Source organism: Streptomyces sp. NPDC096013 (assembly GCF_044763565.1).
Taxonomy (GTDB): Bacteria; Actinomycetota; Actinomycetes; order Streptomycetales; family Streptomycetaceae; genus Streptomyces.
The window spans coordinates 1,250,953-1,308,249 of record NZ_JBIWGK010000001.1; the positions used below are offsets into that span (position 1 = coordinate 1,250,953).

Consider the following 57,297-nt stretch of genomic DNA (forward strand, 5'->3'; position numbering starts at 1 on the left):
CAGGTCGAGGGCTGGCGGGGCTCCGGCGCGCGGCTGATCGGCGGGTGCTGCCGGGTGGGGCCGGGGGCGGTCACGTCGATCGCGCGGACGCTGGACCGGGTCGCCTGAGAGACCCCGCCCAGGCGCGGGCCGCGATCGAGTCCCGGACGACGGCGCGGGCCGCCACGTCCCGGATGGTGCTCCCGCTCGCGTCCCGGCCCTTCCTGGTCACCTCCCGCCCCGCCCCTCCCCGGCCGGTGGAAACACCCCGGCAACCGGTTTCCGCAACGGTCCCGCGCTTCTCCTCTCACGAGGACCTCCGCACATCTCCCGTCCGCCGCAGCCGCCGCCGTACGACCGACCGCAGTTCGGTGGCGCTCCGCGCGGGCGGTGTGTCCTCGGCCCGGGCCGCCGTGTCCTTCGCCATGGCGTCGGTCGCCCACAGCGCGAACTCGGGATCGCGCGCCCCGTGCACGACGTACGGCTCGCCCTCGCCGAAGATCCGTACCGGATGCGTGTCGTCCCAGGGCTGCCAGCCGGGGTCGCCGTCCACCGCGAACCGCACCCACGCCCCGTGCATCGCGTCGGCGAGCGACTGGGGCGCGCCCTGACCGGCGAGTTTCGCGGACTCGGGGATGTCGCCTGTGTCGAAGACGAAGCCGAGTTCGAGGGCGTGGCAGGAACCGAGGCCGGGGAGGTTGGAGGGCCAGGCGAACTCGTAGACGTGGGCGGTGCCGGGGCGGGCGTCGGCGAGGCGGTGCAGGGGGTAGCGGAGCAGGTGGTCGGTGACGAGCTGGCCGACGGTCTCGGCGGCGCCGGCCCCGGGGTGCAGGGTGCGGTAGCCGCGCGGCACCTCGACACCGCAGTGGCAGCGGGCCATCGCACCGGCCAGGGCGACCGCGCCGAGCCGGTCGACCCGCTCGTGGAGTCCGCCGGGGACCAGCCACAGCCGGTACTCGTCGCGCGTCCAGCCGAGCATCAGGTCGACACCCTGGGCGACCTCCCCGTCGACCAGCGCCTCCAGTGGATCGCGGGGCACCAGCTCGCCGTCGATGACGATCCCGAACGTGGGTCCGCCGAGCACCGGGCTGCTGAGTCTGCCCACGTCGGCCTGGGTGCGGAGGAGCAGTTCGCGGTCGACGGCGGCGAAGGCCTCGGCGGTGGCGGGGATCTTCAGCCGGGTCGCCATCCGGCGCACCATCCGCCGCACCTTGTCCCGGTCGAAGGCCTCCGGGGGCCCACTTTGCAGCACGGCCCGCCGGACCAGCCCCTGCGCCTGCGGTGCGGCGAGCAGGGCGCCGATGCTGATCGCGCCGGCGGACTGCCCGAAGAGGGTGATCCGGTCGGGATCGCCGCCGAACGCCGCGATGGACTCGTGCACCCAGCGCAGCGCGGCGAGCTGGTCGCGCAGGCCGGGGTTGGCGGGGGCGTCCGGGAAGAGGCCGTAACCCTCCACGCCCAGGCGGTAGTTGACCGAGACCATGACGACGCCGTCGCGCGCGAAGGCGTGGCCGTCGTAGACCGGGACGGCCGACGAACCCCGGGTCAGCGCGCCGCCGTGCAGCCACACCATCACCGGCAGCCGGGCGCCCCGGCCGGGCTCCGGGGTCCACACGTTCAGGTTGAGGCAGTCGTCGCCGGGCACGACGGGGTCGGAGAGCAGTGCGGCGAAGGCTTCGGAGTACGGCGGTTTCGGCGCGGTCGGGCCGAAGTCGAGCGCGTCGCGCACCCCGGTCCAGGGCTCGGGCGGCACGGGCGGGCGGAACCGGTGGGGGCCGAAGGGGGGCGCCGCGTAGGGGATGCCCCGGAAGACCGCGATCCCGTTCTCGTACCGGCCGCGCACCGCCCCGTAGGGGGTCCCCACCACGGGGCCCGTACGCTCCGCCGTCTGCGCCGTCATCGCCGTCATCTGCCCACCAGCTCCTCACCACGCTCGTGAACCATGCTGCTCATCAGAGCATCACACCGCGCCCGGCTATTCCGGCGGACGAGCGCGGCTGGACGGGTCACGGCGGATTCCCGGGAGCGGACCACGTCTGCTCGGGGTCACTGCGGTCCCGGCGGCGATCGCCAGGTTTCCGCACTCCGCGCGCCGTCTCACCGATTGACCCCCGCCGCACGGCAGATCTACGGTAGAAGACGCTTTCAGAAAACGTTTCCGACAGCCCTCCCACAGCACTCCCAGATCGCGCCCACTCGCACCCGCACCGACGACGCGCGCACGCGCACTACTGCCGCACTTCTGGAGGGTCATGCCCAGCGCCCAGCCGCCCAGGGCCGTGTTCGCCATGGACCCGGTGCACCTGCCCCTGCTGTTCCCCCCGCCCCTGCTGGACCGGCTCCGCCGGACGGCCGAGATCGACCCCGGCCTGGTCGTACGGGACTTCGGCGACCCCGAGGCCGCCGAGGCCCTGGCGGGCGCCGAGGTCCTGATCACCGGGTGGGGCTGCCCGCACCTCGACGCCGACGCGCTGGCGGCGGCCCCCCGGCTGCGGACCGTGCTGCACGCGGCGGGCTCGGTCCGCTCGCTGGTCGGCGAGGCCCTGTGGGAACGGGGGGTCACCGTCTCCAGCGCGGTCACCGGCAACGCGGTCCCGGTCGCCGAGTACACCCTCGCGATGATCCTGCTGGCCGGGAAGGACGCCTTCGCCCAGCGGGAACGCTTCCGGCGCACGCACACCTCCCCGACGCCCGCCGAGACCGCCCAGATCGGCAACCTCGGCCGCCGGATCGGCGTCATCGGCGCCTCCCGCGTGGGCCGCCGGCTCCTGGAACTGCTGCGGTCGTACGACGTCGAAGTCCTCCTGCACGACCCCTACGTCAGCGTCACCGAGGCCGTCGCTCTCGGGGCCGAACTCCTGCCGCTGGACGACCTGTTGAGCCGGAGCGACATCGTCAGCCTGCACGCCCCCGACATCCCCGAGACACGGCGCATGCTGGACCGGGGGCGGCTCGCGCTCATCCGGGACGGCGGTGTGCTGATCAACACCTCCCGGGGTGCCCTGATCGACCACGAGGCCCTCACCGACGAGCTGTTGTCGGGCCGGCTGACCGCGATCCTCGACGTGACGGAACCCGAGCCGCTGCCTCCGACGTCCCCGCTCTACAAGCTGCCGAACGTCTTCCTCACCCCGCACATCGCGGGCTCCCTCGGCAATGAACTCGCGCGGCTCGGCGGCATCGTCGTCGACGAGCTGGAACGCCTGGCCGCGGGGCTGCCACCGCCCACGAGGTGCGGTACGCGGACCTGACCCGTGTCGCCTGATCCACGCCGTCCACAGGCCGGAACACCGGGCGCGACCTTGGGATACGGTTTCCCGACCGGCGCGGGAGCAGGCCCCAGGGCGCCCGCCGGACACGCGGTCAGGGTGAAGGAGTCACTTCGGTGAGTCAGCGCAAGGCGTCGGGCGACATCGGCCGGGCGACGATCCGGGACGTGGCGGAGCGCGCCGGGGTCTCCGTGGCGAGCGTCTCGCGTGTGCTGTCCGGCAACTACCCGGTGTCGGAGGAGCTGCGCCGCCGGGTGATGAAGGTCGTCGGCGACCTGGACTACGTCACCAACGCGCACGCCCGCTCCCTGGCCGGCGGCGGTACGCCGACCGTGGCGATCCTCATCAACAACATCACCGGCGCCGCGTTCGCCCACGTGGCCAAGGGAGTCGAGAGCGCGGCCACCCTGCGCGGCTGGCTCTCCCTGGTCGGCACGACCGGCGACGACCCGGAGCGCGAGCTCGCGCTGGTGAACCTGATGCGTCAACAGGGCGTCGCCGCCGTGGTGTTGCTGGGCGGCGCGTACGACGTCGACGAGTACCAGTTGCGCATGGCCCGCTACGCCCGCTCCCTCGACGCGGCGGGCTCGCACCTCGTGCTCGTGGGCCGGCCGCCGCTGGAGGGCGACGTCCCGGCGACGACGGTCGACTACGACAACGAGGGCGGCGCCTACGCCATGGCCAGCCACCTCCTCTCGGCCGGCCACCGCCGCGTCCTGGTGCTCCCCGGGCACGCCGAACTCACCACCGCCCAGGGCCGGTTGAGGGGCGCACAACGGGCCTTCGAGGCGTACGGCGTGCCGTTCGACCCGGGGATGGTGCGGCACGGTCCGTACGACTACGAGCACGGGTACGAGGCGGTGGAGGGCACCCTGAAGGAGGGCGTGGACTTCACCGCGGTGCTCGCGGGGACCGACGTGGTCGCGGCGGGCGCCATGCGGGCACTGCGCGCGGCGGGCCTGCGGGTCCCGGAGGACGTGTCGATCGTCGGCTACGACGACATCCCGCTGGCGTCCCAGCTGACCCCTCAGCTCACCAGCGTGCACGTCCCGTACGAGGAGATGGGCCGGGCCGCGCTGCGCGCGGTGGCGGACCGCCGCGAGGGGGGCGGCACCGATCGGCGCAGGGGCGGCGACGGCGACCATCTGGTGCTGGGCACGCATGTCGTCGTACGGAACTCGGTCCGGCCGCCCGCGCGACGCGACGAGGACCGGTAGGGCTGGGCCACGGCACCTCTGTTCCTGACCGGTTTCCCTTCTGGCCCGGAACGCCTTCTTCCTCCCGCTGACCGTCCTGCGCGGCGAGGAGTTGTCCGCGACTTCGCCCCGTCCGACCGATCTGAAGGTGACGCTTTCTCCCCTGTTCGGGGTTTCGAAAGATCGGGTCGGTGCCATGAGGTGAATTCCCTGGTCTTCCCGCCGTGTTGCCGCGCACCTATCGTAGGAAGCGCTTTCTAGATGGCGGGTGGCCGGGTGCGGGAAACGGCGCTGGGCGGAAACTTTCGAGGGCCCTCGGGCGGGCTGGAGAGGCGGTACCCGATGGTCCGTACGGGGAGCGCGGGCGTGACGGCGGGGCCCACGCTGGCGGTCGTGGCCCGGGAGGCGGGGGTGTCCGTGCCGACGGCGTCCAAGGTGGTCAACGGCCGGGAGGACGTGGCCCCGGAGACGCGGCGGCGGGTGACGGAGGCGCTGGAGCGGCTCGGGTATGTGCGCAGGCCGAGGTTCGACGCGGGCAAGGCGCCGGGGATGGTCGACCTGGTGGTGCACTCGCTGGAGAGTTCGTGGTCGGGGGCCGTGCTGCACGGGGTGGAGGAGGCGGCGTACGAGGCGGGCCTCGAAGTGGTGGTCTCGGCCGGGCTGACCCGGGCGCGGGCGGACCGGCCCGAACGGGGCTGGCTGGACAAGCTGGTCGGCCGGGGTTCGTCCGGAGTCCTGTTCAGTCTGGCGGAGTTGACGCCGTCCCAGTACGCGTGGCTCGACCAGCGCCGCATTCCGTTCGTGATGATCGACCCCGTGCACGAGCCGCCGCCGGGCGTGGTGTCGGTCGGCGCGGCCAACTGGCAGGGCGGGGTGACCGCGACCGAGCACCTGCTCGCCCTGGGCCATGAACGCATCGCCGTGATCGCCGGTCACCGGCACAGGATGTGCAGCGCGGCCCGTGTCGCCGGGTACCGTTCCGCGCTGACCTCGGCGGGGGTTCCGGTCCGCCCCGAGCACATCCGCCACGGCGGCTTCGACCAGGCGATGGCCCGCACGCGTATGCGCGAACTCCTCGACCTGCCCGAGCCGCCCACGGCGGTCTTCGTCTGCTCCGACCGGATGGCTCTGGGTGTCTACGAGGCCCTGGCGGAACGGCGGTTGAGCGTCCCGGACGACATCAGCGTGGTCGGCTTCGACGACCTGCCCGAGGCCCGCTGGGTGACTCCGGCACTGACCACGATCCGGCAGCCGCTGTCGGAGATGGCGGCGACGGCGCTGCGGTTACTGGTCCGGCTGATGGACGGGGACCGGCCGGAGGGGACGCGGACGGAGCTGTCGACGCGGTTGGTGGAGCGGGCGAGCACGGGGGTGCCGGGCGGCCGGTACGCCGACCGAAGCCGGTGACCGCGGCTGCGGGGCCGCTGGTCGAGTGAGACGGACCGCCGTACGGGGCAGCGTCGCTAGCCCAGTCCTGCCGCCCAGTTGATCCCGCCGAGGAGATGTGCGCGGAAGGCCGGGTCCTCGTAGGCCTCGGGGGCGTGGCCCAGGGACGTGTAGAAGACGCGCCCCGCACCCTTCTCGTGGCACCAGGCCAGGGGGTGGTCGGCGCCCATCCGGCCTCCCTGGTAGGAGGATTCGTCGGCCGTGATGAGGACGTGGACCGAACTCCGGGGGTTGGTGCGGAAGTCGTACCACTCGTCCGTGAACTGCCAGACGGCGGGCAGGTGTTGGGTGGCCGGATGGGTGTCGTCCTCGACGAGGGCCTTGCCGGGCTGGTAGGCGGGGTGCCGGGCGAAGCGGGCGCCCAGCAGGTCGCCGTAGTACGGCCAGTCGTACTCCGTGCAGGCCGCCGCGTGGACTCCCACGAAGCCGCCGCCCGACTCGACGTGGGCGGCGAGGTGGTCGCGGCCCGCCGGTGTCAGGACCTCGCCGCTGGTGGAGAGGAACACGACGGCGGCGTAGTCGGTGAGGGGGCTTTCGAAGGCGGCCGGGTCCTCCGTCGCGGTGACCTCGAAAGGGCCGAGCGTGCGTACGGCGGCCACGGCGGCCGGGATGGAGTCGTGGCGGTAGCCGGTCGTACGGGTGTAGACGAGGAGGCGGGGGGCGGCAGCCATGCGGACCAGCCTATTTCACAGCGGGGGCCCGGTCTCTCCGGCGGCGGGGCGACAGCGCGGGCGTCTCCGTCGGCGTGGCACCGGTATCCCGTCGCGCGCACCGGAGTTGAGGGGCTTTCCGCTGCTGTGGGCGGTTCCGCCGCGTAGCCTCGGTGGGGATGAATGCCATTCCCGTACTTCTCGATCACCTCGTCCTCGCGACCCCCGATCTGGCGGCGACGGTCGCCGAGTTCACCGGGCGGACGGGGATCGTGCCGGTCGCGGGCGGAGCCCATGTCGGGCTCGGCACCCGCAACTTCCTTGTCTCCCTCGGCGGTTCGCGCTATCTGGAGATCCTCGGGCCGGACATCGAGCAGCCGGAGCCGTCCGGTCCACGGCCCTTCGGTGTCGATGGGCTGGACGTCGCCCGCACGGTGACCTGGGCGATCTCCCCTCCCGATCTGGACGCGGCGGTCACGGCGGCCCGTGCGCGGGGGTACGACCCCGGGTTCGTCCGGGCGATGAGCCGGCGGCGCCCCGACGGGACGCTCCTGGAGTGGCGGCTCACCGACGGGGACACCGCGCATCCCTCCGGCCTGGTGCCGTTTCTCATCGACTGGCGTTCCTCGCCTCATCCGACGACCGCGCCGGATCTTCCCGTCGCACCGCTGCTGGAGCTGTCCGCGACGGCGCCGGTGCCGGACGAGATCCGCCCGTTGCTGTCGGCCGTGGGGGTGGAGCTGGCGGTGGCGACCGGGCCGGTGCGTCTCTCCTTCACGCTGGACACCCCGCGCGGACCGGTCGCCTTCGGCTGATCGGCAGGCCGCCGCCCCGACGCCACCTCCGTGTCCGATTCCTTCAAGACCGGCCCCTCCGGCCCCGCCTACCGTTGGCCCATGACTCCACGATGCGACGCGATCGGCCTGGTCGTCTCCGACATGGCCGCCTCTGTCACCTTCTACCGTCGGCTCGGGTTCGGGTTCCCCGAGGGCGCCGAGAGCCTGCCCCATGCCGAGGCCCGGCTGCCGGGCGGGCTACGCCTGTTGCTGGACACCGAGGACACGGTCCGCTCGTTCCACCCGGGGTGGCGGGCACCCACCGGCAGTGGCCGTGCCGCGCTCGCCCTCCGCTGTGACGACCCCGCCGAAGTCGACCGGGTCTACGAGGAGTTGGTCGGCGCCGGGCAGCACGGCGAGCTGAAGCCGTGGGACGCCTTCTGGGGGCAGCGGTACGCCGTCCTGCACGACCCCGACGGCAACGGCGTGGACCTCTTCGCCCCGCTAGTCGGCTCCGCCGAGTAGTTCACCCAGCGGCATCCCCGCCAACTCCTTGACGTCCCGGGCGAGATGGGCCTGGTCCGCGTAACCGGCCCGGGCCGCCGTCTCCGCGAACGGGACTCCGGCGCGGGCCAGGGTGAGGGCGCGCTGGAGGCGCAGCACCCGGGCGAGTGTCTTGGGGCCGTAGCCGAAGGCGGTCAGCGAACGGCGGTGCAACTGGCGTGCTCCGAGGCCGAGTTCGTCGGCGGTGGCGGCGACCGGGCGGCCGGTGTCGAGGGCCGCGACGAGGTGGCGCAGCAGGGGGTCGGGGGCGGGGGTCCGTGCCGCGCGTTCCAGGGCCAGTTGCTCCAACTCGGCTGCCGGGTGGGGGGACTTGGCGATGCGGGTGCGCAGGCGGCGGACCGTGGTGGTGGGCCAGAGGTCGGTGAGGTCGACGCGGCGGTCGCGGAGTTCGTGTGCGGGGACGCCGAGGTAGGTGGGGGCGGTGCCGGGGGCGAAGCGGATGCCTGCCCAGCGGCTGGGTTCGCCGCCGGGGGCGTAGGCGCGGGTGTCCGGACCGGCGACCAGGAGGCGGCCCTCGTTCCAGAGGAGGTCCATGCAGCCGTCGGGCAGCACCGGCCCCGCGGTGGGGTCCTCGACGGTTCGGCTCCAGACCACCGCGCCCGGCAGCCGCGACGCCCTCTCCACGTACACAACAGAAGGCTACGCCGGTCGCCGGGCGGCCACCGGAGCCGTTGTCCCGCCCGCGTCCGGTGCTCCTGCGGGCTCACGCCGTACACCCGTTCGAAGGCGGTGGACAGGGCGAAGGCGCTGCCGTGGCCGACCTGCCCCGCGTTCCTGGTGGAGCCGCACATCGACACAGCCCGCGCCCCTCGCGGGGGTGCTTCACTTCTCCGGTGTCTTCGAGTCCCCGGTGCCCTTGTGGGTGTGGGTGTTCTTCGCGTGGGTGCGGAGGCGGGAGGTGACGTCCTCCGGGGGGAGGAAGCGGGACCAGCGTTCGGGGAACTCGGAGGGCATGTAGGAGTCGTCGGGGTCGTCGTCGTCCTCGTCGTCCCGGGCGCGGACCGCGGCCATGCGGGCGACGTACTCGGCGACCTGCTCCTCCTGGCGGCGTTCGTTGGCGGCGCGGGCCGCGGCGGTGGCGGCGGCGGGCCAGACGCGGTCGATGGCCGCGTTGACGGCGGCGCCGACGAGCACGGCGAACGCGGAGACTCCGATCCACAGCAGGACGGCGACGGGCGCGGCGAGGGAGCCGTAGATGGTGGGGCCCTCGACCGTGCTGGTGAGGTAGATGCGCAGCAGGTAGCTGCCGAGGACCCACATCGCCAGGGCGACCAGGGCGCCGGGGACGTCCTCGATCCACGGGGAGCGGACGGGGACGGAGACGTGGTAGAGCGTCGTCAGGAAGACGACGGACAGGACGATGACGACCGGCCAGTACAGGACCTGTACGACCGTCTCGGACCACGGCACCACGTTCACCACGGCGTCCGGCCCGGCGACCATGAGCGGCAGCGCGACCGAGCCGATCAGCAGGGCCGCGACGAACAGGGCGAAGGACACGATCCGGGTCTTGACGATGCCGCGCACGCCGTCGAGGCCGTACATGACGGTGATCGTGTCGATGAAGACGTTGACCGCGCGGGAGCCCGACCACAGGGCGAACAGGAAGCCGATGGAGATGACGTCGGGACGGCCGCCCTTCATCACGTCGTGCAGGATCGGCTGGGCGATCTCGTGGACGCCCTTGTCGGACAGGACCGTGCGGGACGCCTCGAGGATGTTGTTCTCCAGGCCGGCGATGCTGTCGGCGCCGGTCCAGCTGTCGACGTAGCCGAGCAGGCCGATGAGGCTCAGCAGGAGCGGCGGGACCGACAGCAGCGTGAAGAACGCGGCCTCGGCCGCGAGGCCCAGGATGCGGTACTCCATGCAGGAGTTGACGGTGTCCTTGACCAGCAGCCAGGCGGTCCTGCGCTTGGAGACGTTCCGGTAGAGGGCGCGCGCCCGGTGGAACCGGCTGGTGGGCCGCTCGGGGGTTTCACTTGCTGACTGCACGTCCTAAAGGTATCCGCCGCGCCGGGATGCACTCGTCCCCCGGGGGCGTCGGCCGGGCGGGACCCGCTCGGGGACGGTCGTGTCATGCTCGCGCTGGCCGGAAACAACCCCCCGGGCATTCGAAGCCGCATTCGATAATTTCGCGGTTGTTCCGGAGAAAGTCCCGGTGGGGACTTCGGCCGTCAATTCCCATTGACCCGCACTCCGGCCGGCGAAGACGAAAAAGCGCCATTGAACGAAACAGCCTTGACCCGTTCCAGAATGTCCAGAAATAATCCGGACTGCATTCGTTGCGCGCGTTGGGACGACGTCAGCGCACACGACTCGGGGGAATCACATAGACCCATGACCGGGGTCTCGAACACATGGCAACTCTGTACACAATGCGGAACTCCATTCTCAGCAATTCCCATTCATCCCACCCGTTTCGCGTGCCTTTCGACATTCCCCCGCCGTGAACTTCGGGCGCGACTCCGCCGTATCCGCCTCCGGCAATTCAAAGGCGGCGATCAGCATCAGGGAGCCACGTGGTGGGAGAACCCGGCACCGTGACCGAGACCGTCCTCGCGGAGGTCCTGGCCGGTGTCGTACGCAAGGAAGCAATACCCCTCGACAGTCACTTCTTCGACGACCTGGGCGCCAACTCGTTGGTCATGGCACATTTCTGCGCCCGGGTCAGAAAACGCGAGGATCTGCCGTCGGTGTCGATGCGCGACGTCTACGGATATCCCACGATCCGCAGTCTGGCGGCGGCACTCGCCGACACACCCGACCCCGCCGCGCCGGTTCAGGTGGAGGCGCCGCCGGCCGGGAGCACGGGCCACTATCTGCTGTGCGGGGTGCTTCAGTTCCTGGTTTTCGCGCTGTATTGCGTGCTCGCCGGGATCGTCACGGGGCAGGGCTACGAATGGGTTTCCTCGGGTAACGGCGTGGTGCAGGTCTATCTGCGCTCGGCGATATTCGGCGGCGCGGTGTTCGTCGGCGTGTGCACGGTCCCGGTGGTGGCCAAGTGGGTTCTCGTGGGCCGCTGGAAGGAGACCGATTTCCCGGTCTGGGGCCTCGCGTACGTCCGGTTCTGGACGGTCAAGGCCCTCCTGCACGCCAACCCGATGATCCTGTTCGCCGGCAACCCGCTCTACGTCCTCTACCTGCGCGCCCTCGGCGCCCGCATCGGCAAGGGCGTGACGATCCTGTCCCACTCCGTCCCGGTCTGCACCGACCTGCTGACCATCGGGGACGGCACGGTCATCCGCAAGGACACCTTCTTCCTCTGCTACCAGGCACGAGCCGGCCGCATCCGCACCGGCCGGGTCACCCTCGGCAGCGAGGTCTACGTCGGCGAGAAGACCGTCCTCGACATCGGCACCGTCATGGGCGACGGGTCCCAGCTCGGCCACTCCTCCGCCCTGTACGACGACGCCCGCGTCCCGGCGGGCCGACGCGTGCACGGCTCCCCCGCACAGCCCACGGGCGTCGACTACGTCCGCGTCCCGCACGCGACGTGCTCCACCTGGCGCCGCTTCGGCTACGGACTGGGCGCCATCCTTCAGATGCTGCTGGTCTACGTCCCGCTCGCGGTCGGCGGCACCTACATGGTGCTGACCGTCGTCCCGGCCCTCGGCCACCTGCTCGATCCGGACACCCAGGACCTCGGCTCCGCCCGCTTCTACGGCGAGGCGCTCGCCCTGTCGCTCGCCGCGTTCGCCGCGTTCGTCGTGCTCGGCTTCGCCGCCGTCTCGCTGGTGCCGAGGCTGCTGCGTCCGCTGCTCCGTCCCGACCGGGTGTATCCGCTGTACGGCTTCCACTACTCGGTGCAGCGCGCGGTGGCGCGGATGACCAACCTGAAGTTCTTCAAGTGGCTGTGCGGGGACAGCTCCTACGTCGTCGGCTACCTGAAGGCGATCGGCTACGACCTCGGCGTGGTGGAGCAGACCGGCTCCAACTTCGGTACGGAGGTGCAGCACGAGACGCCGTATCTGGCCACGGTCGGAAGCGGCACGATGGTCGCGGACGGGCTGTCGATCGTCAACGCGGACTTCTCCAGTACGTCGTTCCGTCTCTCGCGCGCCACGATCGGGCCGCGCAACTTCCTCGGCAACAACATCGCCTACCCCGCGGGCGGCCGCACCGGCGACAACTGCCTGCTCGCCACCAAGGTGATGGTGCCGATCGACGGCGAACTCCGCGAGGGAGTAGGTCTCTTGGGCTCGCCCTGCTTCGAGATCCCGCGCTCGGTGGAGCGCGACAGCCGCTTCGACCATCTCCGCGAGGGCGACGAGCTGAAGCGCCGGCTGGCCGCGAAGAACCGCTCCAACCTGCGATCGATGGGCCTCTACCTCTTCGTGCGCTGGCTGCACTGGTTCGTCCTCACGGTGCTCGGCTTCGGCGCCGTCGACCTGTACGGCGGTGAGGGCGTCGGCGGCGGCCTGCTGATCGGCGCGTCCCTGATGCTCGGGCTCGGCTTCACCGCCGGGTACTACGTGCTGGTGGAGCGGCTGGTCGGCGGATTCCGGCCGCTGGAGCCGAAGGTGTGCTCGATCTACGACCCGTACTTCTGGTGGCACGAGCGGCTGTGGAAGGTGCCGGACACCTATCTCCAGGTGTTCAACGGCACGCCGTTCAAGAACGTGCTCTGGCGGCTGCTCGGCGTACGCATCGGCAGGCGGGTCTTCGACGACGGCGCCTACATCACCGAGCGCACGCTGGCCGCGATCGGCGACGACTGCACGCTGTCGGCGCACACCAAGGTGCAGTCGCACTCGCAGGAGGACGGCACCTTCAAGTCCGAAATGATCACCATCGGGGCCGGCTGCACCCTCGGGGTGGGGGCGCTCGTCCACTACGGCGTCTCGATGGGTGACGGGGCCGAACTGGCCGCCGACTCCTTCCTGATGAAGGGCGAGGAGATGCCGGCGCGATCCCGGTGGGGCGGGAATCCGGCGGTGGCGCCACGGCGCGCCGGATCGCACATGGCTCCCTGACGGCACGTGCCGCGGGGGGGAAGGAACCAGGGGGGAAAGAGAACGATGGAGATCATTCCACGGTGGACGCTCGCTCCGGTGCCCGGTGTGGCGGAGCACGAAGTGCCCCTGCCCGACGGGGTGCCGGCCGAGCCCGCCGCACTGAAAGCCGCCCACGCCAAGGTCCTCGGCACGCTGTCGGGTGAACCCGCCGAGGAGGACCCGGCGCTGGAGGTGAGCGTCACCGGCCGCACCCTGCGGCTGCGGTACCGCACCGACGTCCTCGACGCGGAGGCCGCCGCCCGCATCGCGGGCTACCACCTGACCGCCCTTGCCGAGCCGGACCGTCCGGTGGCGCCGTCGGACGCCGAACTACGCTTCCAGCTCGACGAGTTGGCGGGCCCGCGGCGCGAGCTGCCGGACCGGTGGGTGCACGAGCTTTTCGAGGACATGGTGGCGGTGTGCCCGGACGCGGTCGCCGCGGTGCAGGGCGACCGGCAGTGGACCTACCGTGAACTCAACTCCCGTGCGAACCAGCTGAGTCGAGGCCTGCTCAGCCGGGGCCTCACCCGCGAGGGTGTCGTCGCCGTGGTGCTGGAGCGGAACCTGGACTGGATGGCCGCCGTGCTCGCCGTGTTCAAGGCGGGCGGGGTGTATCTGCCCGTCGAGCCGCACTTCCCGGCCGACCGGGTGGCGACAGTGCTCCGACGTGCTGGGTGCGCCCTGGTGTTGACCGAGCGCGGCAGCGACGGCTCACTCGGCGCCCCGTCCGACCGGACGCTCTACGTCGACGAGGTGTACGCCGAGGGCCACTCGGACGGCGACCTGGGCATCACGGTCACACCGGGTCAACTGGCCTACATCTACTTCACCTCGGGCTCCACCGGTGAGCCCAAGGGCGCGATGTGCGAGCACGCGGGTTTCCTCAACCACGTGTTCGCCAAGCTCGACGACCTGGGGATCGGCGCCGGGCAGGTGGTGGCGCAGACCGCGCCGCAGTGCTTCGACATCTCCCTGTGGCAGCTGGTCTGCGCGCCGCTCGTGGGCGGGCGGACGCTGCTGGTGGAGCAGGACGTGATCCTGGACGTGGCACGGTTCATCGACACGGTCGAGGCGGGGCGTGTGAACGTCCTCCAGGTCGTGCCGTCGTATCTGGAGGCCGTGCTCGCCGAGTTGGCGCGCCGGCCGCGTGAACTCCCCGATCTGCGCTGTGTGTCGGTCACCGGGGAGGCCGTGAAGAAGGAGCTGGTGGACCGCTGGTTCACCGCGCGGCCCGGGGTGCGGCTCGTCAACGCCTATGGCCTGACGGAGACTTCGGACGACACCAACCACGAGGTGATGGACCGGGCACCCGACGGCGACCGCGTCCCGCTCGGCCGGCCCGTCTCCAATGTGCGGGTGTACGTCGTCGACGAGGACCTGGTGCCCGTGCCGCTGGGCGCGCCCGGCGAGATCGTGTTCTCCGGCGTGTGCGTGGGCCGGGGGTACGTCAACGACCCCGAGCGGACGAAGGCGGCGTTCACCGAGGACCCGTACCGGCCCGGTGAGCGGCTGTACCGCAGCGGGGACCACGGGCGCTGGCGTCCTGACGGCAAGCTGGAGTTCCTGGGGCGCCGGGACAGCCAGGTGAAGATCCGCGGCTTCCGGGTCGAGATCGGTGAGGTCGAGAACGCGCTGCTGCGGGTGGACGGAGTGCGGGACGGCGCGGTGGTCGTCGTGCGCGGCACGCAGCTGGTGGCGTTCTGCACCGGCCCGCGCCCCGTGGCGGCCGGCGCCGTACGGGAGCGGCTCGCCGAGTCGCTGCCCGCGTACATGGTGCCGTCGGTCGTGCACTGGCGGGCGTCGCTGCCGCTGACCGCCAACGGCAAGACCGACCGCAGGACGCTCACCGCGCTCGCCGGTGACCTGGACGCCGTGGGAGACGGGCCGGACACGCCCGCCGAGCGGCGGCTCGCGGCGGCCTGGGCGGTGGTCCTCGGCATCCCGGCCGACCGGATCGGCCGCCAGGACCACTTCTTCGAGCGCGGCGGCACCTCGCTGGCCGCGGTGAAGCTGGCGGTCGCCCTCGACCGGGCCATCAGCCTCAAGGACGTCGCCCGCCACCCGGTCCTCGCGGACCTGGCCGGACTGCTGGACCCGCAGGTCTCCTCCTGAGCCCCGCCGCACCCCCGGTCGAACGCTCAACAGCACCACCGAAAGGAACACCGAGATGTCGCTCTCTTCCGCGGCGCTGCTCCACTCCGTCGCCCTGGCCCCGGGCCGTCCGCCGCTGCTGCACACCGACGCCGGCGGGGACCCGGTCGGCTGGGCCGCCGGACACCGTGACGCGCTGCGTGCCGTCGTCGCCGAGCACGGCTGTGTCCTGGTCCGCGGGCTCGGTCTCGCCGACCCGACGGGCGCCGAGGCCGTCTTCCGGCGGCTCACGAACTCCCTGATGGCCGACCGGGAGCCGTTCGCGCCCCGCCGTACGTACGCGGAGGGCGTGTACTCCGCCACGAAGTGGCCGACCGACCAACCGATGTGCCAGCACCACGAGTTGAGCTACGCTCTGGAGTTCCCGGGGCTGCTGCTCTTCGCCTGTCTCGAGGCGCCGACGGAGGGCGGCGCGACCCCGGTCGCCGACGCCGAGGCCGTCCTGCGGTCACTGCCCGCGCCGCTGGTGGAGCGGTTCGAGCGGGAGGGCTGGATGCTGACGCGGACGTACCACGAGGAGATCGGGGCGTCCGTCGCCGAGGCCTTCGGCACCGACGACCGGGCCGTCGTGGAGCGCTACTGCCGGGCCCAGGGCATCGAGTTCGCCTGGCAGCACGACGGCTCGCTGCGCACCCGCCAGCGCCGCGCCGCCGTGCTCCGCCACCCGGTCACCGGCCGCCGCTGCTGGTTCAACCAGATCGCGTTCCTGAACGAGTGGACGATGGAACCCGAGGTCCGCGAGTACCTCGTCGACGTCTACGGCGCCGACGCGCTCCCCTTCAACACCCGCTTCGGCAACGGCGATCCGATCGACGCGGGCATCGTGACGGCCGTCAACGAGACCTACGACCGTCATACGCGGCGCGAGCCGTGGCGCTCGGGGGATCTGCTGCTGGTGGACAACATCCGTACCGCGCACGGCAGGGAGCCGTTCGAGGGGCCGCGCGAGGTGCTCGCCGGGCTCGGCGATCCGGTGCGGCTCGGCGACCTCGCCCCGTCGGCCGACGGGAGGGCGGCATGAGCGTCGGGACGCCTTCCTTCTCGGTCATCGGCGGCGAGCAGGTCCACCAGGCCCTGGCCGGGCGGGAGTCGGAGATCGGCGCCCTGGTGGAGGCCACCTACCGGCTGCACGGCGCGGGCGACTCGGTGAACCCGCCGTCGTACTTCCTGCGCTTCCCGGACCGTCCGTCGTCCCGGATCATCGCGCTGCCCGCGTCGCTCGGGGGGCCGTCGCGGGTGGACGGGCTGAAGTGGATCTCCAGCTTCCCGGGGAACACCGGGTCGGGGCTGCCCCGGGCGTCGGCGGTGCTGATCCTCAACGACCCGGACACCGGCTATCCGTACGCCTGCCTGGAGAGTTCGGTGATCAGCGCGACCCGTACGGCGAGTTCGGCGGCGCTCGCGGCCGACAGGCTCAGCCGGGGCCGGACACGGCCGCCGCGGGTCGGGTTCGTGGGGACGGGGCTGATCGCCCGCCACATCCACACCCATCTCCGCGCCACCGGCTGGGAGTTCGAGGAGACCGGTGTGTACGACCTGTCCGCGGAGAGCGCGGAGGGGTTCCGGGGCTATCTGGAGCGGTCGGAGGTGCCGGGGCGGATCACCGTGCACGACACGCTCGAAGGTCTCGTGCGCGCCGCCGACCTGCTGGTGTTCGCGACGGTCGCGGGCAGCCCGCATGTGCACGACCCGGCCTGGTTCGACCACCATCCGCTGGTGCTGCACGTGTCGTTGCGGGATCTCGACCCGGCGATCCTGCTCGCGTCCGCGAACTTCGTGGACGACGTCGAGCACTGTCTGAAGGCCGACACGTCACCGCACTTGGCCGAACAGGTCACCGGGGGACGGGAGTTCATCGACGGCACGCTGGACGACGTACTGACCGGTCGGGTGACCGTACCGAGCGACCGGACCGTGGTGTTCTCGCCCTTCGGGCTCGGGGTGCTCGATCTCGCGGTCGGCAGGTTCGTCCATGACGAAGTGGTGCGACGGGGTGAACTCCACGTCGTCGACGGGTTCTTCCACGAGCTGCGCCGGTACGGCTGACGGCGCCCGTGGCGCACCACCAGGGGGAGAACATGGCTGTTATTTCCGATCCCGCGGAGTTCAACGAGGACGACCTCTACGTCGACCTGCGGGCCGCGCTGGAGCTGCCGCTCTATCTGAAGTGCGAGGGGTTCAACTTCGCCGGCTCGGTCAAGCTCAAGGCCGCGACCGAGATGGTGGACGCCGCCGAGCGGGCCGGGATGCTGCGGCCCGGCTCGGTGCTGGTCGAGTCGTCGTCCGGGAATCTGGGCGTGGCGCTCAGCGTGCTCGCGGCGAGCCGCGGCTACGGGTTCCTCTGCGTCACCGACAGACGCTGCAACGTGCCGACGGTGCGGTTGATGGAGGCGCTCGGCAGTCGGGTCCACGTCATCGACCAGCCCGACACGCACGGCGGCTTCCTGGGCGCCAGGATCGGGTACGTGCGGGCGCTGTGCGCGTCCGACGAGCGGTACGTATGGCTCAACCAGTACACGAACCAAGGGAATTGGCGGGCGCACTACCGCACCACGGCACCCGCCATCGCCCGCCGGTTCCCGCGGCTGGACGTCCTGTTCGTCGGGGCGGGGACCACCGGGACGCTGATGGGCTGCGCGCGCTGGTTCTGGGAGTGGCGGCGCCGGGTGCGGATCGTCGCGGTGGACGCGGCCGGTTCCGTCACGTTCGGCGGGGAGGCGGGGCCGCGGATGATTCCGGGGCTCGGCACCAGCGTGGCGCCGCCGTTCCTCGACACGTCGTACATCGACGACGTGATCCATGTCGAGGAGCCGGACACCGTGCAGACCTGCCGCCGGCTGGCCGCGCGGGGCTTCCTGTTCGGCGGGTCCACCGGCACGGTCGTCAGGGGCGCCGAACAGTGGCTGGCGCACAACGGACGGCACGGCACCACGGCGGTGGCGATCGCTCCCGACCTCGGAGAACGCTATCTGGATACCGTGTACCGCACCGGCTGGCCGGAGGAGGAGGCGCCCGGGACCGCGATGCTGGCCGCCATGTCCCGCTCGGCCTGACATCGGGGGTGACGGCGTGTCAGGGTGGAGATCCCGCGCACCGCAGGGTGGAGATCCAGACCACCGCCGTCCCCCGGGTAGGTTCCAGCCATGGCACGCACCACCCACACCGTGACGAACCAGACTCCCCCACTGGTCGGCTACGACGTCTTCACCGCCGACCGTGTCCTCACCGAGGCGGTCGAACGGCACACCCCGCCCGGACTGCTCGACGAGGTCCGGGACGAGCTCTCCGCGCTGGGCCGCGCCGCCGGTTCGGCCCAGCTCCAGGAGTGGGGCGCGCAGGCCAACGAGAACCCCCCGGTCCTGCGCACCCACGACCGCTACGGCCACCGCACCGACGAGGTCGAGTTCCATCCGGCCTGGCACCGGCTGCTCGGCAAGGGCGTGTCGGCCGGGCTGACCGCCGCCTGGGGCCGCCCGGCAGGACATGTCCGCAGGGCCGCCGGGTTCCTGGTGTGGACCCAGGTCGAGGCGGGCAACTGCTGCCCCCTGTCGATGACGCACGCGGCGGTGCCCGCCCTGCGCGCCGACCCGGCGCTCGCCGCCGAGTGGGAGCCACGGCTGACCTCGACGGTCTACGACCGTGAACTGCGGCCCGCCCACCTCAAGGCCGGTGCGGTCTTCGGGATGGGCATGACGGAGAAGCAGGGCGGCAGCGACGTCCGCGCCAACACCACGGAGGCACACCCGCTCGCCGAGGACGGGACGTACGAGCTGACCGGCCACAAGTGGTTCTGCTCGGCTCCCATGTCCGACGGTTTCCTCGTGCTCGCGCGGGCACCGGGCGGGCTCACCTGCTTCCTCGTCCCCCGGGTGCTGGCCGACGGCACCCGCAACGTGTTCCTCCTCCAGCGTCTCAAGGACAAGCTGGGCAACCGGTCGAACGCCTCCGCCGAAGTCGAGTTCGACGGCACCTGGGCGCGCCGGGTCGGCGACGAGGGGGCCGGGGTGCGGACCATCATCGGGATGGTCGCGGCGACCCGGCTCGACTGTGTGCTCGGTTCGGCCGGGCTGATGCGGCAGGCCGTCGCGCAGGCGGTCCACCACGCCGCCCACCGCGAGGCGTTCGGCTCCACGCTCATGGACAAGCCGCTGATGCGCAACGTCCTGGCCGACCTCGCCCTGGAGTCGGAGGCGGCCACCGCCCTCGGACTGCGGCTCGCGGCGGCCTACGACGACGGTGGCGAACAGGAGGCGGCGTTCCTGCGGTTGGCCGTCCCGGCCGCCAAGTACTGGGTGACGAAACGCTGTTCACCGGTCACGGTCGAGGCGGCCGAGTGCCTGGGCGGCAACGGCTATGTGGAGGAGTCCGGACTGCCGCGCCTGGTACGGGAGTCACCGCTCAACTCGATCTGGGAGGGCGCGGGGAATATCCAGGCCCTCGACGTACTGAGGGCGTTGCGGCGCGAACCGCAGGCGCTGAACGCCTTCCTGATCGAGGTCGGCCGGGTGCGCGGCGCCGATCACCGGCTCGACGGCGCCATGAAGAACCTGCTCGCCGAATTCGCCGACCTGGAGGGCATCGAGGGCCGCGCCCGGCGCCTGGTCGAGCGGATGGCGCTCGTCCTCCAGGGGGCGCTGCTCGTCCAGTACGCGCCGCCCGAGGTCGCCGACGCCTTCTGCGCGTCCCGGCTGGGCGGCGACTGGGGTACCGCGTTCGGCACCCTGCCGCCGAGCCTGGACCTCACGTCGATCGCCGAGCGGGCCCGGCCGACGGTCTGAGACACACCGGCACAACGCGAGGGTGGTGCTGCGCCGACACGGCACCACCCTCGCAGCGTGGGACAAGTTTCAGACACCGTCCGGCCCTTCACCAGGGTTGCAGAGGGTTGCAACTTGGCCCCTTCTGTGTGCGGACTGTCTCCCTCCGTCACCGTGGAGCGGCACTATGAGAACAACAGTCGATACGGGACCGGAGAGAGAGACCCATGGCGAACCCGGCGGTCGGCCGGACGTGGCGCACCACTGTCGACGCGGCTCGGACGGCCCGGATGCTCAGCGACGCCCGGCACACCACGCTCTCCGGACAGCGCGCCCGCACCCCGCCGCGCCCGTTGATCGAGGCGTCCTGGGAGCGCGCGCTGCGCGGCGGAACCCGCCCCGACCACGATCTGCGCACCGGGCTGCTCTCCCTGGAGGAGGTGGAACGGCGGCGCGGCGCAAGCCCGTTGCGGCACGTCCTGCCGGTGCTGCGCGAGGGGCTGGTGTCGGTCGCGGACGCCGCCCACCACATCGTGCTGGTCGCCGACGACGAGGGCCGCGCGCTGTGGCGGGAGGGCAGTCCCGCCGTGCTGCGCAAGGCCGACGAGGTGGGCATCGAGGTCGGCACGGACTGGCGCGAGGAGGTCGTCGGCACCAACGGCCTGGGCACCCCGGCGGTCGTACGACGGCCGGTGCAGATCTTCGCCGGTGAGCATCTCTCGCACGCGCTGGCCGCGTTCACCTGCGCGGGCGCGCCGATCACGGACCCCAGGGACGGCCGGCTGATCGGCGTCGTCGATGTCAGCGGCCCGCTGGAGACCATGCATCCGGCGACCCTCGCCTGGGTCGACTCGGTGGCCAAGCTCGCCGAGGCCCGGCTGCGGGAACTGCACATGACCTCGCTGGAGCGGCTGCGCGCGGTGGCGGCGCCGGTCCTGCCCCGGATCGGCGGACAGGCCCTGGTGGTGGACCGGGACGGCTGGACCGCCGCGGTCACCGGCATGCCCTATGTGAAGCGGATCGCGCTGCCCAAGGCGCCTTCGGAGGGCCGCCGTTGGGTGCCCTCGCTCGGGCTGTGCTCGCTGGAGCCGCTGGCCGGGGGCTGGTTGGTCCGCGTCGCCGACGAACCGGTGCCCGGGGGCGCCGTCCGGATCGTGCTCGACCTGGCGCTGCCGCGCCGCTGGTCGGTGACGGTGTCCGGCAGCGCGGGTTCCTGGACCCATGAACTGAGCCCGCGGCACGCCGAGTTGCTCTACCTCCTGGCCCTGCACCGCACCGGCCGCAGCGCCGCGGACCTCGCCGAGGACATGTTCGGCGACCCGGGCCGCACGGTGACGGTGCGTGCCGAGCTGTCGCGGGTCCGGCGCTATCTCGGGGCGGTCCTGGAGCACCGGCCGTACCGTTTCCGGGAGGACGCCGAGGTGGAGGTGGTGCTGCCGGACGACCCGCGCAGGCTGCTGCCGCACTCGACGGCACCCGGGGTGGCCAGGGGGCGGACGTCGGCCCACGCGCCGTAGCGGAGCGGGGAACGCGGGTCGGGGTGCTGCCGCGGACAGGTGGCGCAAAAGGCGCGTCCGGCGGCATCTTCCGCATATTTGCAGGGTCTTACCCATGCGGGGGCCATGACTGCCGTAGCATCCCTCTACGGGCCACCCCACCTGCTCCCTGGTCAACGCACGGATCACCAGGCGCAGTTGGCTCGCCTCGGGAGGACACTATGAGTGCACGTGGGCGACACCGCCGGCGCAAGCGGGGCAGGGCGCTGCGCGCCGTGCTGGCCGGGGCCGCGCTCGGCCTCACCGCGGCCGCGACGATGATCAGCGCCTCGCAGGCCACGGTCGGTTCCGATCCCGGGGCGCTCAAGCCCCTCACCTCGGCCTCCGACCTGGGCGCGTTGCAGCTGAGGGAGCGTCTGGAGCCACAGCGGTCCCTGGACCGGCTCGCTTTGGCGATGGGCCGGCCGGTCGGTGTCGACGCCGTCCTGAAGAGCGCCGACCACACCATGCGCGACGCCGCGGACTGCACGACCGGGGAGAAGTCGGCGCTGCCCGTCGAACCGGCGGCCACGCACGCGTACTGCTGGGACAGCGGCGATGCGGCCGACCCGGCCTGGACACCCCGCTCGGTGACCACCTCGGGCGACGCCGACGAGGACGGCTGGTGGGGCTCGAACCGGGTGATCCTCTCCGGCTGGACCGCGAATACCCGCGGCCTGGCCCGGGTCGCCTTCGTGAACGCCGCCGACCCCGCCCGCCTCACCTACACCTGGGCCCTGCTCGCCGTACCGACCGACGGCGGACGGGACTATCACGCGCTCGTCTCCACGATCTCCGGCATGGTCTGGTATCAGGACAAACTCCTGGTCACCACCAGCGGCGGGAGACGCGACGCGCTGTACGTGTACGACATGAACCGCATCCAGCGGACCACGGTGACGGCCGGCGCGGTCGGCCGGGTGCGCGAGGGCTGGTCGGCCGCCGGGTACCGGTATGTGCTGCCCGCCGTCGGGTCGTACCGGCTGAGCGGCGGCACGGCGGCCGTGCGGCCGGTGGGTCTCTCCCTGGACCGTGGCAGCGTTCCCGACAGTCTGGTCGCGAGCGGCGCGAAGCGGCTGTGGCGCTATCCCTTCAGCCAGGACCCGGCGCGGCCGGGGCTGCTCGCCACCGACTCGGCGGGGCGCGCGGTGCCCGAGGAGGCGTACGCGACGAAGGCCGGTGGTACAGGGGGCGTACTCGCGAACGGGTCCGCCTGGTACGTGGGCGGCGCGCCCGGCAAGGACGACGCGCGCGGTTCGCTGTGGCGCCAGGACACCAGCGACGCGAAGGCCACCGAGTGCGGGGCCGACGACACGCACCGGTGCTGGAGCGCGCAGACCGACTCCCTCTCCTACTGGCGGGAGACCGGCGACGTCTGGTCGGTGGCCGGGCGGATGCTGTTCGCCCTGCCGTTGACCTCGATCGACAGCTCGCTCGGATGATCACCTGATCGACAGATCCCTCGGCAGGATGATTCCCTGACGGTCATGACGAACATGCCCGTGACCACCTGGTCCCTGGAGCAGACCGACCCGAGCGACCTCCTCCCGGCCATCGCGCCGGACGGGGACGTCTCGATCGTCCGCTCCGAGGTGCCCTCCCCCGAGTTCAGCCGCTATCTGTACGCGTCCGTGGGCGGGGACATCCTCTGGATCGACCGGCTGCACTGGACGTTCGCGCAGTGGCAGGAGTACCTGGACCGGCCGGGCGTGGAGACCTGGGTCGTGTACGACCGGGGCACGCCCGCCGGGTACGTGGAACTGGAGCCGCAGGACGACGGCGTCGTCGAGATCGTCTACTTCGGTCTGATCCCCGCCTTCCGCGGCCGCCGCCTCGGCGGTCACCTCCTCTCCTACGGCGCCGCCCGCGCCTGGGACCTCGCCGACCGCTGGCCCGGCCTGTCCCCCACCAAGCGGGTCTGGCTGCATACGTGCAGCCTGGACGGGGTGCACGCGATGGACAACTACCAGCGGCGCGGCTTCAGGCTCTTCGACACAGAGGTCGAGGAGGTGCGGCCGGCGCCGACGCCGGGCCCCTGGCCGGGGGCCTACCCTGTCTGACCTGCGCCGACAAGACGGCGTGCGCGGCTTGTGACCGAGGACACCCTTGTCTCACATAGCGGGACCAGGGTGTCCGCATGACGGACGAAGCTGGACTGTGTCCAGAACGCCGTGACACGCTTCCGTCATGTCCGGAACTGGAATTGCCTTGGTGAGTCGGCGGCACGTCGACCTCGGCCGCATGTCCAGCGCCATCTGTCCGGCGGGCTAGCCCGAGCCGCAGCACCGCCGGATTCCCCCGTATCTGCCCCGCCTTGCGCAATGATGCGCACGTATGCCCACATGCGCCCGTACGCGCAGGTCAGAGCCGATCACCCGCCTGTCCCGGAGGACGTAGAACCATGGCCGCCACCCCTGAGAACCCTGCCGCCGCAGCGCCCCGCCGCAAGGTGAGCCGTCACCGCGGCGAGGGACAGTGGGCAGCCGGACACTTCACCCCGCTCAACGGCAACGAGCAGTTCAAGAAGGACGACGACGGTCTCAATGTGCGGACACGCATTGAGACGATCTACTCCAAGCGCGGTTTCGACTCGATCGACCCGAACGACCTGCGCGGCCGGATGCGCTGGTGGGGGCTGTACACCCAGCGCAAGCCCGGGATCGACGGCGGCAAGACCGCGATCCTGGAGCCGGAGGAGCTGGACGACAAGTACTTCATGCTGCGCGTCCGCATCGACGGCGGCCGGCTGACCACGGAGCAGCTCCGGGTGATCGGCGAGATCTCGCAGGAGTTCGCGCGCGGCACGGCCGACCTCACCGACCGGCAGAACGTGCAGTACCACTGGATCCGCATCGAGGACGTGCCCGAGATCTGGAACCGCCTGGAGGCGGTCGGTCTCTCCACCACCGAGGCCTGCGGTGACACGCCCCGCACCATCCTCGGCTCCCCGGTCGCCGGCATCGCCGAGGACGAGATCATCGACGGCAGCTCCGCGATCGACGAGATCCACCGCCTGTACATCGGCAACAAGGAGTTCTCCAACCTCCCGCGCAAGTTCAAGACGGCGATCTCCGGCTCCCCGCTCCTGGACGTCGCGCACGAGATCAACGACATCGCGTTCGTCGGCGTGAACCACCCCGAGCACGGCCCCGGTTTCGACCTGTGGGTCGGCGGCGGCCTGTCCACCAACCCGAAGATCGGCGTCCGGCTCGGCGCCTGGGTCCCGCTGGACGAGGTCCCGGACGTGTGGGCCGGCGTGATCGGCATCTTCCGCGACTACGGCTACCGGCGGCTGCGCACCCGCGCCCGCCTGAAGTTCCTCGTCGCCGACTGGGGCCAGGAGAAGTTCCGGCAGGTCCTGGAGGACGAGTACCTGAAGCGCAAGCTCGTCGACGGCCCCGCACCGGCGCAGCCGGTCCAGCGCTGGCGCGACCACGTCGGCGTCCACCGCCAGCAGGACGGCCTGTTCTACGTCGGTTTCGCCCCGCGCGTCGGCCGCGTCGACGGCACCACGCTTACGAAGATCGCCGACCTGGCGCAGGCGCACGGCTCCGGCCGGCTCCGCACCACCGTCGAGCAGAAGATGATCGTGCTCGATGTCGAGGAGAGCCGGATCGAGTCGCTGGTCGAGGGCCTCGAAGCGCTCGGCCTCACCGCCAGGCCCTCCCCCTTCCGGCGCGGCACGATGGCCTGCACCGGCATCGAGTACTGCAAGCTCGCCATCGTCGAGACCAAGCAGCGCGGCATCACGCTCATCGACGAACTGGAGCGCCGCATCCCGGAGTTCGACGAGCCGATCACCATCAACATCAACGGCTGCCCTAACGCCTGCGCCCGTATCCAGGTCGCGGACATCGGCCTCAAGGGGCAGTTGGTCCTCAACGACCAGGGCGAGCAGGTCGAGGGCTTCCAGGTGCACCTCGGCGGCGCCCTCGGTCTGGAGGCCGGCTTCGGCCGCAAGGTCCGTGGTCTGAAGGTCACTTCGGAGGAACTGCCCGACTACGTCGAGCGGGTCCTCACCCGGTTCCAGGAGGAGCGCGAGGACGGCGAACGGTTCGCCGCCTGGGCCACCCGCGCCTCCGAGGAGGCACTGTCGTGAGCGGCAGCGAACGACAGCGAAAGGAGGGGCCATGAGCGAGCGGGCCGCCCCCTTCTACTGCCCCTACTGCGGTGACGAGGACCTGCGTCCCAGCGAGCAGGGCCATGGCGCATGGGAATGCGCGGCATGCAATCGGGCCTTTCAGCTGAAGTTCCTCGGGCTCCTCGCCCGGGGCCTTCGGCAGACCGACGCAGGGGGAGACGAGATATGACGGCGACTCAGAAGGTGCGCCCCACCGACGACGTGAAAGCCCTGGCCGAGCAGGCGGGCCGCGACCTGGAGGACGCCTCCGCGCTGGAGATCCTCCAGTGGGCGGTCGCGACCTTCGGCAAGCAGTTCTGTGTGACCTCCTCGATGGAGGACGCGGTGGTCGCCCACCTCGCCTCCCGCGCGATGCCCGGCGTCGACGTGGTGTTCCTCGACACCGGCTACCACTTCCCGGAGACCATCGGCACCCGCGACGCGGTCGAGGCCGTGATGGACGTCAACGTCATCACGCTCACCCCGCGCCAGACCGTCGCCGAGCAGGACGCCGAGTACGGCCCCCGGCTCCACGACCGCGACCCGGACCTGTGCTGCAAGCTCCGCAAGGTCCAGCCGCTTGAGCAGGGCCTGACCAAGTACGCGGCCTGGGCGACCGGACTGCGCCGCGACGAGTCCCCGACCCGGGCCAACACCCCGGTCGTCGGCTGGGACGAGAAGCGGCAGAAGGTCAAGGTCTCCCCCATCGCGCGCTGGACCCAGGACGACGTGGACGCCTACGTCGCCGAACACGGCGTCCTCACCAACCCGTTGCTGATGGACGGCTACGCGTCCGTCGGCTGCGCGCCCTGCACCCGCCGGGTGCTGGAGGGCGAGGACGCGCGCGCCGGCCGCTGGGCGGGGCGCGGGAAGACCGAGTGCGGGCTGCACGAATGACCACCACCGACAAGGAGTTGCACGTGACGACCGGAGCCACCGTCTGGCTCACGGGTCTGCCGAGCGCCGGCAAGACCACCATCGCGTACGAGCTGGCGGGCCGGCTGCGCGAGGAGGGCCGCCTCGTCGAGGTGCTCGACGGCGACGAGATCCGCGAGTTCATCTCGGCGGGCCTCGGCTTCACCCGCGAGGACCGGCACACCAACGTGCAGCGCATCGGCTTCCTGGCCGAACTGCTCGCCCGCAACGGTGTGTTGGCGCTCGCCCCGGTCATCGCGCCGTACACCGACAGCCGTGAGGCCGTCCGCAAGCGGCACCAGGAGAGCGGCACCGCCTACGTCGAGGTGCATGTGGCGACCCCGGTCGACGTGTGCTCCGTACGCGATGTGAAGGGTCTCTACGCCAAGCAGGCCGCCGGCGAACTGACCGGACTCACCGGGGTCGACGACCCCTACGAGGAGCCCGAGTCGCCGGACCTGCGGATCGAGTCGCAGCACCAGACCGTGCAGGAGTCGGCGGCGGCCGTCCACGCGCTGCTCACCGAGAGGGGACTGGCATGACGACGACCGTTGCCACGGCCGACGAGGGTACGGACACGCCGTACGCCCTCTCGCACCTGGACGCGCTGGAGTCGGAGGCGGTGCACATCTTCCGTGAGGTGGCGGGTGAGTTCGAGCGGCCGGTGATCCTCTTCTCCGGCGGCAAGGACTCGATCGTGATGCTGCACCTCGCGCTGAAGGCGTTCGCGCCGGCGCCGGTGCCGTTCTCGCTGCTTCATGTGGACACCGGACACAACTTCCCCGAGGTCCTTGAGTACCGGGACCGTGTGGTCGCCGCACATGGACTGCGGCTCCATGTGGCCTCCGTACAGGACTACATCGACCGCGGTGTGCTGCGTGAACGCCCCGACGGGACCCGCAACCCCCTCCAGACGCTCCCGCTCACCGAGAAGATCCAGAGCGAGAAGTTCGACGCCGTGTTCGGCGGCGGTCGTAGGGACGAGGAGAAGGCACGCGCCAAGGAACGGGTGTTCAGCCTCCGCGACGAGTTCTCGCAGTGGGACCCGCGCCGACAGCGCCCCGAACTGTGGAACCTCTACAACGGACGCCACGCACCTGGCGAACACGTCCGCGTCTTCCCGCTCTCCAACTGGACCGAACTGGACGTCTGGCAGTACATCGCCCGCGAAGGCATCGAGCTGCCGCAGATCTACTTTGCGCACGAGCGTGAGGTGTTCAGCCGCGCCGGGATGTGGCTGACCGCAGGTGACTGGGGCGGGCCGAAGGAGACCGAGACGGTCGAGAAGCGGCTCGTGCGATACCGGACCGTCGGTGACATGTCGTGCACCGGCGCCGTCGACTCGGACGCGGTGACGCTGGAGCAGGTCATCACCGAGATCGCCGCCTCCCGGCTGACCGAGCGGGGCGCGACGCGCGCCGACGACAAGCTGTCCGAGGCCGCGATGGAAGACCGCAAGCGCGAGGGGTACTTCTAACCATGAGCACCATCACGACCGAGGAGCTCTCGGCCACCACGCTGCTGCGGTTCGCCACGGCGGGCTCCGTCGACGACGGCAAGTCCACCCTCGTGGGACGGCTGCTGCACGACTCCAAGTCGGTCCTCACCGATCAACTGGAGGCCGTGCGGCGGGTGTCGGCCGACCGCGGCCAGGACGCACCCGACCTCGCCCTCCTCACCGACGGCCTGCGCGCCGAACGCGAGCAGGGCATCACCATCGACGTCGCCTACCGCTACTTCGCCACGCCCCGGCGCCGGTTCATCCTCGCGGACACGCCCGGTCACGTGCAGTACACCCGCAACATGGTGACGGGTGCCTCCACGGCCGAGCTGACGGTGGTCCTGGTCGACGCGCGCAACGGTGTCGTCGAGCAGACCCGGCGGCACGCGGCGATCGCGGCCCTGCTGCGCGTCCCGCACGTCGTCCTCGCGGTCAACAAGATGGACCTGGTCGAGTACAAGGAGACCGTGTTCGCCGCGATCGCCGAGGAATTCACGGCGTACGCAAGCGAGTTGGGCGTCCCGGAGATCACCGCGATCCCGATCTCGGCGCTGGCCGGCGACAACGTCGTGGAGCCGTCCGCGAACATGGACTGGTACGGCGGGCCGACCTTCCTGGAGCACCTGGAGTCGGTGCCGGTCGCGCACGACCTGAGCCACTGCCACGCGCGGCTGCCCGTGCAGTACGTGATCCGGCCGCAGAACGCGGAGCACCCGGACTATCGCGGGTACGCGGGTCAGATCGCCGCCGGTACGTTCCGTGTCGGTGAGTCCGTGACGGTGCTGCCGTCCGGGCGGGCCACCAAGATCTCCGGCATCGACCTGCTCGGCAAGCCGGTGCGGGCCGCGTGGACCACGCAGTCGGTGACCCTCCTGCTCGAGGACGACATCGACATCTCGCGCGGCGATCTCATCGTGCCCAGCAAGGACGCCCCGGCGACCACGCAGGACATCGAGGCGACCGTCTGCCACGTCGCCGACGCGCCGCTCACCGTCGGCCACCGGGTGCTCCTCAAGCACGGCACCCGCACGGTCAAGGCGATCGTCAAGGACATCCCGTCCCGGCTCACCCTCGACGACCTGTCCCTGCACCCGCATCCGGGACAGCTCATCGCCAACGACATCGGCCGGGTGAAGATCCGCACCGCGGAGCCGCTGCCGGTCGACTCGTACGCGGACTCGCGCCGCACGGGCTCCTTCATCCTGATCGACCCGGCCGACGGCACGACGCTCACCGCCGGCATGGTCGGCGAGTCGTTCGCGGCGCCGGAGCCGGTCAAGGACGGTACGGACGACGACGGTTGGGACTTCTGACATGACGTCCACCGACTTCTACTCCACGTTCGCGAAGGAGGGCGGCCGCGTCGGCAGCGGCGCCCTCGGCAGCGGGCAGGGCGGGGTGGCGCGATGTGCGCGCTGACGTACGCGCACCGCTTGCGCGCCCAGTCCCCCCACCCGACGTCCCGGACGCGACGAAAACGAAGACCTGCCGACCTCCCGGCCACGACCTGAGACCGTGACCGCCGGGCCAACGAGAGGAACACCTCCCGTGCCTGCCAACCGCTCGACATTCCTGCGCCGCGGCATAGCCGTGGTCGCCGCGCTCCCTCTGCTCACCCTCGCCGCCTGCGGTTACGGGTCGGACTCCAAGAGCACCAACTCCAAGGAGAAGGTGGCCGCCGGGTCCTCGAAGATCGAGGGTCTCGACTCCGTGAAGATCGGCTACTTCGGCAACCTGACCCACGCGACCGCACTGGTCGGCCGTGAACAGGGCCTGTTCCAGAAGGAGTTGGGCGCCACCAAGGCGGACTACGCGACCTTCAACGCGGGTCCCTCCGAGATCGAGGCGCTCAACTCGGGCTCCATCGACATCGGTTGGATCGGCCCCTCCCCCGCGATCAACGGCTACACCAAGTCCGACGGCAAGAGCCTGAAGATCATCGGCGGTTCGGCGTCGGGCGGCGTCAAGCTGGTCGTCAACCCGAAGAAGATCAAGTCCCTGAAGGACGTCAAGGGCAAGAAGATCGCGACGCCTCAGCTGGGCAACACGCAGGACGTGGCATTCCTCAACTGGATCGCGGACCAGGGCTGGAAGGTCGACGCGCAGAGCGGCAAGGGTGACGTCACCGTCGTCCGTACCGACAACAAGATCACCCCGGACGCCTTCAAGGCCGGTTCGATCGACGGCGCCTGGGTGCCGGAGCCGACCGCGTCGAAGCTGGTCGCCGAGGGCGGCAAGACGATCCTCGACGAGGCGTCGCTGTGGCCCGACAAGAAGTTCGTGATCACGAACATCATCGTGTCGCAGAAGTTCCTCAAGGCGCACCCGAAGGTCGTCGAGGCGGTCCTGAAGGGCTCGGTCGCGGCCAACAAGTGGATCAACGCCAACCCGACGGCGGCGAAGGCCGCGGCGAACAAGCAGCTGGAGGCCGACTCCGGCAAGGCGCTGAAGGCCAACGTCCTCGACCCGGCGTGGAGTTCGATCCAGTTCACCAACGACCCGCTGGCCTCCACCCTCAACACCGAGGCGGAGCACGCGGTCAAGGCGGGCCTGCTGAAGAAGCCCGACCTGAACGGGATCTACGACCTGACGATCCTGAACAAGGTCCTCAAGGCCGACGGTGAGAGCACCGTCGACGCCGCCGGCCTCGGCACGAGCTGACCGAGGAATCCCGATGACTTCCCAGGAGGTGACGACCATGGCCACGACCCTCGCCCAGGAAACGACCGCGTCGGTCGAGCACGCGGCACGCCTTGAGCATGTCTCGAAGTCCTTCGCGACACCGGGCGGGCAGCAGCTCGTCCTGGACGACATCACCATCGATGTCGCGCCCGGCGAGTTCGTCACCCTCCTGGGGGCCTCGGGCTGCGGCAAGTCCACGCTGCTGAACCTGGTGGCGGGCCTCGACAAGCCCACCACCGGGTCCATCACGACGGACGGCCGCCCCGCGCTGATGTTCCAGGAGCACGCCCTGTTCCCCTGGCTCACCGCGGGCAAGAACATCGAACTCGCCCTGAAGCTCAGGGGAGTTCCGAAGGAGGAGCGGCGCGGCAGGACCGAGGAGCTGCTCGACCTGGTCCGGCTGCCGGGCGCGTACGGCAAGCGGGTGCACGAGCTGTCGGGCGGTATGCGCCAGCGCGTCGCCATGGCCCGCGCGCTCGCCCAGGAGAGCCGCATCCTGCTGATGGACGAGCCGTTCGCGGCGCTGGACGCCATCACGCGGGACGTCCTGCACGACGAACTCACCCGTATCTGGGGCGAGACGGGCCTGTCCGTCCTGTTCGTCACGCACAATGTGCGCGAGGCCGTACGCCTCGCGCAGCGGGTGATCCTGCTGTCCTCGCGGCCCGGCCGGATCGCCCGTGAGTGGACGGTCGACATCCCGCAGCCGCGCCGCATCGAGGACGCGCCCGTGGCCGAACTGTCCCTTGAGATCACCGATGTACTGCGTGGGGAGATCCGCCGTCATGGCCAGCACTGAGACGACGACGGTCAAGGACGGCGGGAGCGTCGAGGCCGGTCTTGACGCTCTGGAGACCACGGTCACGGGCCGTACGACCTTCCGGCAGACATTCGTCAACAAGATCTTCCCGCCGATCGTCGCCCTCGCGGTGGTCCTGGTGGTCTGGCTGATCCTGACCCCGATCGTCGACGACCCGAGCAAGCTGCCCTCGCCGGGCGCCGTGGGCACCGAGTTCAAGAACGCCTGGCTGGCGGGCGATCTGCTCGGCTATATCTGGACCAGCGTCTCCCGCGGTCTGCTGGGCTTCTTCTTCGCGCTGCTGATCGGCACCCCGCTGGGGCTGCTGGTGGCGCGGGTGAAGTTCGTGCGCGCGGCGATCGGCCCGATCCTGTCCGGCCTCCAGTCGCTGCCGTCGGTGGCGTGGGTGCCGCCGGCCGTGATCTGGCTGGGTCTGAACAACTCGATGATGTACGCGGTGATCCTGCTCGGCGCGGTCCCCTCGATCGCCAACGGCCTGGTGTCCGGCGTCGACCAGGTGCCGCCGCTGTTCCTGCGGGCGGGCCGCACGATGGGCGCGACCGGTGTCAAGGGCATCTGGCACGTCACACTCCCGGCGGCACTCCCCGGCTATGTGGCGGGCCTGAAGCAGGGCTGGGCGTTCTCCTGGCGCTCGCTGATGGCGGCCGAGATCATCGCCCAGTTCCCCGATCTGGGCGTGGGGCTCGGCCAGTTGCTGGAGAACGGCCGTACCAACAGCGACATGGCGATGGTCTTCGAGGCCATCGTCCTGATCCTGTTCGTCGGTATCGCCATCGACCTGCTGATCTTCAGCCCGCTGGAGCGGTGGGTCCTGCGCAGCCGCGGTCTCCTGGTGAAGAGCTGAGTCCCATGTACGACAGCAAGCCGGTCCTCCTCGTCATCGCCCACGGCAGCCGCGACCCGCGGCACGCGGCGACCGTCCATGCCCTCGTCCGCCGGGTACGGTCGCTGCGGCCGGGGCTTCGCGTGGAGACCGGCTTCCTGGACTTCAACATCCCATCCGTACAGGGCGTGTTGGAGTCCCTCGCGGCGGAGGGTGTCCAGGACGTCGTGGCGCTCCCGCTGCTCCTGACCCGCGCGTTCCACGCGAAGGCGGACATCCCCGCGGTCCTGCGGGACGCGCCGCCGAGGCTGCGGATCAGGCAGGCGGAGGTGCTGGGCCCCTCTCCCCTGTTGTTGCGTGCCCTCGAACGGCGGCTCTACGAAGCCGGGTTGACGCCCTCCGACAAGTCCACGACCGGGATCGTGCTGGCCTCGGCGGGGTCCACCGACCCGGAGGCGATCGCGGTGATCGACGGCCTCGCGCGGGAGTGGCGGCACACCGGCTGGCGTGCCGTACGGCCCGCGTTCGCCTCGGCGGCGCTCCCCCGCACCGAGGACGCGGTCCGTGAACTCCGGGCGCTGGGCTGCTCCAAGGTCGCGGTGGCGCAGTACGTTCTGGCTCCCGGCTTCCTGCCTGATCGCATCGCGCGCGGAGCAGCCGAGGCAGACGTCCTGGGGAATGTCCTGGGCGCCGCCCCGGAAGTCGCCGCCCTCGTGCTGAAGCGGGTCGACGCCGCCATACCTCGTACAGCGCTTTCGCGCATCGCCTGAGACCACGCGCGGGCCCGCTCCTCACCGCCGTGGCCGCATAGCGCGTCACAGGTCCGACCTGCCCGGATTCACGAAAAGGGGTCCCCCTGGGGCCGCGGATCTGCTGGGATGGTTCCTCGCGGAGCAAGCGGGGGAGCAGCGCACGTGAAGGGTCGGAACTTCGGGCATCACTTGGGGCTGCCCCGGGCATTGTCCGGGCTGCCGCTGAGTCCTCTCGTGGCGTCCTACGGCGAGCTCCTGTCCGCCCAACACGCGCTCGGCTTACGGCACTTGGGCGAGGTGCTGCTGCCGCCCGGCGCCGGTGGGCTGAGTGTGCTCGACGGGGTGTACGTGCCGTCGGGCGGACGCGGGCGCCGACGCGTGGACGTCGCGTTCCTGGAGGATCTCGCCCGTGCCGCGACCCCGACCGCCAAGCTCGCCCGGCTGCTGGCCGAGGCGCAGCGGCATGATCCGCAGGCCGTGCGCAGGGTCGTGCTCTATCAACTGATCGGGCTGCTCCAGGACCGGCCGGTGAAGGAACGTCCCGACGCCGCGGCCCAGTTGGGTGTGCACGCCGACGAGGTCGGCGGGCTCGTGGCGGCGGCCCGGCTGCGCCCCCTGCTGGACAAGCGGGAACGGCAGGCCGCCGAGTCCCTCGCCGGGGCCTGGGAGCAGCACCGGCTGCACCGGGTCCGCACCCTGCTGGAACGGCTGCCGAACGGCACCGACGACCCGGCGCTGCGGTCGCTGCGGACCGAACTGGACCTGCGGTTCGCGGTGGTCGACGGGGCGCTGCTCGCGGCGCGGCGGGCCGAGCGGGAGCGGGACACGGAGACCGCCGGCGCGGAGTATCTGCGCGCGCTGCGTGAAGTCGCCGACGACCGGCGGGCGTTGCGCGGCCTGGTGCGGGCGCATCGGCCGCGGACCGGTGAGCCGGCCGCCCTGGATGCCGAACTCGGCCTGGACCATGTGCGGTTGACATGGGACGAGTCGGGCACGGACGGCGGCTGGCGGCTGCTGTGTCTGTACCGCGACGAGCGGGGTACGCCCACGGTCCGTGCAGTGGCCGCGCGCGACGAGGCGTTGGCGCTCGGGAGCGCCGTGCGCTATGCCGCTCTTCCGCTGCGCGAGGGACTCGTGGACGGTCCGCCCCTCGTCTCTCATCGGCTCCTGGTCACCCCGGAGGTGGAGGCCCTCTCCCTGACGGACGGGCCGGAGCGGATCGAGGGCACCTGGAAGCGTCCGCCGGGCGCCACGGACGTGACGGTCGAGCGCACCGGGCCGGACGCCGGGGACGGCCAACTCATTCTCCGGGCCGAGGGGTTCACCGCCACAGGCATCCCACCCGGCCGCCACTCCGTCCGCGTCGTCTGCCACTACCGCTCCCCCGGCGGACAGCCCGTCACCTCCGCCGGCGTCCGCGCCACCCGCACCGTCCACCCCTGGCCGTCCCCCGTCCGCGCCCTCACCGCCCGGCCCGAGGGCGACGCCGTCCGGTTCGCCTGGACGGGCGTGGAGAAAGGGGAGATGCGGCTGGTGGAGTGGCCCGGCGAGGTCCCCTCACCCGGCGCCGAACTGCACACACGGGACCTGCCGACCGGGCTCGGCTGGCCCGAGCGGGACGGCGCGCTGTGTCCGCCGCCCGGTCTGCGGGTCCGGGTCGCCGCCGTCGCCGTCCTCGGGGAGCGGGCGCTGGCCGGTCCCACGGTGGATGTCGAGGTGCTGCGGCCGGTGACCGGGCTCACCGCGCGGCGGCTGCCGGGCGGTGAGGCGGAGGTCTCCTTGGACTGGCCCGGTGACACCCCTCACCTCAGGGTGAGTTGGGACGCCGGTGAGCGCAGTGTCACCGCGCACGCCTACCGGCGGGGTGGACTGCGGCTGCCCGTGGGGCCGGGGGCCGTGCGCGTGCGGGTCACCGCCGCGCCTCAGGTCCCGGGTGCCACCGTGGTCGTACCGGACGCGGCCGAGGTGCTGTTGCCGCCCGACGCGGCCATCGGGTATCAACTGGTGCGCGCGCCGCGCCGGTTGCTCGGCAGGGGGCGTCCCCTGCTGCGGGTCACCCTGTCCGTGCCGGCGGGCGGCGATCCGGGCGACGCCCCCGAGTTCGTGTGCGTCGCACGCAGTGGCACCCTCCGGCCGCGCAGCGCGGCCGACGGCACCACCCTGGTGCGCATCCCCGGCACCGATCTGCTCCGACTCGGCACGGTGGAGCAGGAGTTGCCGGCCGCGCCCTGCCCGGCGCCGTACACCTTGCGCGGCTTTCTGCTGGGCGAGCACGCGGCATCCGTACGACTCGAAGAACCGTCCCCCGCGACCCTGGTGGTGCGCTGAGCCATGACGACCGTCATCTGCCCCTACTGCTTCGCCCGCGCCTCGGCGGCCAAACTGCCCTACCGGTGTCTGATGACCCCGAGCGGCGTGCGCGGGGGCATGCCCTGCGGGCCCGAACGGGACGACGTCTGGGCCGGGTTCGTGGGTCCCGGCGTGAATCCGGCGGCCCTGCTGCGGGGGCCGGTGTTCGCCCCGGCGCGCGGGATGACCGCGCTGGCGTCCGGGCTGCGCTCCGGCTCCGGCAGCAGCGTGCCCTGCCCGGCCTGCGGCGTGACCACGACCGTCCGGGTGTGCTCGTCCTGCCACAGCGACCTGCCCAGCGACTACTGCGACCAGGACAGCCGCATCATCGCGCTGGTCGGCGCGAAGGCCTCCGGCAAGAGCACGTATGTGTCCGTGCTGGTCAACGAGTTGAACCAGCGGGTCGGGCAGGCCTATCACGCCTCGCTGGCGGCGATGGGGCAGTCCACCCAGCAGCGGGACCGGGAGATGGCGGAGGATCTGTACGAGCGGCTTCGGCTGCCGGACGCGACCCGTCCGGCGGCGCTCGGCTTCAACGACCCGCTGCTGTATCGGCTGAGTGTGCCCCGGCACGGAAGATTCGGCAACGGCACCCGCCACACCACGCTGGTCTTCTTCGACGCGGCCGGCGAGGACCTCGCGGGAGCCGAGGCGATGGACCGGTACACGCGCTATCTGAGCGCGGCCGACGGCATCATCCTGCTGGTGGACCCCCTGCAACTGGGCTCCGTGCGCGACCGGTTGCCGCTCCAGGACGGTCCGCCGCTGCCCACGGTGGAGACCCCGCCGCAGCAGATCGCCGCCGATCTGGCCGCCCAGTTGCGCGCTCACGGCAAGGGTGGTTCACGGGGGCGGGTGAGCACGCCGATCGCGGTGGCGGTGACGAAGGCGGACATGCTGAAGCCGCTGCTGGACCCGCATTCGCCGGTGCTGCGCAACGCCCACCATCCGGAGGGCACCTACGACGAGGACGACCGGCTCACCGTGCACGAGGAGATCCGCTCGCTGATGGCGGACTGGGACTCGGGGGCGCTGATGCGTCAACTGGAGCTGGACTTCGACCGGTTGTCGATGTTCGGGCTCTCGGCGCTGGGTGCGCCGCCGCCCGCCGACGCGCCCGCGGACGTACCGAAGTCGGGGCCGCAGCCGGTGCGGGTGGAGGATCCGCTGCTGTGGCTGCTGGCGCTGCGCGGGGTGCTGCCGGTCCGTACCGCCGGGAAGGGACGACTCAAGTGACCCTGGCCCAACTGCACTACACCTCGGCGCCGCCCGGCCCCGACGGCTCCGGCTTCCGTTTCACCGCGGTCAGCGCGGGAGTTCCGCAGGGGCTGTTGCGGGAGGCCGAGCAGCTCATCGGGTACGAGCCGCCGCGCGACTGCCCGGCCCGGCCGGACGCCGAACAGCTCAAAGGGTTCCCGAAGGCCTTCAGCTTCAGTGAACTCTCCGACGGTGGGCGGCTGTTGAGCCGCTCGGTGTATATCGGCGCCGACTACAGCGGACGCTGGGGCAACTTCCACGCGCACGCAGTGCATCTGCCGGCCGGTACCCGGCTGCCGGACGGGGTGCTGCCCATCACCGCCTGGGAGTCGCCGCGCTGGGCGGACACGACGCCCCCGGGCGGTCGGCCACAGCCGGTGGACCGCATCGAGCCGTCCGGGCTGCTCCGCAAGGACGCGCTGGTCGCGTTCGCGGTGTCCCGGGCCGGGTGGCTCGCGCCGTTCTTCGCGGATCTGCGGGCGGTGGCCGCCGATCCGGGTGCCGGGCAGATCGTGGTCGTGGAGCACGACAGCGCCGATGTGGCCCAGTGGATCGCGCTCGCCTGCGCGGTGCTGCCCCGCGAACAGGCGCACCGGCTCACCTTCACGACGTACACCCGCCGCCCCCAGCAGGCCCGCCAGCAGCTCGTCGGCTCGCTGCCGTCCTCGGAGTCGGTCGCCCACGACCACCGCTACCGGGTCCACGACTGCACCGGGCAGCAGCCATCCGGGCCGGTCACCGACACCTGGGCCGAGGTGTGCGCCCGCATCTGGCGCGCGGGCCGCCCCGACCTGTTCCACAACACCCCGGACGACCTGGGCCAGTTGGCGGCGACGGCGCTGATGGTGGGCATCGCCCTGCGCCCGGACGGCCGTACGGCGGCGGCCCGTTGGGCGACCGAACAGGCGGGCGCCCTGTCCGACGAGGTGCTCACGGCACTGGTCGCGGGGCTGTGCGAGGAGCCCCCGGCGAGTTCGGGATGGGCGGACTCCCGTGACCCGGCAGGCCACCGACAGGAAACACCGTCCGCCCCCGGCCTGGCGGACCACGGGCAGGCAGCACCGTCGTCCCCTGCCGCGGTGGACGACGAACAAGCCGCGCTGGCCGCCCTGTTGGCCCGGCTGGACGGGCAGGTGCCGGCCGTCGTGTCGGCGCCGCTGGCCGCCCGGGTGCTGGCGTCGGCGGTGCTCGGCAAGGGACCGGTGCCCGCGCTGCGGGCCGGGTCCCTGACCCCCCGGGCCCATGACGAGCTGGCCCGCGATCTGACGCCCGCCCTGCGGGCCGGACTCGCCGACCCCGCGGAGCCGCCCGCAGGACGACCGCTCGCACTGCTGCGGGTCGCGGACCTCCTCGGCATCGACTGCCAGGACCAACTCCCGCAGCTGGCCGGGCGATTGGCGAGGGAGTTGGTGAGCGAGCGGACTCCCGAGCCCGGTCCGGAGGGCGACCGGAGCCGGTCACGGGACCTCCGGCCGCCGGGACAGCCGAACCCGGACCAGTGGCCCCGCACGGGCGCGGACGCGCCGCATGCCCCACCGCCACCTGCGCACGCCCCGCGCACGCCCGGGCAGCCGGGCCCCGCTGATCCCTGGCGGCCCGCCCCGCCGGCCCGCACCCCGCAGGCACCCGGACAGCCCGGGCCCGCCGGTCCCCCGGAGAACGACGCCCGTCCCCCCGTGGGCTGCCCGCCCGCGCTGCTCGACGCGGTGCATGCCCATCCCGGGTTGCGGGTGGCGCTGTTCGGGTCGCTCAACGCGCTGGCCGCGGCCGAACCGGCCGCCGTGGCGCGGGCGTTGACGGGCTCCGGACTGCCCGTGAACCTCCAGCCCGGTTTCCCGCATCTGCGCATGTGCGTGACGCCCGTCGGGGGACGCGACCGGCTCGCGCGGTTCCGTGAGGTGCTGCGGACGGCAGGTGTCTCGCCGCTGGCCGACCCCGCCGTGCTGCGCACCGCCCTCGGCCTCACCTGGCCCGGCGAGCTGCCGACGGGCCTGGAGGCGAGCCTGCTGCTGAACGAGCTGGGCTCCGACACCCATCGCGCGGCCGGCACCCGGGACCTGTTGATCGAGGCCGCCCTCACCGCGCCCCCGGACGACCGTGACGTACCGGCGCTCGCGGAGGACCTGCTGCGCTGCTTCAGCACGGAGCTGCTGCCCGGACAGCGCGCGGCCCTGCTTCTGCTGGAGCTGGCCGGACTGTTGGGCACCGAGGGGGAGAGCGACGAGTGGGTCACCCGAGTGCTGAATCTGAGGAACGGAGCCGCCGAGCCGGTGCCGGACCCGGTCGTCGACCGTGCCTTCCAGGTCCTCGCGTGGCGGCTCCTCGAAGGACAGGTGCCGACCAACGAGCTGTACGCGCTCGCCCGTTCGGGTGAAACGCGACTGCTGGAGACGTACGAGAAGGCGGGCCGTTCGGACCGCGTGGGCGACCGGCTGCGGACCTCGCCGGCGTATGTCGCCGCCCGGTTCTGCGACTGGAGCGCGTTCGCGGGAACCCATCCGACCTGGGACGAGACCCGGACCGCCCTGCTCTCCAAGGTGCTGCGGCCGGTCGTGCGGGCGCTGCCCGCCGAGGACCAGACCGAGGTCGAGGCGGTGCTCGGCCGGACCGGCCGGGGCACGCTCGACGCGTACCGCGCCTGGAACCGCCCCGGCGCGCTGGGGCGTCTCGCGGGACGGCTGTCCGGACGGGGACGGCGCCCCGACCAGACCGAGGTGTGGCCAGGGGACGTGCAACCACCGACCGACGGAGGCCGCCGATGAGCGCCGCCTCACCCCTGCTGATCCCGGCCGTCTGGACCGGGCTCGTCGCGGTCGGGCTGTGCCTGGGCCGGGCGCTGTGGGTGTTCCTGTGGATCGGCACCCGGGCCGTGTGGCAGGGCCTGGGCCCCCGGCAGCCGGGCCGCCCCGACCAGCGCGTCCCGCTCGTCGCCGCGGGCGCCGAGCCCGCCCATCTCGGCTACTACTGGCGGCAGTTGTGGGTGGACGCGGGGACGGCCGGCACCTACGGGATGCGGGTCGTGTGGACGACCTTCCGCGATGTGTGGCTGCGCCGGACCGTACGGAACCTGTTCCTCGGCCGGCACCCGTCGGGCCGTCGTGGCCGGGCGCCGATCAACCGCTTCGGGTACATCGTCCTCGTGGCGCCCGGCACCTTCGTGGGCGCGGTGCTCGGCGCGGTGCTCTCCACCGTCCTCCTCGGTGTGTCCCTGCTGTACTTCGGGCTGCTGGTCGGCCTGGTGTGGCTGGGCTGCGCGACGGCGGTCCCGGTGCTGCGCGGGGTGGAACGCGGCTGGGCGCTGACCCGCGGCATCCGCGTCAAGTGCCCCTATCCGGGCTGCTATCGCCCGGTCCCGCTGGCCGTGCACCGCTGCTCCGGCTGCGCGAAGCCCCACACGTCGCTACGGCCCGGACGGTACGGCGTGCTGGGGCACGGCTGTGTGTGCGGGCTCCGGCTGCCCACCACCCGGCTCGCGGGGCGCGGCAGGCTCACCGCGCTCTGTCCGTACTGCGACCGGGTGCTGCCCGGGATCGTCGGCACCACCCGTGTCGTGCACGCCCCGCTCGTGGGCGGCACGTCCTCCGGCAAGACGATGCTGATGGCGGCCATGGTCGAGGGCCTGCACGCCTGGGCCCGGCACGGCGACCTGAGCGTCGACTACGCCTCCGCCGACGACCGGCGGACGTTCAACGACCTCAACCAGGAGCTGAACAGCACCGGTTGGGCCCACGCCACCACCGGTGGCCAGCCGCGCGCCCTGATGCTGACGGTGACCCGCGGCCGACGTCGCCGGCTGCTCTATCTCTACGACCCGATGGGCGAGTCGGTGAGCGATGCCGAACGGGTGCGCGCCCAGAAGTACTTGGAGCACACGCACGGCGTCGTCCTGGTCGCCGACGTGCTGGCCGACCTCAAGGTGCGCGGACGGCTGCTCGCCACCGAGGACGCCGAACGGGTCGGCGCGGCCCGCCCGTCCACGCAGGGCCCGTGGGAGACGTACCAGCGGCTCACCGGTGAACTGAACGCGCTGACCGGCCGTCGGCGCGGGCGGCTGTCGGTGGCCACCGTCGTCACCAAGCGGGATGTCCTGGACCAGTTGGCCACGCTGCCGAAGCCGGGGGCGCGCGTCGATTCCTGGCTGACGGAGATCGGTCTCGGCGGACTCGTCCGGGCGCTCGGGCACGACTTCAAGGAGGCCCGCTACTGGGCGGTGAGCGCCCACGCCGCCACCGGCACCGGACCGCTGGAGAGCGAGCAACGCCGCGCCGCCGAGCCGGTGTTGTGGCTGCTCGCGACCTCGGGGCTACGGACCGCCGCACTCACCGGCACACCTGGTACCGAACCGCAGAAGAAGAGGTACAGCCCGGCATGACGAAGGTGACCCCACCGGTCGGACACGGACGGCGGCTGCTGGCGGGCCTGTTCGTCACCTCGCTGGTGCTCACGGCGACCACCCTGACCTACTTGGCCTATCAGTTCCTCCCCAACTCATAGAAAGGACACGGAGTGAGCGACATTCCCGGCGGGCCCATGGCGAACCGGCCGGTCCACTTCATCTGGCTGCTCGACTGCTCGTACTCGATGCAAGGTGAGAAGATCGGCCAGCTCAACTACGGGATCAGAGAAGCGATCCCGGAGATGCGGTCGGTGGCGCACGACAACCCGGCGGCCCAACTGCTGCTGCGGACCGTGACGTTCTCCACCACGGCTCAGTGGTTGCACCAGACCCCGGTCCCGGTGGACGATTTCACCTGGCAGGACATCGTGGTGGACGGCATGACCAATCTCGGTGAGGCCCTGCACCTGGTCTCGCGCGAGTTGCAGACTCCACCGATGCCGCAGCGCGCGCTGAAGCCGGTGCTGGCGCTGGTGTCGGACGGGGTGCCCACGGACGACTGGCGGGCGGGCCTGAAGGCGATCGACGCGACACCGTGGGGCCGCAAGGCGGTACGGGTCGCGATCGCGATCGGCGCCGACGCGGACCGCAGTGTGCTCCAGGAGTTCCTGGGCAACCCCGAGTTGCAGCCACTGGACGCCAACAGCCCCAAACAACTGGCTGCGGCGATCCGTTGGGCGTCGACGGCGGCGGTCAAGGCCGCCTCGCAGCCGGTCGCGGGCGGTTCGTCCGGCCCGGCCCTCACCAAGCAGCCGTATGCGCCGCCGGTCATCGACGACGACGATGACGACGTGTGGTGACGCACTCGGTGCGACGGTGGGAGACGCTGGCCGACAGCGTGATGGGCGTCGGGAAGAAGCGCAACCAGGACTGGTACGCGTGCCACGGCTCCGGTTCCGGCGAGGACCCGCTGCTGCTGGCGGTGGCCGACGGACACGGCTCGGCCCGCTACACCCGGAGCGAGATCGGCGCGCGTTTCGCCGTGGACCGCTTCGTGGGCAGGGCCGAGCTGTTCGCCCAGGCGGCCCGCGACTGCCATGAACCGGGCCGCCTGGCCCGGCTGATGACCTACGCCCGCGACGACTTCCCACGCGCCCTCGTGCAGGACTGGCGCGAGACGGCCCTCGGCCACTGGGACCGCCACCGCCCGGTCGCCGACGCGGGCACACCGGAACCACGACAGAGCGAGAAACTCCTGCTCTACGGCACGACGCTGATCGGCGCCGTGCTGACGCCGTGGCTGTTCGTCGCCTGGCAGATCGGCGACGGCGATCTCGCGGTGGTCGAGCACGACGGCACGTTGAACCGGCCGCTGGCCCCGGCCGAGGAGGCTCTCGGCGACGAGACGGAGTCGCTGTGCGGTCCGGAGGCGTGGAGCGCGGTGCGGATGCACTGGGCGCCGGTGTTCGACCAGGCCCGCACACCGCGTCTGGTGGTCCTGTCGACGGACGGCCTGTCGAAGAGCTTCGCCTCGGCCGAGGGCTACCGGCAGTTCGTGGCGGGACTGGACGGCCGGCTGGCGTCGGACGGCAGCGAGGGGGTCCGCGAAGTGCTCCCCCAATGGCTGGAGCAGGCCTCGAAGTACTCGGGCGACGACACGACCCTGGCGGCGGCGCTGCGGCATGTGTCGACGGTGACGGGCGGCCCGCCGGACCTCGCCCCGGACCCCTCTGTGGAGGTCTCGCCCACGGATACGGAACGGAAGACGGAGACATAGATGAGCGGCATGCTCGACAGCGGTACGCGGCTGACCGCGCAGAACGGCGAAGAGATCCAGATCGTCGACATGCTGGGCGCGGGCGGCCAGGGCGAGGTGTACCGGGCCAGGACCCCGGGCGGCGACAAGGCCCTCAAGTGGTACTACCCGACCTGTGCGACCCCGGAACAGGACGCGATCGTACGGGAGTTGGTGGAGCGGGACTTCGACGACGACCGGTTCCTGTGGCCCGAGGCGTATGTGCCCGCGTACAAGGGGTCGTTCGGGTATCTCATGGGGCTGCGCCCGGACCGCTTCAAGGGGCTGCCCGCGCTGTTCCGGCGTCAACTGCGCACCTCACCGCGCGCGTTGCTGACGGCGTGCCTGTACATGGTGGAGGCCTACCAGGCGCTGCATTCACGGGGCATCGCCTACCGGGACATCTCCTGGGGCAACATCTTCTTCGACCCGGACACCGGTGACGTGCTGGTCTGCGACAACGACAACGCGGTGGTCGAGGGGGACGTCAGCGGCATCTCCGGGACGATGGAGTTCATGGCCCCGGAACTGGTCCGCGGCGAGCCGGGAGCCCGCCCGGGCACCCAGTCCGACCTGCACTCCCTCGCCGTGCTGCTGTTCATGTTCCTGATGAACCATCATCCGCTGAAGGGGAAGCGGGAGTTGGGCATTCACTGCCTCGACGAGGCGGCGGAGCGCAAGCTGTACGGCAAGAGCCCGCTCTTCGTCTTCGATCCGGCCGACGACTCCAACGCGCCCGACCCGGTGGAGCACGCGACCGTGCTGGCCACGTGGAGCGCGGCGCCCGGGAAGCTCCAGAACCTGTTCCGCAGCCAGTTCACCGTCGGGATGCGCGATCCGGCGGCCCGGGTCCGCGAGTCGGAGTGGCGGGACGCGCTGCGGGCCGTACTGGACTCGGTCGTGGAGTGCGCCTCGTGCGGCCGGCAGAACATGACGGAGCCGGGCGAGAACCCGCCGCCGCGCGCCTGTTGGGGCTGCGGCACCCGGCTCGTGCTGCCGCCCCGGCTGGTGGTGAGCACTCCCCCGCCGCGCGACGAGCGCCATATCCGGCTGGGCCGGGCGGCCCGGGTGCAGAGCCACCATCTGCGGGCGGAGCCGACCCGGCACGACTGCTCGGACGCAAGTCTGGTCGCCGAGCTGGTCGAACACCCCTCGAAGCCGGGCCGGTTCGGCATCGCGAACCGCTCACAGCAGACGTGGACGGGGACGCGCTCCGACGGCACCTCGCAGCAGGTCGGTCCCGGCCAGACGGTGCCGCTGCGGTCGGGGCTCGAACTGGACCTCGGGAGCGGGGCACGGGCGGTCGTCAGGGCCAAGTGATGTGCGGGGGCGCCCTGTCGGGACGGGGCGCCCCCACCGTTTCACAGTCCGAGCGCGTGCTTCAGCTGCTCGATGAGGGCGAGCCCGCCGGTGCCGGCCCCGACGCCGATGGTGATGGTCTCCAGTGCGGCCCGGACCCGGCCCCGGTTGACGGCCCGCCCCTCCTCGCCCGCCTGGACCAACTCGCCCTGGATGACCTGTGCTTGCGGGACCAGGGTCGGGTACTCGCCGCGCATCCGGTCGACGAGCTTGTCAGCGAGGGCCAGGACGGTCGCGGAGTCCGTTCCGTTGTTCACGACGTGACCGTGATCGCCGATGTGGCTGTTGTGGATGTTGCCGCCGCCGTTGAAGTTGAACGTGCTCATGTCCCGCTCCCCGTCCGTGTTCAGGGCTGTGGTGCCCCGCTCTGGCCCGAAGGCCCCTGTCCTTGTGGCCCGTTGTTGGTGACGTGGCCCTGGTTGCCCACGGCGCTGTTGTGAATGTCCCCGGAGATGTTGTAGGTCTGCGTGCTGATGTTGGCCTGCGCCTTGTCGAAGGAGCTCGTGTCGACGTTGTGGTCCTTGAGGAACTTCTCGGTGGCGACGAGGACACCGCCCTGGAGTCTGAAGAGGAAGTCCTGGGAGTCGATGCGTTCGGCGTAACCCGCCTGGCTCCAGTCGCCGATCCACTCACGCAGACTGTCGGTGGCGCCGTAGTCGACCAGCATGTGCTGCTCCGTGATGTCCCGGCGCAGTTTGGCCAACGTCTTCGCGGCGTTGCGACGGCGTCGGCCGCGGTCGCGGATCCGGCCCACGGCGCCCCGCAGTTCGGGCCACACTCGCGAGGTGGCGTGCCGGGTGAGAGCGCGCCAGCGTTCGAAGTTGGCCAGGGGCAGCCGGTCGACCAGTTCGAATCGGGTGGTCACCGGCGGGATCGCGTAGCAGGCGACCTCCCAGGTGAGGCTGGGCCCGCTGAGGATGGCGCGCAGATACATCGAGACGATGATCCGGCCGCCCTCGCCGACCCGCTCCAGACACAGATGGGTACGCATGCCCGCGCCGGGGTTCTTCAGGCCGGCCTGGACGAACTGCGGGGGAATCTTCGGGAGCGGCCGAGCGGTCCGGTCGGGCACCAGCGGGGGAAGCATGTAGGCGTTGCTGCCGAGGACGTAGAGCCGGTTCTTGGCGCGCAGTCCGTCCAGGCCGGCGATGCCCTCCATCTGCTTGGCGACGTAGGTGTGCAGGTCGACGGCGTCGAAGGGGACGATCGTGAGCTTGCCGCCGTTCGGCGCGTCGGCGGGCTTGCTGACGTCGATGGGCTGCCAGACCGCTTCCTTGATCTTACTGCCGCTGCCGACGAACGGGTTGGTGAGCGCCGCGGCGTCCGCGTACGGCAGGACGTTGGCCCGCTTGAGCGAGTGCTCCTGGAGCCAGGACTCCGCGGCCGGCTCGACGGGCGGCGCGAGTTCCTCGACCTTGTCGGTGCCGCGGAACACCTCCAGCGCCGCGTCCCACGCCTGGGACTCGGTGCGGCGGACCAACCACCAGGAGGCGCCGAGGATGCCGAGCGGGCCGTAGACGCCGATGAGGGCCACGGAGCCGTGGCCGCTCGCGAGACCCCAGACCGCGACCAGCAGGGAGACCACCAAGGCCGCGAAGAGCCACGCGAGTTGGCGATCGAGTGCCCCGCGTCGGAGCAGGGCCGCGCGGGCGTGCCGGGCGAGAGCGACGAAGTTGATGCCGAGGGTCAGGCCCAGGGCGGTGAGCCGGTCCCCGGTGAGGCGGTGGTCCACCTCCCGGGCGAACGCCTCGTCGAGATGGACCGACGCGCACAGTCGTCGCGTCACCCCGTCCTTGCGGTACTGCGGCAACGACGGTAGGACTCTGCCCGCCACTGTGACCTGCCCTTCCGTCCGAACCAGCGCACCCAACCCTAGGGACAACAAGCCTGTTTTGTCCCGGAGTTCGGCGACTGCGCGGGCATTCAGTCGAAGGACAGACCCCCGGTGCGCGTCCGCTTCAGTTCGAAGAAGTCGGGATTGGTGGCCAACACCCGGAAGCTGTCGAAGAGTTCGGCCGCCTTCGGGCCGCGGGGGATGGCCCGGAGCACCGGGCCGAACCACACCGTGCCGTCGACGTGCAGGGTCGGTGTCCCCACGTAGCCGCCGGACTCCTCCTCCACGCCCGCCTCGTGGCTGCGGCGCACGGCGTCGTCGTACGACGGATCGTGGGCGGCGTCGGCCAGTTCGGCGGGGAGGCCGAGTTCGGCGAGGGACTCGGCGATCACGGCGTCGAAGTCTTCGTCGCGCCGCTCGTGGATGCGGACGCCGAAGGCGGTGTAGAGGTCGCGCAGGATCTTGTCGCCCTGCTGTTCCGCCGCGGCCACGGCGACGCGTACCGGACCGATCGACTTGTCCACCAACTCCCGGTACCAGTCGGGGAGTTCGTTGCCCATGTTGTGCAGGTAGAGGCTCATCGCGTGGAAGCGGAGGTCGAGCGGGCGCTCGCGCTCGACCTCCAGCAGCCACCGGGAGGTGATCCAGGCGAAGGGGCAGGCGGGGTCGAAGTAGAAGTCGACCCGGACGGGGGTGGCGTGGCCGCTGTCTTGGCTCATACCGGGAACGTTAGCCGCACGGTGGCGTAAAGGAACGACCCAATGCGCGGGATTCCCAGTGGTCCACTTCGCCGGGTTCTCAGTGGTCCGCCGCGCTCATGGCCTGTTGCTCCGGGTTGCGTCCGCTGGCCGCGAGGGCGCGGTCGAAGACCGGGGCGTCGGCCGGTACGGGGACGGGGTCGGCGAAGCCGTCGTACTGGCGGTAGAGGTCGCCGTGCTTCTCGACCACGGAGAGGACGAGGCGGGCGGCGCCGTCCGAGACGCGGTACCGCTGGCCGGTGGCGGTGGCGACGTCCCAGCCGTGCACCGCCAGCTCCTTGATGATCATCGAGGCGAGTTCGTCGGCGGGCATCTTCGCCATGCCGAGGTCGATCTCGCCCTCCCACACCGCCGGGTCGGCCCAGGCGGCGACGGCCCGGTCCAGCTGGGCGGCGTAGGCCTCCGCCCAGTCCGGATCGGCGGTGAAGTCGCGCGTGGTCAGCTCCTCGGGGAGCTGGGTGCGCCGGGCGCGGTGCTCCAGGCCGTGCGAGGTGTAGAGGACCCAGTGGTTGACCATCGCGCGGACGTCCCAGTCGGGGCAGTGCGTGGGGTCGTCGAGGCGGTCCGCGCCGACACCGCGTGCGACACGGGCCGCTTCGGCGGCGCATTCGGTCATGTACGGGTACGGGTCGTTCAGCTGCGGGTTCAGGTCGTCGTTGGTCATGCCCCCACGCTAGGGAGGGCGCCGTCAGGACTCTTGAACAAACGCGACAGCCTCGTCGGCGAGCCGGACCAGATCGTCGAACGGCAGCGATCCCGCCTGCCGGTGCTCGCGCGCGAAGGCGTTCGCGAGCCGTTGCAGCAGCTCGTTGAGCGGGGTCGGTACGCCGTGCAGCCGTCCCAGCAGCGCGATCTCGCCGTTGAGGTAGTCGGCCTCGATGGTGCCGGTGCCCCGGTTCAGCGACTGCCAGGAGGAACCGCCGCGGCGCGGGGCGCCGTCGATCTCCACGAGCCGGATCTTGTCACCGCGCACCGCCTTCTCCTCCTCGGCGCTCGCGTAGGCGATCCCGGCCGCGTCGAGCACGGCCACGCCCTCGGCCCGCACCCGCGTGTAGAACGCCAGGTGGGCCTCGGGGTCGAGCACCTCCGCGACCGCCTCGACGGCGTTGCCGAGATTGCTCAGCAGCTTGGCGTACTGCCAGCGCGCGACGTCCGGTACGACCGGTGCCTCGAACCTCGACTTCTCCAGGTCGGCGGCGATCAGCCGGGCGGTCCCGTCCGTGCCGTGCGGGTAGCGGCCGAGGTGGAGCATGCCGGTGAGGGGGGTGCCCTCGGCGGAGACGACACCCGGTTCGACGAAGGTCGAGGGCAGCCAGACGCAGACGGCGTACACCCGCCGGAAGCGGCGCAGCGCGAGGCGCGGGCTCTCCACGCCGTTCTGCGCGCACACGACCGGCAGCCGCTCGGCGGCCGTACCGCCCCCGGCGACCGGCGCCGGGCCCCAGACCGCGAGCGCGCTCTCGACATCCTGTGTCTTGACGGTCAGCACGAGTACGTCGTCGGTCCTCAACTCGCCGAGTTCCAGCGGCCCTTCGACGACCGGCAACCGGTACGTCGACTCTCCGTCCGGCACCTTGAGCCGCAGCCCGTGCTCGGTCAGCGCCGCCCGCTGCGCGCCTCGCGCGACCAGGACGACCTCATGCCCCGCCCCGGCCAGCCGACCGCCGACGGCTCCGCCGACCGCCCCTGCTCCGATGATGATGTAGCGCATGGGACGAGCCTCGCACAGCGTGGATCTCTCCTTCCACGCCGGGAGGCCGCTCAACCGGCCGTCATCTCCACGAGTTTGACGACGGTGTTCCAGTTACGGGTCGTCGCGACGATCCCCTTGTTGAGGCGCGGCCGGGAGAGTTCCGCGGCGAGCTTGGAGCGGCCGAGGCCGTCGGGGGCGTAGAGGTACAGGGCACGGTCGCCGAGGCGGAACTCCTCAGGGAGGAAGGCGGCTTGGTCGATGTCCGCGAAACGGTCGTCCTCGACAGGCACCGAGTAGTAGGTGACATGGAGCTGCTTGCCCTCCAACTCGGCTGCCGGGAAGGGGCAGTCGGCGACGATCGCCGCCAGGTAGGCGTGGTCGCGGACGACGACGTCGACCGTGAAGCCGAACCGTTTCCCGACGGCCCGCGCGATGTCCGCCGCGAGGGATTCCTCGTCGCCGTGGCCGCTGGTGAAGACGGCCTGGCCGCTCTGGAGGTAGGTGCGGACGCCGTCGAGTCCGAGGCCTTCGAGGAGCGTGCGCAGGTCGGCCATCGGGAGCTTCTTGCTGCCGCCCACGTTGATCCCGCGCAGGAGCGCCGCATACGTCGTCGTCATCCGGACACCATAAAGCGGCCTTCGTGCCCCGTGGGGGTGGGCACGACGGCCGCTTCAGGAGTGCGGGTGCGCGGAAACTCTCGCTGATGAGGTGGGCCGGGATCAACACGTACAGGCACACCGACAGGCAGCTGTGACTTGTTCAACAAGGTTTCGTAATGACAAAGCGGGTTCTGGCCGACGGATCGGACACCGCCCTTCTCGCTCGGCCCACGCCTTTCCTCCTCGCTCCGCCCGCACCCTCCCCTCCCCCCCCCACCCTGATCACCACCCCCGAGCCCGCCGGGTAGATGTAAGGGGCCGCCGTCCTCCCCAGTGCGGAGGGCCCGGGGTCCGTCCGGAGGAGCCGGGCGCCCGGTACTTCACCGGTGAGCACGAGGGGACGTTCTTATTCCGCGCATACCTTCGAACCATGAGGTGGCGGCAGGGGTCGGCACCGTGCGCGAGGGGGCAAGCCCGTCATGGGGAACGGAGATTCGCGGGTACGGGGGCTCGCCGCCCGGGCCGGCGGCTGGAGCGCCCGGCACCGCTGGGCGGCGGTCGGCATCTGGGTGCTGTTCGTGGTGCTGTCGATGGGGATCGGCTCGGCGGCGGGCCGGGTCGACGTCAACGAGAGCGACCAGCTGAAGGGCGAGACCCACACCGCCGCGACGATCATCGACGACGCGGGGATCAAGGAACCGTCCAGTGAGACCGTCCTGATCCAGTCGAAGGACGCCTCGGTCACGTCCACGGACAGTGAGTTCCGCACCGCGGTCACCGCCGTGGTCAAGGCCGTCGAGGGGACCGGCCGGGTCACGGACGTGTCGTCCCCGTACGACACGAGGACGATCTCGAAGGACGGCCGCAGCGCACTCGTCCAGTTCGACATGCGCGGTGACGCGGACACCGCGGGTGACCGGGTGGCGCCGGTGCTGAAGGCCGTCGCCGGGGTGCAGAAGGACCACGGCTCGCTGCGGATCGAGGAGATCGGCGGCGCCAGTATGGCGAAGCAGTACTCCGACGCCTTCGGCAACGACTTCCAGAAGGCCGAGTACTCCGCCGTGCCCGTCGCCTTCGGCATTCTGCTGATCGCCTTCGGCGCGCTGGTCGCGGCGCTGCTGCCGGTGGCTCTGGCCATCACGGCGATCATCGCGACGATGGGCCTGATGGGCCTCGTCAGCCATGTGCAGCCGATGAGCGACACCGCCAACTCCGTGATGCTGCTGGTGGGGCTGGCCGTCGGTGTCGACTACTGCCTGTTCTATCTGCGCCGCGAACGCGAGGAGCGCGAGGCCGGCCGCGACGCCGGGGCCGCGCTGCGCATCGCCGCCGCGACCAGTGGCCGCGCGATCATCGTCTCGGGTGTCACGGTGTGCGTGGCGATGGCAGGCATGCTGTTCACCGGGCTCGCCGAGTTCGAGGCGATGGGCCTGGCCTCGCTGATGGTCGTCGCGGTCGCCATGGTCGGCTCGGTGACCGTACTGCCCGCGCTGCTCTCGCTGCTGGGCGAGCGGGTAGAGAAGGGCCGCATCCCGTTCCTGCGCCGGCGCAGCCGCCGGGGCAACGGGGAGAGCCGGTTCTGGACCGCCATCCTCAAGGGCGTGCTCGCCAAGCCCCTCGTCTCCGTCCTCGTCGCGGCCGGCGCGCTGCTCGCGATCGCCGCTCCCGCGATCGGCATGAAGACCCAGAACCTCACGCTGGACCAGGAGTTCGGCAACTCCCTCCCGATCGTGGGCACTTACAACCGCGTCAACGACGCCTTCCCCGGCGGCTCCGAGCCCGCCGAGGTGGTCGTCAAGGCGAAGGACATCAACGCACCTGCTGTGAAGCAGGCGTTGGCCGACTTCAAGGCGCAGGCGGTCAGTTCGGGTGCCTCGCGCGGCCCGGTCGACATCAAGCTGCACGACGCGCAGAACGTCGCCTTCGTCTACGTCCCGCTCGTCGGCGGCTCCGACCAGGACAAGGCGTCCAAGAGCCTGGAGAAGCTGCGCGACGACGTACGGCCCGCCACGCTTGGCAAGGTCGACGGCGTGCAGGCGCCGATCACCGGGAACGTCGCGGGGTCGAAGGACTTCAACGACCAACTCCTGGGCTCCGTCGTCCCGGTGTTCGCGTTCGTGGTGGTCTTCGCCTTCCTGCTGATGCTGCTCTCGTTCCGCTCACTGACAGTCGCGATCACCTCGATCGCCCTCAACCTCCTGTCGGTGGGCGCCGCTTACGGCATCCTCGTCGCCGTCTTCCAACACGGCTGGGGCGCCTCGCTGGTGGGCGCGGAGGGGGTCGGCGCGATCGTCACTTGGCTGCCGCTGTTCCTCTTCGTGATCCTGTTCGGCCTGTCGATGGACTACCACGTGTTCGTCGTCTCCCGCATCCGAGAGGCGCGGCTGCGCGGCCGTACGACACAGGAGGCGATCCAGCACGGAGTGGTCACCACGGCCGGTGTCGTCACCAGCGCCGCCGTCATCATGGTCGCCGTGTTCGCGATCTTCGGCACGCTGTCCATGCAGTCCATGAAGCAGATGGGCGTCGGCCTCGCGGCGGCCGTCCTCATCGACGCCACGGTCATCCGGGGCGTCCTGCTCCCCGCGGTGATGTCCCTGCTCGGCGAGCGCAACTGGTACCTCCCAAAGTGGCTCCACCGCCTCCCGGACCTCACGCACGACGAGTCCGCGGAGGAGATCACACCGCCCACGGTGACGGACGAGGGTGAGCCCGCGCGGGTCTGACTCCCGCAGGCCGAGGGCCTGTTGACAGGTGTGAAGAGGTCCGCCGGGTCGCCCGACTCGGCGGACCTTCGGGTGTCCGTCCCCGGCTGCCGGGGGCGACGGGGGCGGAGGCCAGGTGAAGGACGTCAGCCCTCGCGGCCGGGGAGCATGGCCAGAGCCCGGGAGCGCTGGGCGACGAGGTCGTCGTAGGTGCCGTCGCGCTCGGCCCAGCGGTGCATGAGGACGCCCTTCACGAGGATTTCGTGCGGGGTGGGGTTCTCCGAGAGCAGCCGCATGACCTCGGTGGCGAAGTCGTCGAGGGGCAGTGCGTGCGGGTTCACCTTCTCCTGGCCTGCCGTGGCGACGGCCGGGGGGACGAGTTCGACGACGTCGACGCCGGTGCCGTCGAGCTGCGCCCGCAGTGCCTCCGAGTAGGCGTGCACCCCGGCCTTCGAGGCGGCGTAACCGGGCATGGGCGGGAACGGCAGGAAGGCGATCCCGGAGGTGACGGTGAGGAAGGTGCCGCCGCCCCGCCGGACCAGGTGGGGCGTGAAGGCGTCGACGACGCGGATGGTACCGAGCAGGTTGGTGTCGATCATCGTCTGCGCCGCCGCGAAGTGCGCGGGGTCGCGCAGGTCCTCCATGAGCATGACCCCCGACATGGTCACCACGGTGTCCAGCGCGGGGTACCGGGCGAGCACGGCGTCACGGGCGGCCGCGACGGAGGCGCCGTCCATGACGTCGATCCCGAACGTGCCGAACCCTTCCCCGGCGAGTTCCGAGAGCGCCTCCGGGCTACGGCCGCCGACGGCCACGGTGCTGCCCTCCGCGGCGAACCGGCGGGCCAGTTCCCGTCCGATGCCCGAGGTTCCGCCGACGACGAGAACGGTGCGGTTGGAGAGATCCACGGGATCGTCCCTTCAGTCGAGAGCGCCGACGGCGTTCGAGCCCGGCGCGGACAGTGCTGTTCCCCGGCCCTTCCAGGACGGTGTCACCGCAGTCTCGGCGGCCCGCGTCCGGTGTGGCAGGGCCCCCGTCTTCCCTGGTCCTGACAGGGCCCCCGCTGAAACACGCGCACCGGATTACGGTGAGGTCATGAAGGACGAGGAATCCGGCAACCGGCTCGGCAGCTACCTCCGTGCCCGGCGTGAGCTGGTCTCCCCCGCACAGGCGGGGATTCCGTCCGGCGGCAACCGCCGCGTGCCCGGTCTGCGCCGGGAGGAGGTCGCCCTGCTCGCCGGGATCAGTCCCGACTACTACCTGCGCCTGGAACGGGGCCGCGACACGAACCCCTCGCCCCAGGTGCTCGCGTCGCTCGCGCGTGTCCTGCGGCTCGACGACATCGAGCGGACGTATCTGCTCGGCCTCGCGGCGACCCGGCCCAGGGCGCCGCGTCGTATGCGGCCGGAGCACGTACCGGCGCGGGTGCACGAGTTGCTGGCCCACCTCCAGATCCCCGCGTTCGTCGAAGGGCGCGCGTTCGACGTCCTGGCCTCCAACCCCATGGCCGTCGCGCTCTCCCCCCGGCTGCGGCCCGGCCACAACCGGCTGCGTTCCCTCCTCCTCGATCCCGAGGAACAGGCCTTCCAGGAGGACTGGACGAAAGCCACCGCCGATTTCGTCGCCGCCCTCCGCACCACCATCGGGGACGACACCGACAACCCCCGGTTCGTCGAACTCGTCGGAGAGCTCGCGCTGTCCAGCCAGCGGTTCCGCACCCTGTGGGCCCGCCACGACGTCCGCGGTCTCGACGGCGGCACGACCACGGTCCACCACCCCGTCGTCGGTGAACTACGCCTCCACCGCGACAAACTCCCCGTCGACGACGTCATCCTCGTCGTCTACTACCCCGACAAGAACAGCGACAGCGACGAGAAACTGCGCCTCCTCGCCGCACTCTCACACCCCGGGCCCGCCGACACGGCGCCGGACGCACCGACGGACGCCCCCCACCAGCGCTGACGCCGCATCCCGCCTCTCCCCGAGCACGTCCGGCAGCCGCCCGCCCATGGCCTACGACACCCCTTCTACGGCGTCAGCTCCTGATGCAGGCGCAGCCAGTGGTCCGGGGACACCTCGCCCACCAGGACGCGCGGATCGAGCCTCGCCGCGCGGAACGCGGCGTCCACGCGCCGTCTCGGGTGGGCCCGGCGCAGCGAGGCGTGCAGGGAGCCTCCGACACCCGAGAAGCCCAGCTCGACCAGGCACCGCCAGTCGTGCAGCTCGGCCGGTTCGAGCAGCGGGATGCGGCGCCGTTCGATCCGTACGATCCCGGCGTCGACGCGGGGCACGGGGCTGAACCTCCGCCGGTCGACCCGGCCGACCAGCCGCCAGTCGTGGCGCGGCCAGCTGCGGACCGTCAGCAGGGTCCAACTGCCGTAGTCCCCGGTGCGTTTGCGGGCGTATTCGAGCTGGGTGAGGAGGGTGGCGTCGGTGAGGTCGGGAGCGCGCAGGCACCAGGCGACGATGTCGGCGGTACGGGAGAAGGGCACGTTTCCGGCCACGGCGAACGGGGTGCGTGGGGGCCGGGTGTCCATGAAGTCCCCTGCGATCACCCGTACATGGGGTGTGGTGGTGAAGCGGGTGCGGAGTCCCGGGACGAGGCGGGGGTCGATCTCGTGGGCGTGGAGTGCGTCGCAGCGGGGGGCGAGTCGCGCGGTCAACGCGCCTTTGCCCGCGCCCACTTCGAGGAGGAGCGGCACCCGTCGGCCGTGCGGGACGGCCAGGCGGGCGACGTATTCGGCGGTGGCGCGGTCGGCGAGGAAGTTCTGCGAGAGCGCGCGGGAAATGCGGGCAGGGCGGGCCATGGCCTGCGGTCCTTGTCTTCCGTGAAGGGCATACGGGCAGACGAAGGCCCTGACCGGAAGAGAGCGCGGGACCGCGGACCGTCAGTGGCGGTCGGCGCGGGTGTCGGCGCGGATTGTCAGCGGGCGAGTGCGCCCGGGCCGGTCAGGGCACCGGGGCTGCGTCGGATGCGCATCGCATGCGTGCAGCTCCGGTGGAGACCGGAGTTCGTGATCGCGTTCGCGGCTGACATGCGATCACCGTAGGTGGCTCGGGTGGGGCGGGGCAACGGGGTTTCGCCGGTCAGCGCTGGTACCTCGCCAGGACCAGGTTGCCGTCCTTCTCCAGGCGTTGGCGCAGTGCGGTGAGGGTGATGGCTCCGCTGTAGTACTCCTGGAAGGCCGGGGTGGCGACCTTGTCCTTCCACTCGGGGTAGCCGCGTACGGACTGGGCGGGGGCCGGGACCAGGTCGTCGGCCAGTGCGGTGCCGGTGGACCAGTCGTTCTTGGCGGTGTGGAGGGCGGGGGACGTGAGGGCCTGGGTGGCGGTGGGTAGCATCCAGTCGCCGAGGGCCAGGCGGACCATGTTCCCGGGCTGGAGGAGGAAGGCGATGAACTCGGCGGCTTCTTTCTTGTGGGGGCTGTCCTGGGCGATGGAGAGGGTCTGCGGGCTTACGCCCTGAGCGAGGCCCTCGGCGCCGGCCGGGGCGGGCAGGACCTGCCAGTCGAAGCCCTTGGGGGCCTGCTGCACGATCTGCTGGCGGTAGGAGAAGCCGAGCGGGACCATCGCGTACTTGCCGCCGAAGAAACCGGGCAGCGTGTCCGAGCCGCCGCTGCCGAGGGTGGTGGGCGAGGCGCTGTGGTCGATGCCGGCCTGGTCGTGGATCGTACGGGGGACGACCTGGTCGCCCGTGCCGAAGCGGACGGTCACCTTGCCGTCCTTGCCCCGGTGGAACATCTCGCCGCCCGCCGACAGGGACAGGTTGAGCGTGGCGGACACCGGTTCCTTGAGCGGCCAGGCCACGCCGTACTTGCCGTGGCCGCTGAGCCGCCGGGTGATGTCCCTGAACTCGGGCCAGGTCCAGGGGTGTTCGGGGGTCGGGATGCGGACGTGCGCCCTCTTCAGCCAGGTGGCGTTGGCGATGAGCACCCGGGGCTCCTGGAGGAACGGGACGCCGTAGATGCCGTGCCCGAAGGTCGCCGTGTCCCAGCTGCGCCGCGGGATCTGTGACGTGAGGCGGGCGGGGAGCAGGTTTCGGAGGTCGGCGAGGTAGCCGCCGTAGGCGAAGTCCGCGAGGTCGTCGGAGGCGTCGTGGATGATGTCGGGGGCCTCGCCGCCCTCGAAGGAGGTGAGGAGCTGGTCGTGGACGCTGTCCCAACTGCCCTGCACGTACTCGACCTTGATGTCGGGATGGGTGGCGTTCCACTCCTTCACCAGGTCCTTGTTGGCGGTGACGGACTCCTCCTGCCAGGCCAGGGACTGGAAGCGGAGGGTGATCCGGCCGTGCGCGGAGGTGCTTCCGCCGCCGGTGCAGGCGCCGAGGAGCAGGGTCAGGGCGAGGGCGAGGACCCAGCGGGTGCGCATCAGCTCTTCACCGCCCCGGTCAGCATGCCGCCGGTGATCCGGCGTTGGATGAGGGCGAAGACGATCAGCGAGGGCAGGGTCGCCAGGAACGCGGCGGCGGCCAGCGGGCCGAGGTCTGCCACGCCCTCCGCGCCGATGAAGTGGGTGAGGACGACCGGGAGGGTCTGTTTCTCCGGGGTCTTGAGGAGGACCAGGGCGAAGAAGAACTCGTTCCACGCGGTGACGAACGCGAACAGGGCCGTCGCCACGATGCCCGGTGCGAGCAGGGGTGCCGTGACCGACACCAGCGTCCGCAGCCTCCCCGCGCCGTCGACGGCCGCCGCTTCCTCCAACTCCGGTGGTACCGCCCGGACATAGCCGACGAGCATCCACAGCGCGAACGGCAGCGACCACACCACGTACACCAGGACGAGCCCGGCCAGGGAGTCGATCAGCCGCAGGTTCTTCAGCACCAGGAACAGCGGGATGATCACCAGCACGAACGGGAACGCCTGGCTGACCACCACCCATCCGGTCGCGGCCCGCGCGAGCAGGGTGCGGCGCCGGGCCATCACCCAGGCCATCGGTGTCGCGATCACCACGGCGATCAGCGCGGCCCCGAGCGCGGCCAGCAGGGAGTTCGACGCGGCGTGCAGCAAGGGCTGTTCGTCGAAGGCCTGGCGGAAGTTGCCGAGCGTGGGGTGCCGGGGGATCCAGGTGGGGTGCAGACTGCCCAGCTCGCGCGGGGACTTGAAGGCGGTGGAGATCAGCCACAGGAGCGGGAAGCCGAGGAAGACGAGATAGGCGAGCAGGGCGGCGTACTGTCCGGTGCGGGCTCCTGCGCTGGCCCTCATGACGCGTCCTCTCCCCTGATACGGCCCACGAGGAAGACGGCCAGGAGCACCGAGATCACCGCGACCATCACGCATCCCATCGCCGCCGCGTAGCCGAACTGGCCGTAGCGGAAGGCCTCTTCGTAGGCGAAGAGCATGGGCAGCCGGGTGCGGCCGCCGGGTCCGCCGTTGGTCAGGACGTAGACCAGGGCGAACGAGTTGAAGTTCCAGATCAGGTTGAGCGCGGTGATCGCCAGCGCCACCGGTCTGAGGGCGGGCCAGGTGACCGTGCGGAAGCGGCGCCAGGCTCCGGCGCCGTCGACGGCCGCCGCCTCGTGGAGTTCGCGTGGGGTGTTCTGCAGTCCGGCGAGGAGGGCGACGGTCGTCTGGGGCATGCCGGCCCAGACGCCGACGACGATCACGGCGGGCAGCGCGGTCGTCAGACTGCTCAGCCAGTCCCTGCCGTTGCCGAGGCCGAGGTCGTGCAGGGTCTCGTTGAGGA

At 71.4% G+C, this 57,297-nt stretch carries 50 protein-coding genes and 1 pseudogene (2 of these 51 cut by a window edge); 36 read left to right on the forward strand and 15 right to left on the reverse strand.

Annotated features, from left to right (window positions below; translation table 11 throughout):
- Positions 1–108: the 3' end of a homocysteine S-methyltransferase gene (gene mmuM, locus ACIRB1_RS05430; protein ID WP_403464630.1), read on the forward strand. The gene continues 822 nt to the left of window position 1, outside the view; 108 of the gene's 930 nt are visible here — the last part of the coding sequence; the start codon falls outside the window, past its left edge; the stop codon is at positions 106–108.
- Positions 109–286: 178 nt separating this feature from the next.
- Here mmuM and ACIRB1_RS05435 read toward each other — a convergent pair whose 3' ends face one another.
- The gene (locus tag ACIRB1_RS05435) at positions 287–1,888 is read right to left on the reverse strand and encodes a carboxylesterase/lipase family protein (protein WP_403464631.1); all 1,602 of its coding nucleotides are present in this window, start codon (positions 1,886–1,888) and stop codon (positions 287–289) included.
- 343 nt (positions 1,889–2,231) lie between these two features.
- Between ACIRB1_RS05435 and ACIRB1_RS05440 the strand changes: the two are divergent.
- From ACIRB1_RS05440 to ACIRB1_RS05450, 3 genes and pseudogenes are all read left to right on the forward strand, one after another.
- Positions 2,232–3,244, forward strand: a pseudogene (locus tag ACIRB1_RS05440) (hydroxyacid dehydrogenase).
- A 120-nt stretch (positions 3,245–3,364) separates the two neighbouring features.
- Positions 3,365–4,465: a LacI family DNA-binding transcriptional regulator gene (locus ACIRB1_RS05445; protein ID WP_403464632.1), complete on the forward strand. Its 1,101-nt coding sequence runs from the start codon at positions 3,365–3,367 to the stop codon at positions 4,463–4,465.
- A gap of 321 nt (positions 4,466–4,786) precedes the next feature.
- Entirely contained in the window at positions 4,787–5,851 is a 1,065-nt protein-coding gene (locus ACIRB1_RS05450; RefSeq protein WP_403464633.1) for a LacI family DNA-binding transcriptional regulator, read from the forward strand.
- Between the two features lie 56 nt (positions 5,852–5,907).
- Here the strand turns inward: ACIRB1_RS05450 and ACIRB1_RS05455 are convergent, their stop codons facing one another.
- Positions 5,908–6,561 carry a ThuA domain-containing protein gene (locus ACIRB1_RS05455; protein ID WP_403464634.1) on the reverse strand — a complete coding sequence of 218 codons (654 nt, stop codon included), beginning with the start codon at positions 6,559–6,561 and terminating at the stop codon, positions 5,908–5,910.
- 158 nt (positions 6,562–6,719) lie between these two features.
- Between ACIRB1_RS05455 and ACIRB1_RS05460 the strand changes: the two genes are divergently transcribed.
- Complete coding sequence (locus ACIRB1_RS05460; RefSeq protein WP_403464635.1) at positions 6,720–7,355, forward strand: VOC family protein; 636 nt, start codon at positions 6,720–6,722, stop codon at positions 7,353–7,355.
- Between the two features lie 81 nt (positions 7,356–7,436).
- Positions 7,437–7,841: a VOC family protein gene (locus ACIRB1_RS05465; RefSeq protein WP_403464636.1), complete on the forward strand. Its 405-nt coding sequence runs from the start codon at positions 7,437–7,439 to the stop codon at positions 7,839–7,841.
- Here the strand turns inward: ACIRB1_RS05465 and ACIRB1_RS05470 are convergent.
- Together ACIRB1_RS05470 and ACIRB1_RS05475 are read right to left on the reverse strand one after the other, a co-directional pair.
- A complete protein-coding gene (locus ACIRB1_RS05470) occupies positions 7,821–8,510 on the reverse strand; it encodes a helix-turn-helix domain-containing protein (RefSeq protein ID WP_403464637.1) in 690 nt (229 codons plus the stop codon). The genes ACIRB1_RS05465 and ACIRB1_RS05470 overlap by 21 nt on opposite strands.
- A 192-nt stretch (positions 8,511–8,702) precedes the next feature.
- Complete coding sequence (locus tag ACIRB1_RS05475; protein ID WP_352177759.1) at positions 8,703–9,872, reverse strand: YihY/virulence factor BrkB family protein; 1,170 nt, start codon at positions 9,870–9,872, stop codon at positions 8,703–8,705.
- Between the two features lie 530 nt (positions 9,873–10,402).
- On the opposite strand from ACIRB1_RS05475, the gene ACIRB1_RS05480 reads away from it, so the two are divergent.
- The 28 genes from ACIRB1_RS05480 (at position 10,403) to ACIRB1_RS05615 (ending at position 43,987) form a co-directional block, all read left to right on the forward strand.
- On the forward strand, positions 10,403–12,853 hold the full coding sequence (locus tag ACIRB1_RS05480) for a Pls/PosA family non-ribosomal peptide synthetase (protein WP_403464638.1): 2,451 nt from the start codon (positions 10,403–10,405) through the stop codon (positions 12,851–12,853).
- A 45-nt stretch (positions 12,854–12,898) separates the two neighbouring features.
- On the forward strand, positions 12,899–14,986 hold the full coding sequence (locus ACIRB1_RS05485; protein ID WP_403464639.1) for an amino acid adenylation domain-containing protein: 2,088 nt from the start codon (positions 12,899–12,901) through the stop codon (positions 14,984–14,986).
- Between the two features lie 55 nt (positions 14,987–15,041).
- Positions 15,042–16,046: a TauD/TfdA family dioxygenase gene (locus tag ACIRB1_RS05490; protein ID WP_403464640.1), complete on the forward strand. Its 1,005-nt coding sequence runs from the start codon at positions 15,042–15,044 to the stop codon at positions 16,044–16,046.
- Complete coding sequence (sbnB, locus tag ACIRB1_RS05495) at positions 16,043–17,071, forward strand: 2,3-diaminopropionate biosynthesis protein SbnB (protein WP_403464641.1); 1,029 nt, start codon at positions 16,043–16,045, stop codon at positions 17,069–17,071. The genes ACIRB1_RS05490 and sbnB overlap by 4 nt, the downstream gene beginning before the upstream one ends.
- Positions 17,072–17,103: 32 nt before the next feature.
- On the forward strand, positions 17,104–18,078 hold the full coding sequence (gene sbnA, locus ACIRB1_RS05500; RefSeq protein WP_403464642.1) for a 2,3-diaminopropionate biosynthesis protein SbnA: 975 nt from the start codon (positions 17,104–17,106) through the stop codon (positions 18,076–18,078).
- A 90-nt stretch (positions 18,079–18,168) separates the two neighbouring features.
- Complete coding sequence (locus ACIRB1_RS05505; protein ID WP_403464643.1) at positions 18,169–19,803, forward strand: acyl-CoA dehydrogenase family protein; 1,635 nt, start codon at positions 18,169–18,171, stop codon at positions 19,801–19,803.
- 206 nt (positions 19,804–20,009) lie between these two features.
- Positions 20,010–21,299 (forward strand): GAF domain-containing protein, encoded by a 1,290-nt coding sequence (locus tag ACIRB1_RS05510; protein ID WP_352177761.1) that lies wholly within the window; start codon positions 20,010–20,012, stop codon positions 21,297–21,299.
- Positions 21,300–21,499: 200 nt separating this feature from the next.
- Entirely contained in the window at positions 21,500–22,759 is a 1,260-nt protein-coding gene (locus tag ACIRB1_RS05515; protein ID WP_403464644.1) for a hypothetical protein, read from the forward strand.
- A gap of 45 nt (positions 22,760–22,804) precedes the next feature.
- Positions 22,805–23,377 carry a GNAT family N-acetyltransferase gene (locus ACIRB1_RS05520; RefSeq protein ID WP_403464645.1) on the forward strand — a complete coding sequence of 191 codons (573 nt, stop codon included), beginning with the start codon at positions 22,805–22,807 and terminating at the stop codon, positions 23,375–23,377.
- Between the two features lie 127 nt (positions 23,378–23,504).
- Positions 23,505–23,588 carry a putative leader peptide gene (locus tag ACIRB1_RS05525; RefSeq protein ID WP_309500612.1) on the forward strand — a complete coding sequence of 28 codons (84 nt, stop codon included), beginning with the start codon at positions 23,505–23,507 and terminating at the stop codon, positions 23,586–23,588.
- 130 nt (positions 23,589–23,718) lie between these two features.
- Positions 23,719–25,416, forward strand: a complete 1,698-nt coding sequence (locus ACIRB1_RS05530; protein WP_352177765.1) for a nitrite/sulfite reductase — start codon at positions 23,719–23,721, stop codon at positions 25,414–25,416.
- A gap of 31 nt (positions 25,417–25,447) precedes the next feature.
- A complete protein-coding gene (locus ACIRB1_RS05535) occupies positions 25,448–25,627 on the forward strand; it encodes a hypothetical protein (RefSeq protein WP_033281522.1) in 180 nt (59 codons plus the stop codon).
- Positions 25,624–26,334, forward strand: a complete 711-nt coding sequence (locus ACIRB1_RS05540) for a phosphoadenylyl-sulfate reductase (RefSeq protein WP_352177766.1) — start codon at positions 25,624–25,626, stop codon at positions 26,332–26,334. The genes ACIRB1_RS05535 and ACIRB1_RS05540 overlap by 4 nt, the downstream gene beginning before the upstream one ends.
- A 23-nt stretch (positions 26,335–26,357) precedes the next feature.
- On the forward strand, positions 26,358–26,894 hold the full coding sequence (cysC, locus tag ACIRB1_RS05545; RefSeq protein ID WP_403464909.1) for an adenylyl-sulfate kinase: 537 nt from the start codon (positions 26,358–26,360) through the stop codon (positions 26,892–26,894).
- Complete coding sequence (gene cysD / locus ACIRB1_RS05550) at positions 26,891–27,829, forward strand: sulfate adenylyltransferase subunit CysD (RefSeq protein ID WP_403464646.1); 939 nt, start codon at positions 26,891–26,893, stop codon at positions 27,827–27,829. The genes cysC and cysD overlap by 4 nt, the downstream gene beginning before the upstream one ends.
- A gap of 2 nt (positions 27,830–27,831) precedes the next feature.
- Positions 27,832–29,166: a sulfate adenylyltransferase subunit 1 gene (locus ACIRB1_RS05555; RefSeq protein WP_403464647.1), complete on the forward strand. Its 1,335-nt coding sequence runs from the start codon at positions 27,832–27,834 to the stop codon at positions 29,164–29,166.
- A 235-nt stretch (positions 29,167–29,401) separates the two neighbouring features.
- Complete coding sequence (locus ACIRB1_RS05560; protein WP_352177770.1) at positions 29,402–30,514, forward strand: aliphatic sulfonate ABC transporter substrate-binding protein; 1,113 nt, start codon at positions 29,402–29,404, stop codon at positions 30,512–30,514.
- A gap of 37 nt (positions 30,515–30,551) precedes the next feature.
- Positions 30,552–31,334, forward strand: a complete 783-nt coding sequence (locus tag ACIRB1_RS05565; protein WP_403464910.1) for an ABC transporter ATP-binding protein — start codon at positions 30,552–30,554, stop codon at positions 31,332–31,334.
- Entirely contained in the window at positions 31,321–32,199 is an 879-nt protein-coding gene (locus tag ACIRB1_RS05570; protein WP_352177771.1) for an ABC transporter permease, read from the forward strand. The genes ACIRB1_RS05565 and ACIRB1_RS05570 overlap by 14 nt, the downstream gene beginning before the upstream one ends.
- A gap of 5 nt (positions 32,200–32,204) precedes the next feature.
- Positions 32,205–32,948: a sirohydrochlorin chelatase gene (locus ACIRB1_RS05575; protein WP_403464648.1), complete on the forward strand. Its 744-nt coding sequence runs from the start codon at positions 32,205–32,207 to the stop codon at positions 32,946–32,948.
- Between the two features lie 144 nt (positions 32,949–33,092).
- The gene (locus ACIRB1_RS05580; protein WP_403464649.1) at positions 33,093–35,258 is read left to right on the forward strand and encodes a hypothetical protein; all 2,166 of its coding nucleotides are present in this window, start codon (positions 33,093–33,095) and stop codon (positions 35,256–35,258) included.
- 3 nt (positions 35,259–35,261) lie between these two features.
- The gene (locus ACIRB1_RS05585) at positions 35,262–36,515 is read left to right on the forward strand and encodes a hypothetical protein (protein WP_403464650.1); all 1,254 of its coding nucleotides are present in this window, start codon (positions 35,262–35,264) and stop codon (positions 36,513–36,515) included.
- Positions 36,512–39,298 carry a GTPase-associated protein 1-related protein gene (locus ACIRB1_RS05590; RefSeq protein ID WP_403464651.1) on the forward strand — a complete coding sequence of 929 codons (2,787 nt, stop codon included), beginning with the start codon at positions 36,512–36,514 and terminating at the stop codon, positions 39,296–39,298. Before ACIRB1_RS05585 ends, ACIRB1_RS05590 begins: the two co-directional genes overlap by 4 nt.
- Positions 39,295–40,908, forward strand: coding sequence for a hypothetical protein (locus ACIRB1_RS05595; RefSeq protein ID WP_352177776.1), 1,614 nt, complete (start codon positions 39,295–39,297; stop codon positions 40,906–40,908). Before ACIRB1_RS05590 ends, ACIRB1_RS05595 begins: the two co-directional genes overlap by 4 nt.
- Positions 40,905–41,030 carry a hypothetical protein gene (locus ACIRB1_RS05600; protein ID WP_403464652.1) on the forward strand — a complete coding sequence of 42 codons (126 nt, stop codon included), beginning with the start codon at positions 40,905–40,907 and terminating at the stop codon, positions 41,028–41,030. The genes ACIRB1_RS05595 and ACIRB1_RS05600 overlap by 4 nt, the downstream gene beginning before the upstream one ends.
- 36 nt (positions 41,031–41,066) lie before the next feature.
- Positions 41,067–41,732, forward strand: coding sequence for a tellurium resistance protein (locus ACIRB1_RS05605; RefSeq protein WP_352178272.1), 666 nt, complete (start codon positions 41,067–41,069; stop codon positions 41,730–41,732).
- On the forward strand, positions 41,726–42,649 hold the full coding sequence (locus ACIRB1_RS05610) for a PP2C family serine/threonine-protein phosphatase (protein ID WP_403464653.1): 924 nt from the start codon (positions 41,726–41,728) through the stop codon (positions 42,647–42,649). The genes ACIRB1_RS05605 and ACIRB1_RS05610 overlap by 7 nt, the downstream gene beginning before the upstream one ends.
- Positions 42,650–43,987: a protein kinase gene (locus tag ACIRB1_RS05615; RefSeq protein ID WP_403464654.1), complete on the forward strand. Its 1,338-nt coding sequence runs from the start codon at positions 42,650–42,652 to the stop codon at positions 43,985–43,987.
- Positions 43,988–44,028: 41 nt separating this feature from the next.
- On the opposite strand, the gene ACIRB1_RS05620 is transcribed toward ACIRB1_RS05615, so the two are convergent.
- From ACIRB1_RS05620 to ACIRB1_RS05645, 6 genes are all read right to left on the reverse strand, one after another.
- Positions 44,029–44,352, reverse strand: a complete 324-nt coding sequence (locus ACIRB1_RS05620) for a hypothetical protein (protein ID WP_403464655.1) — start codon at positions 44,350–44,352, stop codon at positions 44,029–44,031.
- 20 nt (positions 44,353–44,372) lie between these two features.
- The gene (locus ACIRB1_RS05625; protein WP_403464656.1) at positions 44,373–45,812 is read right to left on the reverse strand and encodes a hypothetical protein; all 1,440 of its coding nucleotides are present in this window, start codon (positions 45,810–45,812) and stop codon (positions 44,373–44,375) included.
- Between the two features lie 137 nt (positions 45,813–45,949).
- Complete coding sequence (locus tag ACIRB1_RS05630) at positions 45,950–46,579, reverse strand: DsbA family protein (RefSeq protein WP_403464657.1); 630 nt, start codon at positions 46,577–46,579, stop codon at positions 45,950–45,952.
- A 79-nt stretch (positions 46,580–46,658) separates the two neighbouring features.
- Positions 46,659–47,282 (reverse strand): TIGR03086 family metal-binding protein, encoded by a 624-nt coding sequence (locus ACIRB1_RS05635; protein ID WP_403464658.1) that lies wholly within the window; start codon positions 47,280–47,282, stop codon positions 46,659–46,661.
- 24 nt (positions 47,283–47,306) lie between these two features.
- Positions 47,307–48,329 carry a ketopantoate reductase family protein gene (locus tag ACIRB1_RS05640; protein WP_403464659.1) on the reverse strand — a complete coding sequence of 341 codons (1,023 nt, stop codon included), beginning with the start codon at positions 48,327–48,329 and terminating at the stop codon, positions 47,307–47,309.
- Positions 48,330–48,379: 50 nt separating this feature from the next.
- A complete protein-coding gene (locus ACIRB1_RS05645) occupies positions 48,380–48,928 on the reverse strand; it encodes a DUF1697 domain-containing protein (RefSeq protein ID WP_403464660.1) in 549 nt (182 codons plus the stop codon).
- 461 nt (positions 48,929–49,389) lie between these two features.
- Between ACIRB1_RS05645 and ACIRB1_RS05650 the strand changes: the two genes are divergently transcribed.
- On the forward strand, positions 49,390–51,636 hold the full coding sequence (locus ACIRB1_RS05650; protein ID WP_403464661.1) for an MMPL family transporter: 2,247 nt from the start codon (positions 49,390–49,392) through the stop codon (positions 51,634–51,636).
- A 125-nt stretch (positions 51,637–51,761) separates the two neighbouring features.
- Here ACIRB1_RS05650 and ACIRB1_RS05655 read toward each other — a convergent pair whose 3' ends face one another.
- Complete coding sequence (locus ACIRB1_RS05655; RefSeq protein WP_403464662.1) at positions 51,762–52,523, reverse strand: SDR family oxidoreductase; 762 nt, start codon at positions 52,521–52,523, stop codon at positions 51,762–51,764.
- A gap of 187 nt (positions 52,524–52,710) precedes the next feature.
- Between ACIRB1_RS05655 and ACIRB1_RS05660 the strand changes: the two genes are divergently transcribed.
- Positions 52,711–53,577: a helix-turn-helix transcriptional regulator gene (locus ACIRB1_RS05660; protein WP_403464663.1), complete on the forward strand. Its 867-nt coding sequence runs from the start codon at positions 52,711–52,713 to the stop codon at positions 53,575–53,577.
- A 65-nt stretch (positions 53,578–53,642) separates the two neighbouring features.
- Here ACIRB1_RS05660 and erm read toward each other — a convergent pair whose 3' ends face one another.
- The 4 genes from erm to ACIRB1_RS05680 form a co-directional block, all read right to left on the reverse strand.
- A complete protein-coding gene (gene erm, locus ACIRB1_RS05665; RefSeq protein WP_403464664.1) occupies positions 53,643–54,422 on the reverse strand; it encodes an ErmE/ErmH/ErmO/ErmR family 23S rRNA (adenine(2058)-N(6))-methyltransferase in 780 nt (259 codons plus the stop codon).
- 280 nt (positions 54,423–54,702) lie between these two features.
- The gene (locus tag ACIRB1_RS05670) at positions 54,703–55,983 is read right to left on the reverse strand and encodes an ABC transporter substrate-binding protein (protein ID WP_403464665.1); all 1,281 of its coding nucleotides are present in this window, start codon (positions 55,981–55,983) and stop codon (positions 54,703–54,705) included.
- A complete protein-coding gene (locus ACIRB1_RS05675; RefSeq protein ID WP_403464666.1) occupies positions 55,983–56,816 on the reverse strand; it encodes a carbohydrate ABC transporter permease in 834 nt (277 codons plus the stop codon). Before ACIRB1_RS05675 ends, ACIRB1_RS05670 begins: the two co-directional genes overlap by 1 nt.
- A protein-coding gene (locus tag ACIRB1_RS05680) for a carbohydrate ABC transporter permease (RefSeq protein ID WP_403464667.1) crosses the window boundary here: on the reverse strand, positions 56,813–57,297 show its 3' portion. Its footprint extends 451 nt past the window's final position; only the last 485 of its 936 coding nucleotides appear in the window; the start codon falls outside the window, past its right edge; it ends in the stop codon at positions 56,813–56,815. Before ACIRB1_RS05680 ends, ACIRB1_RS05675 begins: the two co-directional genes overlap by 4 nt.

Excerpts from the sequence above, each read along its gene's own strand:
- ACIRB1_RS05485 (WP_403464639.1), top strand. The coding sequence starts at position 12,899 with ATGGAGATCATTCCACGGTGGACGCTCGCTCCGGTGCCCGGTGTGGCG.
- ACIRB1_RS05530 (WP_352177765.1), top strand. The coding sequence starts at position 23,719 with ATGGCCGCCACCCCTGAGAACCCTGCCGCCGCAGCGCCCCGCCGCAAG.
- ACIRB1_RS05510 (WP_352177761.1), top strand. The coding sequence starts at position 20,010 with ATGGCGAACCCGGCGGTCGGCCGGACGTGGCGCACCACTGTCGACGCG.
- ACIRB1_RS05525 (WP_309500612.1), top strand. The coding sequence starts at position 23,505 with ATGTCCGGAACTGGAATTGCCTTGGTGAGTCGGCGGCACGTCGACCTC.
- ACIRB1_RS05605 (WP_352178272.1), top strand. The coding sequence starts at position 41,067 with ATGGCGAACCGGCCGGTCCACTTCATCTGGCTGCTCGACTGCTCGTAC.
- ACIRB1_RS05450 (WP_403464633.1), top strand. The coding sequence starts at position 4,787 with ATGGTCCGTACGGGGAGCGCGGGCGTGACGGCGGGGCCCACGCTGGCG.
- ACIRB1_RS05675 (WP_403464666.1), bottom strand. The coding sequence starts at position 56,816 with ATGAGGGCCAGCGCAGGAGCCCGCACCGGACAGTACGCCGCCCTGCTC.
- ACIRB1_RS05490 (WP_403464640.1), top strand. The coding sequence starts at position 15,042 with ATGTCGCTCTCTTCCGCGGCGCTGCTCCACTCCGTCGCCCTGGCCCCG.
- ACIRB1_RS05435 (WP_403464631.1), bottom strand. The coding sequence starts at position 1,888 with ATGACGGCGATGACGGCGCAGACGGCGGAGCGTACGGGCCCCGTGGTG.
- ACIRB1_RS05455 (WP_403464634.1), bottom strand. The coding sequence starts at position 6,561 with ATGGCTGCCGCCCCCCGCCTCCTCGTCTACACCCGTACGACCGGCTAC.
- ACIRB1_RS05595 (WP_352177776.1), top strand. The coding sequence starts at position 39,295 with ATGAGCGCCGCCTCACCCCTGCTGATCCCGGCCGTCTGGACCGGGCTC.
- ACIRB1_RS05575 (WP_403464648.1), top strand. The coding sequence starts at position 32,205 with ATGTACGACAGCAAGCCGGTCCTCCTCGTCATCGCCCACGGCAGCCGC.
- sbnB (WP_403464641.1), top strand. The coding sequence starts at position 16,043 with ATGAGCGTCGGGACGCCTTCCTTCTCGGTCATCGGCGGCGAGCAGGTC.
- ACIRB1_RS05650 (WP_403464661.1), top strand. The coding sequence starts at position 49,390 with ATGGGGAACGGAGATTCGCGGGTACGGGGGCTCGCCGCCCGGGCCGGC.
- ACIRB1_RS05630 (WP_403464657.1), bottom strand. The coding sequence starts at position 46,579 with ATGAGCCAAGACAGCGGCCACGCCACCCCCGTCCGGGTCGACTTCTAC.
- ACIRB1_RS05670 (WP_403464665.1), bottom strand. The coding sequence starts at position 55,983 with ATGCGCACCCGCTGGGTCCTCGCCCTCGCCCTGACCCTGCTCCTCGGC.
- ACIRB1_RS05540 (WP_352177766.1), top strand. The coding sequence starts at position 25,624 with ATGACGGCGACTCAGAAGGTGCGCCCCACCGACGACGTGAAAGCCCTG.
- cysD (WP_403464646.1), top strand. The coding sequence starts at position 26,891 with ATGACGACGACCGTTGCCACGGCCGACGAGGGTACGGACACGCCGTAC.
- ACIRB1_RS05645 (WP_403464660.1), bottom strand. The coding sequence starts at position 48,928 with ATGACGACGACGTATGCGGCGCTCCTGCGCGGGATCAACGTGGGCGGC.
- ACIRB1_RS05565 (WP_403464910.1), top strand. The coding sequence starts at position 30,552 with ATGGCCACGACCCTCGCCCAGGAAACGACCGCGTCGGTCGAGCACGCG.
- ACIRB1_RS05515 (WP_403464644.1), top strand. The coding sequence starts at position 21,500 with ATGAGTGCACGTGGGCGACACCGCCGGCGCAAGCGGGGCAGGGCGCTG.
- ACIRB1_RS05505 (WP_403464643.1), top strand. The coding sequence starts at position 18,169 with ATGGCACGCACCACCCACACCGTGACGAACCAGACTCCCCCACTGGTC.
- ACIRB1_RS05615 (WP_403464654.1), top strand. The coding sequence starts at position 42,650 with ATGAGCGGCATGCTCGACAGCGGTACGCGGCTGACCGCGCAGAACGGC.
- ACIRB1_RS05640 (WP_403464659.1), bottom strand. The coding sequence starts at position 48,329 with ATGCGCTACATCATCATCGGAGCAGGGGCGGTCGGCGGAGCCGTCGGC.
- ACIRB1_RS05635 (WP_403464658.1), bottom strand. The coding sequence starts at position 47,282 with ATGACCAACGACGACCTGAACCCGCAGCTGAACGACCCGTACCCGTAC.
- ACIRB1_RS05570 (WP_352177771.1), top strand. The coding sequence starts at position 31,321 with ATGGCCAGCACTGAGACGACGACGGTCAAGGACGGCGGGAGCGTCGAG.
- ACIRB1_RS05660 (WP_403464663.1), top strand. The coding sequence starts at position 52,711 with ATGAAGGACGAGGAATCCGGCAACCGGCTCGGCAGCTACCTCCGTGCC.
- ACIRB1_RS05620 (WP_403464655.1), bottom strand. The coding sequence starts at position 44,352 with ATGAGCACGTTCAACTTCAACGGCGGCGGCAACATCCACAACAGCCAC.
- ACIRB1_RS05555 (WP_403464647.1), top strand. The coding sequence starts at position 27,832 with ATGAGCACCATCACGACCGAGGAGCTCTCGGCCACCACGCTGCTGCGG.
- ACIRB1_RS05600 (WP_403464652.1), top strand. The coding sequence starts at position 40,905 with ATGACGAAGGTGACCCCACCGGTCGGACACGGACGGCGGCTGCTGGCG.
- ACIRB1_RS05520 (WP_403464645.1), top strand. The coding sequence starts at position 22,805 with ATGACGAACATGCCCGTGACCACCTGGTCCCTGGAGCAGACCGACCCG.
- ACIRB1_RS05535 (WP_033281522.1), top strand. The coding sequence starts at position 25,448 with ATGAGCGAGCGGGCCGCCCCCTTCTACTGCCCCTACTGCGGTGACGAG.
- ACIRB1_RS05585 (WP_403464650.1), top strand. The coding sequence starts at position 35,262 with ATGACGACCGTCATCTGCCCCTACTGCTTCGCCCGCGCCTCGGCGGCC.
- erm (WP_403464664.1), bottom strand. The coding sequence starts at position 54,422 with ATGGCCCGCCCTGCCCGCATTTCCCGCGCGCTCTCGCAGAACTTCCTC.
- ACIRB1_RS05465 (WP_403464636.1), top strand. The coding sequence starts at position 7,437 with ATGACTCCACGATGCGACGCGATCGGCCTGGTCGTCTCCGACATGGCC.
- sbnA (WP_403464642.1), top strand. The coding sequence starts at position 17,104 with ATGGCTGTTATTTCCGATCCCGCGGAGTTCAACGAGGACGACCTCTAC.
- ACIRB1_RS05460 (WP_403464635.1), top strand. The coding sequence starts at position 6,720 with ATGAATGCCATTCCCGTACTTCTCGATCACCTCGTCCTCGCGACCCCC.